52 protein-coding genes (2 of these 52 cut by a window edge) are annotated in these 57,671 nt (G+C 57.9%); 20 read left to right on the forward strand and 32 right to left on the reverse strand.

The features are described 5' to 3' along the window. From O3C79_RS16990 to O3C79_RS17040, 11 genes are all read right to left on the reverse strand, one after another. Positions 1 to 2,182, reverse strand: the 5' portion of a protein-coding gene (locus tag O3C79_RS16990; protein ID WP_494384063.1) for a DNA polymerase II. Its footprint begins 188 nt before the window's first position; the window shows 2,182 of its 2,370 coding nt (coding positions 1-2,182); it begins with the start codon at positions 2,180 to 2,182; its stop codon lies beyond the left edge, outside the window. Further along, a complete protein-coding gene (gene mvaD, locus O3C79_RS16995; protein ID WP_494384064.1) occupies positions 2,182 to 3,174 on the reverse strand; it encodes a diphosphomevalonate decarboxylase in 993 nt (330 codons plus the stop codon). The genes O3C79_RS16990 and mvaD overlap by 1 nt, the downstream gene beginning before the upstream one ends. Next, positions 3,161 to 4,102, reverse strand: a complete 942-nt coding sequence (gene mvk / locus O3C79_RS17000) for a mevalonate kinase (protein WP_494384065.1) — start codon at positions 4,100 to 4,102, stop codon at positions 3,161 to 3,163. Before mvk ends, mvaD begins: the two co-directional genes overlap by 14 nt. After that, positions 4,080 to 5,087: a mevalonate kinase family protein gene (locus O3C79_RS17005; RefSeq protein WP_494384066.1), complete on the reverse strand. Its 1,008-nt coding sequence runs from the start codon at positions 5,085 to 5,087 to the stop codon at positions 4,080 to 4,082. Before O3C79_RS17005 ends, mvk begins: the two co-directional genes overlap by 23 nt. Further along, positions 5,087 to 6,253 (reverse strand): hydroxymethylglutaryl-CoA synthase, encoded by a 1,167-nt coding sequence (locus tag O3C79_RS17010; RefSeq protein ID WP_076460997.1) that lies wholly within the window; start codon positions 6,251 to 6,253, stop codon positions 5,087 to 5,089. The genes O3C79_RS17005 and O3C79_RS17010 overlap by 1 nt, the downstream gene beginning before the upstream one ends. A 15-nt stretch (positions 6,254 to 6,268) precedes the next feature. Next, the gene (fni, locus tag O3C79_RS17015) at positions 6,269 to 7,297 is read right to left on the reverse strand and encodes a type 2 isopentenyl-diphosphate Delta-isomerase (protein WP_494384067.1); all 1,029 of its coding nucleotides are present in this window, start codon (positions 7,295 to 7,297) and stop codon (positions 6,269 to 6,271) included. Next, the gene (locus tag O3C79_RS17020; RefSeq protein ID WP_076461001.1) at positions 7,294 to 8,334 is read right to left on the reverse strand and encodes a hydroxymethylglutaryl-coenzyme A reductase family protein; all 1,041 of its coding nucleotides are present in this window, start codon (positions 8,332 to 8,334) and stop codon (positions 7,294 to 7,296) included. Before O3C79_RS17020 ends, fni begins: the two co-directional genes overlap by 4 nt. A 102-nt stretch (positions 8,335 to 8,436) precedes the next feature. Next, positions 8,437 to 9,783, reverse strand: a complete 1,347-nt coding sequence (locus O3C79_RS17025; protein ID WP_494384068.1) for a TolC family outer membrane protein — start codon at positions 9,781 to 9,783, stop codon at positions 8,437 to 8,439. Between the two features lie 20 nt (positions 9,784 to 9,803). Beyond that, on the reverse strand, positions 9,804 to 10,412 hold the full coding sequence (locus O3C79_RS17030; RefSeq protein ID WP_494384069.1) for a response regulator transcription factor: 609 nt from the start codon (positions 10,410 to 10,412) through the stop codon (positions 9,804 to 9,806). A gap of 1 nt (position 10,413) precedes the next feature. Then, positions 10,414 to 11,748, reverse strand: a complete 1,335-nt coding sequence (locus O3C79_RS17035) for an HlyD family type I secretion periplasmic adaptor subunit (RefSeq protein WP_494384070.1) — start codon at positions 11,746 to 11,748, stop codon at positions 10,414 to 10,416. A 7-nt stretch (positions 11,749 to 11,755) separates the two neighbouring features. Continuing rightward, positions 11,756 to 13,876 (reverse strand): type I secretion system permease/ATPase, encoded by a 2,121-nt coding sequence (locus O3C79_RS17040; protein WP_494384071.1) that lies wholly within the window; start codon positions 13,874 to 13,876, stop codon positions 11,756 to 11,758. Positions 13,877 to 14,002: 126 nt separating this feature from the next. Between O3C79_RS17040 and O3C79_RS17045 the strand changes: the two genes are divergently transcribed. Further along, positions 14,003 to 14,377, forward strand: coding sequence for a hypothetical protein (locus O3C79_RS17045; RefSeq protein WP_494384072.1), 375 nt, complete (start codon positions 14,003 to 14,005; stop codon positions 14,375 to 14,377). On the opposite strand, the gene O3C79_RS17050 is transcribed toward O3C79_RS17045, so the two are convergent. The 3 genes from O3C79_RS17050 to O3C79_RS17060 all read right to left on the reverse strand — a co-directional run bounded on the left by O3C79_RS17050 (position 14,365) and on the right by O3C79_RS17060 (position 18,312). Beyond that, a complete protein-coding gene (locus O3C79_RS17050) occupies positions 14,365 to 15,957 on the reverse strand; it encodes a tetratricopeptide repeat protein (RefSeq protein WP_494384073.1) in 1,593 nt (530 codons plus the stop codon). The genes O3C79_RS17045 and O3C79_RS17050 overlap by 13 nt on opposite strands. Positions 15,958 to 16,111: 154 nt before the next feature. Beyond that, positions 16,112 to 17,338 (reverse strand): argininosuccinate synthase, encoded by a 1,227-nt coding sequence (locus O3C79_RS17055; RefSeq protein ID WP_010325119.1) that lies wholly within the window; start codon positions 17,336 to 17,338, stop codon positions 16,112 to 16,114. 113 nt (positions 17,339 to 17,451) lie between these two features. Continuing rightward, the gene (locus O3C79_RS17060) at positions 17,452 to 18,312 is read right to left on the reverse strand and encodes a flagellar protein MotY (RefSeq protein WP_010325118.1); all 861 of its coding nucleotides are present in this window, start codon (positions 18,310 to 18,312) and stop codon (positions 17,452 to 17,454) included. 168 nt (positions 18,313 to 18,480) lie between these two features. On the opposite strand from O3C79_RS17060, the gene rnt reads away from it, so the two are divergent. Beyond that, complete coding sequence (gene rnt, locus O3C79_RS17065; protein WP_029511311.1) at positions 18,481 to 19,101, forward strand: ribonuclease T; 621 nt, start codon at positions 18,481 to 18,483, stop codon at positions 19,099 to 19,101. A gap of 69 nt (positions 19,102 to 19,170) precedes the next feature. On the opposite strand, the gene grxD is transcribed toward rnt, so the two are convergent. Next, positions 19,171 to 19,500, reverse strand: a complete 330-nt coding sequence (grxD, locus tag O3C79_RS17070) for a Grx4 family monothiol glutaredoxin (protein WP_010325116.1) — start codon at positions 19,498 to 19,500, stop codon at positions 19,171 to 19,173. Positions 19,501 to 19,757: 257 nt separating this feature from the next. On the opposite strand from grxD, the gene O3C79_RS17075 reads away from it, so the two are divergent. From O3C79_RS17075 to O3C79_RS17085, 3 genes are all read left to right on the forward strand, one after another. Further along, positions 19,758 to 20,963 carry an aspartate aminotransferase family protein gene (locus O3C79_RS17075; RefSeq protein ID WP_494384074.1) on the forward strand — a complete coding sequence of 402 codons (1,206 nt, stop codon included), beginning with the start codon at positions 19,758 to 19,760 and terminating at the stop codon, positions 20,961 to 20,963. Between the two features lie 55 nt (positions 20,964 to 21,018). Then, positions 21,019 to 21,927, forward strand: coding sequence for an ornithine carbamoyltransferase (argF, locus tag O3C79_RS17080; RefSeq protein WP_076461015.1), 909 nt, complete (start codon positions 21,019 to 21,021; stop codon positions 21,925 to 21,927). A gap of 97 nt (positions 21,928 to 22,024) precedes the next feature. Next, positions 22,025 to 22,939, forward strand: a complete 915-nt coding sequence (locus O3C79_RS17085; RefSeq protein ID WP_010325113.1) for a LysR family transcriptional regulator — start codon at positions 22,025 to 22,027, stop codon at positions 22,937 to 22,939. A 33-nt stretch (positions 22,940 to 22,972) separates the two neighbouring features. Here O3C79_RS17085 and O3C79_RS17090 read toward each other — a convergent pair whose 3' ends face one another. Further along, positions 22,973 to 23,464, reverse strand: coding sequence for a hypothetical protein (locus O3C79_RS17090; RefSeq protein WP_494384075.1), 492 nt, complete (start codon positions 23,462 to 23,464; stop codon positions 22,973 to 22,975). A 207-nt stretch (positions 23,465 to 23,671) separates the two neighbouring features. Here O3C79_RS17090 and O3C79_RS17095 point away from each other — a divergent pair, with 207 nt between their 5' ends. Genes O3C79_RS17095 through O3C79_RS17105 form a run of 3 tightly spaced genes read left to right on the forward strand, consistent with a single transcriptional unit; the run spans position 23,672 to position 26,260 of the window. Continuing rightward, positions 23,672 to 25,027, forward strand: a complete 1,356-nt coding sequence (locus tag O3C79_RS17095; protein ID WP_010325111.1) for a class II 3-deoxy-7-phosphoheptulonate synthase — start codon at positions 23,672 to 23,674, stop codon at positions 25,025 to 25,027. Beyond that, entirely contained in the window at positions 25,027 to 25,353 is a 327-nt protein-coding gene (locus tag O3C79_RS17100) for a YqcC family protein (protein ID WP_010325110.1), read from the forward strand. The genes O3C79_RS17095 and O3C79_RS17100 overlap by 1 nt, the downstream gene beginning before the upstream one ends. A gap of 16 nt (positions 25,354 to 25,369) precedes the next feature. Then, on the forward strand, positions 25,370 to 26,260 hold the full coding sequence (locus O3C79_RS17105; RefSeq protein ID WP_494384076.1) for a potassium channel family protein: 891 nt from the start codon (positions 25,370 to 25,372) through the stop codon (positions 26,258 to 26,260). A 10-nt stretch (positions 26,261 to 26,270) separates the two neighbouring features. Here the strand turns inward: O3C79_RS17105 and O3C79_RS17110 are convergent, their stop codons facing one another. Continuing rightward, on the reverse strand, positions 26,271 to 27,833 hold the full coding sequence (locus O3C79_RS17110) for a cation:proton antiporter domain-containing protein (protein ID WP_494384077.1): 1,563 nt from the start codon (positions 27,831 to 27,833) through the stop codon (positions 26,271 to 26,273). A gap of 75 nt (positions 27,834 to 27,908) precedes the next feature. Next, positions 27,909 to 29,612, reverse strand: coding sequence for a potassium/proton antiporter (locus O3C79_RS17115; protein WP_494384078.1), 1,704 nt, complete (start codon positions 29,610 to 29,612; stop codon positions 27,909 to 27,911). A gap of 131 nt (positions 29,613 to 29,743) precedes the next feature. Here O3C79_RS17115 and O3C79_RS17120 point away from each other — a divergent pair, with 131 nt between their 5' ends. Further along, on the forward strand, positions 29,744 to 30,811 hold the full coding sequence (locus O3C79_RS17120) for a DUF3549 family protein (protein ID WP_494384079.1): 1,068 nt from the start codon (positions 29,744 to 29,746) through the stop codon (positions 30,809 to 30,811). Here the strand turns inward: O3C79_RS17120 and O3C79_RS17125 are convergent, their stop codons facing one another. The 4 genes from O3C79_RS17125 to purU all read right to left on the reverse strand — a co-directional run bounded on the left by O3C79_RS17125 (position 30,812) and on the right by purU (position 33,812). Further along, positions 30,812 to 31,639, reverse strand: coding sequence for a replication protein P (locus tag O3C79_RS17125; RefSeq protein WP_494384080.1), 828 nt, complete (start codon positions 31,637 to 31,639; stop codon positions 30,812 to 30,814). Beyond that, positions 31,557 to 32,450 (reverse strand): DnaT-like ssDNA-binding domain-containing protein, encoded by an 894-nt coding sequence (locus O3C79_RS17130; protein WP_494384081.1) that lies wholly within the window; start codon positions 32,448 to 32,450, stop codon positions 31,557 to 31,559. Before O3C79_RS17130 ends, O3C79_RS17125 begins: the two co-directional genes overlap by 83 nt. Before the next feature lie 21 nt (positions 32,451 to 32,471). Beyond that, positions 32,472 to 32,885 (reverse strand): CBS domain-containing protein, encoded by a 414-nt coding sequence (locus tag O3C79_RS17135; RefSeq protein ID WP_494384082.1) that lies wholly within the window; start codon positions 32,883 to 32,885, stop codon positions 32,472 to 32,474. A 72-nt stretch (positions 32,886 to 32,957) separates the two neighbouring features. After that, positions 32,958 to 33,812, reverse strand: coding sequence for a formyltetrahydrofolate deformylase (gene purU, locus O3C79_RS17140; RefSeq protein WP_010325102.1), 855 nt, complete (start codon positions 33,810 to 33,812; stop codon positions 32,958 to 32,960). A gap of 199 nt (positions 33,813 to 34,011) precedes the next feature. Between purU and O3C79_RS17145 the strand changes: the two genes are divergently transcribed. From O3C79_RS17145 to O3C79_RS17175, 7 genes are all read left to right on the forward strand, one after another. Beyond that, positions 34,012 to 35,547, forward strand: a complete 1,536-nt coding sequence (locus tag O3C79_RS17145) for a thymidine phosphorylase family protein (RefSeq protein WP_494385805.1) — start codon at positions 34,012 to 34,014, stop codon at positions 35,545 to 35,547. Between the two features lie 4 nt (positions 35,548 to 35,551). Further along, positions 35,552 to 36,442 carry a ribose-phosphate pyrophosphokinase gene (locus tag O3C79_RS17150; RefSeq protein ID WP_494384083.1) on the forward strand — a complete coding sequence of 297 codons (891 nt, stop codon included), beginning with the start codon at positions 35,552 to 35,554 and terminating at the stop codon, positions 36,440 to 36,442. Continuing rightward, a complete protein-coding gene (locus O3C79_RS17155) occupies positions 36,429 to 37,013 on the forward strand; it encodes an alpha-ketoglutarate-dependent dioxygenase AlkB family protein (RefSeq protein ID WP_494384084.1) in 585 nt (194 codons plus the stop codon). The genes O3C79_RS17150 and O3C79_RS17155 overlap by 14 nt, the downstream gene beginning before the upstream one ends. A 31-nt stretch (positions 37,014 to 37,044) precedes the next feature. Continuing rightward, positions 37,045 to 37,782: an oxygen-insensitive NADPH nitroreductase gene (nfsA, locus tag O3C79_RS17160; RefSeq protein WP_494384085.1), complete on the forward strand. Its 738-nt coding sequence runs from the start codon at positions 37,045 to 37,047 to the stop codon at positions 37,780 to 37,782. A gap of 87 nt (positions 37,783 to 37,869) precedes the next feature. Next, a complete protein-coding gene (locus O3C79_RS17165) occupies positions 37,870 to 38,193 on the forward strand; it encodes a hypothetical protein (protein ID WP_010325097.1) in 324 nt (107 codons plus the stop codon). Positions 38,194 to 38,265: 72 nt separating this feature from the next. Continuing rightward, entirely contained in the window at positions 38,266 to 39,279 is a 1,014-nt protein-coding gene (locus O3C79_RS17170; RefSeq protein WP_494384086.1) for a CobW family GTP-binding protein, read from the forward strand. A 168-nt stretch (positions 39,280 to 39,447) separates the two neighbouring features. Continuing rightward, entirely contained in the window at positions 39,448 to 41,082 is a 1,635-nt protein-coding gene (locus O3C79_RS17175) for an EAL domain-containing protein (RefSeq protein ID WP_494384087.1), read from the forward strand. Positions 41,083 to 41,309: 227 nt separating this feature from the next. Here the strand turns inward: O3C79_RS17175 and O3C79_RS17180 are convergent, their stop codons facing one another. From O3C79_RS17180 to O3C79_RS17205, 6 genes are all read right to left on the reverse strand, one after another. Continuing rightward, positions 41,310 to 41,732, reverse strand: coding sequence for a VOC family protein (locus tag O3C79_RS17180; RefSeq protein WP_494384088.1), 423 nt, complete (start codon positions 41,730 to 41,732; stop codon positions 41,310 to 41,312). 113 nt (positions 41,733 to 41,845) lie between these two features. After that, entirely contained in the window at positions 41,846 to 42,061 is a 216-nt protein-coding gene (locus O3C79_RS17185) for a TIGR02450 family Trp-rich protein (protein ID WP_076461045.1), read from the reverse strand. A 229-nt stretch (positions 42,062 to 42,290) separates the two neighbouring features. Further along, positions 42,291 to 43,649: a TRAP transporter large permease gene (locus tag O3C79_RS17190; RefSeq protein WP_494384089.1), complete on the reverse strand. Its 1,359-nt coding sequence runs from the start codon at positions 43,647 to 43,649 to the stop codon at positions 42,291 to 42,293. Then, positions 43,639 to 44,280 (reverse strand): TRAP transporter small permease subunit, encoded by a 642-nt coding sequence (locus tag O3C79_RS17195; RefSeq protein WP_010325091.1) that lies wholly within the window; start codon positions 44,278 to 44,280, stop codon positions 43,639 to 43,641. Before O3C79_RS17195 ends, O3C79_RS17190 begins: the two co-directional genes overlap by 11 nt. Next, positions 44,255 to 45,304 carry a TRAP transporter substrate-binding protein gene (locus O3C79_RS17200; RefSeq protein ID WP_010325089.1) on the reverse strand — a complete coding sequence of 350 codons (1,050 nt, stop codon included), beginning with the start codon at positions 45,302 to 45,304 and terminating at the stop codon, positions 44,255 to 44,257. The genes O3C79_RS17195 and O3C79_RS17200 overlap by 26 nt, the downstream gene beginning before the upstream one ends. A gap of 77 nt (positions 45,305 to 45,381) precedes the next feature. Further along, positions 45,382 to 46,881: a CoA-acylating methylmalonate-semialdehyde dehydrogenase gene (locus O3C79_RS17205; protein ID WP_494384090.1), complete on the reverse strand. Its 1,500-nt coding sequence runs from the start codon at positions 46,879 to 46,881 to the stop codon at positions 45,382 to 45,384. Positions 46,882 to 47,028: 147 nt separating this feature from the next. Between O3C79_RS17205 and O3C79_RS17210 the strand changes: the two genes are divergently transcribed. Continuing rightward, on the forward strand, positions 47,029 to 48,003 hold the full coding sequence (locus O3C79_RS17210; protein ID WP_076461049.1) for a LysR family transcriptional regulator: 975 nt from the start codon (positions 47,029 to 47,031) through the stop codon (positions 48,001 to 48,003). Positions 48,004 to 48,032: 29 nt separating this feature from the next. On the opposite strand, the gene O3C79_RS17215 is transcribed toward O3C79_RS17210, so the two are convergent. After that, complete coding sequence (locus O3C79_RS17215; protein ID WP_010325086.1) at positions 48,033 to 48,245, reverse strand: cold-shock protein; 213 nt, start codon at positions 48,243 to 48,245, stop codon at positions 48,033 to 48,035. Between the two features lie 719 nt (positions 48,246 to 48,964). On the opposite strand from O3C79_RS17215, the gene O3C79_RS17220 reads away from it, so the two are divergent. Continuing rightward, positions 48,965 to 50,941 carry a methyl-accepting chemotaxis protein gene (locus tag O3C79_RS17220; RefSeq protein WP_494384091.1) on the forward strand — a complete coding sequence of 659 codons (1,977 nt, stop codon included), beginning with the start codon at positions 48,965 to 48,967 and terminating at the stop codon, positions 50,939 to 50,941. A gap of 27 nt (positions 50,942 to 50,968) precedes the next feature. On the opposite strand, the gene O3C79_RS17225 is transcribed toward O3C79_RS17220, so the two are convergent. The 3 genes from O3C79_RS17225 to mtgA form a co-directional block, all read right to left on the reverse strand. Then, the gene (locus O3C79_RS17225; RefSeq protein ID WP_076461053.1) at positions 50,969 to 53,260 is read right to left on the reverse strand and encodes a YgiQ family radical SAM protein; all 2,292 of its coding nucleotides are present in this window, start codon (positions 53,258 to 53,260) and stop codon (positions 50,969 to 50,971) included. A gap of 140 nt (positions 53,261 to 53,400) precedes the next feature. Beyond that, positions 53,401 to 54,720, reverse strand: coding sequence for a Na+/H+ antiporter NhaC family protein (locus O3C79_RS17230; protein WP_494384092.1), 1,320 nt, complete (start codon positions 54,718 to 54,720; stop codon positions 53,401 to 53,403). A gap of 207 nt (positions 54,721 to 54,927) precedes the next feature. Then, a complete protein-coding gene (mtgA, locus tag O3C79_RS17235) occupies positions 54,928 to 55,653 on the reverse strand; it encodes a monofunctional biosynthetic peptidoglycan transglycosylase (RefSeq protein ID WP_494384093.1) in 726 nt (241 codons plus the stop codon). A 138-nt stretch (positions 55,654 to 55,791) separates the two neighbouring features. Between mtgA and O3C79_RS17240 the strand changes: the two genes are divergently transcribed. Continuing rightward, positions 55,792 to 56,088, forward strand: a complete 297-nt coding sequence (locus O3C79_RS17240; protein ID WP_010325081.1) for a hypothetical protein — start codon at positions 55,792 to 55,794, stop codon at positions 56,086 to 56,088. Positions 56,089 to 56,155: 67 nt separating this feature from the next. After that, positions 56,156 to 57,671, forward strand: partial view of a copper resistance system multicopper oxidase gene (locus O3C79_RS17245; RefSeq protein WP_494384094.1) — the 5' portion only. 407 nt of this gene lie beyond the right edge of the window; the window shows 1,516 of its 1,923 coding nt (coding positions 1-1,516); its start codon is at positions 56,156 to 56,158; the stop codon falls past the right edge of the window.

The following is a 57,671-nucleotide window of genomic DNA, read 5'->3' on the forward strand; positions in this document are numbered from 1 at the left end:
AATATGACGGCAAGCCCTGTTCGCGGCGGTGGTTTTCCAATTGCTGGGCGGCACGCACGTGAGGCGGTCGATTGCGCGTGTAGGCATCCAGTGGCTGGCGGATGCGACGACGATAAACCAGCTCGGCATCATGCTCACCGGCAAAGACAGCTTCTACCCGCTCCTTGAGCATGGTGTGCCAGGGCTCATCATGGAAAATCAGCGCATAGAGTTCCTGCTGAAACTGGCGCGCCAGCGGCGTCCAGTCGGTACGCACCGATTCCAGTCCACGAAAGACCAGTTGTTCCCCGTCGCTGTCCCGCTTGAGTCCGGCATAGCGTTTCTTGCTGCCCTTATCGGAGTGGCGCATGCGCGGCATCAGAAAACGGCTGTAATGCGCTTCGTATTGCAGCTCCAGCGCCGAGTCCAGATCAAAGCGCTCTCGCAACTGAGTACGCCACCACCGATTCAGCTCCCGGGCCAGCTGCTCACCATAGGCATGGGTATCCCGGCAGGTATCGGGCCAGTCATCGCCCAGCCAGACAAACACGGAATCGGTATCACCATAGATCACGGTATGGCCCCAGGTCGCTTCGATATGCTCGGCGGTCTGCTGCAGTATCTGATGGCCACGCAGGGTAATGGAGCCTGACAAACGTTGATCAAAGAAGCGGCAGACTTTCGAGCCCAGTACGCCGTAGCAGGCGTTCATCTGGATCTTGATCGCCTGCGACAATGCCGAGTTGCCTTCCTGTTTGGCCTGATCACGCGCCTGCCACAGTCGTTCGATAATACGGGGCAAGAGCGCATGGCGACGATCGAAGATGGCGTGGTGAAAGCCTGGTACCAGCGCCTCGGGGGGCGCGTCGCCGCGCGTGCCCAGCGCCAGCCCCAGCGGGTCGATCTGAAAACTGCGGATGATGCTGGGGTACAGGCTTTTGAAATCAAGTACCAGCACATGACGGTATAACCCCGGTCGCGAGTCCATGACAAAACCACCCGGCACCTCCAGATCCCCCTGCCCCGATGCGTACTCCGGGGCCACATAGCCGGCACGGTGCAGGCGAGGCAGATAGAGGTTATCAAACGCCTGGGAGGAGCCACCTACCTTATCCAGCGCCAGCCCGGTCAGTCGTGCCCGCTGCAGCAGGTAGGGCACCAGCTCGGCCTTGTGGAAAATATCCGTTACCAGGCGGCAGTCTTCCAGGTTGTAGCGCACCAGTGCCAAGGGCTCTTCCCGATACAGGCGCTGGATCTCTTCGCCGCGGTCACTGGGGTTGTGAATAAGCTTGCCACGCCCGAGTAATTCGCGGGCAACAAACTCCAGTCCATAACGTTCGAAGTGCCAGGTTGCCCCCTTGAGGGTATCGATACCATCCAGCACCAGACGTCCGTTCAGGCGGGCAAACCAGCGCCCGGTCTGGGACTGCTCTACTCGCAAGGGTTGATCATCTCGGCCCAGACAGAGCCTGATCCCCAGTGCGCGCGCACGCTGTTCCAGAACTCTCAGGTCAAAACCGATCACATTCCAGCCGATCAGCAGATCCGGGTCCATGCGCCGCACCTGCTGCATCAGCGCCTGTAACAGGGCGCGCTCACCGGCACAGGGCAGGATCTGCTCGCCAGCCGCTATCTGGCCATTAAACAGCACTACTTCCTGATCACCACATTGGAGGGCAATGGAGAGAATGCGGTCGGCTCTGAGAGTGGTTTCGATATCCAGCGACAACATGCGCAGACCGGGGATAAAGTCGTCTCGCACCAGCCGGGTGTTGGCGCAGGAAGAGGAGGACGCTCCCCCGTCCACAGTCTGATTCTGGACAACCCGGGCCCCGGCGAAGATGCCCCGCTCGATCAGGTATCGATCCACCGCACGAATATCTTCTTCCATCAGGCCGATACCGGCCTGCTGCAGACGGCCCAATGCCTCATGCCAGTCGGCCAGGTTACTGGCGTAGAGGCCTGAAACCGGTTCATGAGCCAGTGATTGCAGGGAGAGTGGGCGCAGAGAGCACCCGTTGAGGTCGGTAAGCAAGGGTTCTGCGGCGGCGCAATCGTCGGACCTGAGGAAAGCCACCGACTGCTCGCCGTCAATCAATACTTCCTCGGCCCCTTCTGCCGTGCGCAGCCAGTAGCTCAGTTGCAGACGGCCATCGACGTCCCGCTGGCGCCGTGTCAGCGGCAGGCCGACCAGCGCCGCCATCAGTTACCGAAGGGCTCGACGGTTTCCAGGGTAGGGAAATGCTGCAGCAACTCGGCACGATCCTGTTGCTGGAACAACAATTTAAGGTTGGGGCCGGCATCCATGGTGAAGTAGACCTGCATGCCCTGGGCACGCAGCTGCCAAACTTTTTGCATCGCTGCCACGGATTCCGGCTGCCAGTACAACAGCGGCGGCCAGGAGGCGATCATGGTGGCATGCATGGACAGGGCATTCTGCTCGGCCGTCTGGCCCAGCAGCTCAAAATCACGTTCGGCAATGGCCTGCTGCAGCTTGCTCAAATCCGCTGCCGCCTGCAGTGGCCAGCTCTGGTACAGATGTGCGGTTTCCACCGTACGCTGCATGCCGGAGCGGGAGTCGGTTGCTTTTTCACCGGCGTCAATCTCCACCAGCCCGATACAGAAGCCGGGCCAGGTCTGCTCCAGTTGCACGCCATGACTGTCCAGGCCATCTTCGCGCACACCCATCTCCCACTCGACAAAGCCGGTAAACAGGGAGCGGCAGGCGCTGCCGCTGCCCATACGTGCCATAACGGAAAGGTGCTCCGGTGGCAGATCCAGCGCCAGAGCATCATTCATGGCCAGCGTCAGGGCGGCAAAGCCCGATGCCGAAGAGGCAAGCCCTGCCGCAGTCGGAATATTATTGCGGGTATCAACCTTGAAGTGCAGGTCCTGATCACGGCGAAACAAGTCAATAAAGGCGCTGACTTTCTGGCTGAAGCGACTGCTCGGCAGCAGCTGGTGGCCATTCAGCCAGACCTCGTCGACGCCATTTTCGACCGGTTCCACGCGGGTAAAACTGCCCAGATAGTCCAGCGAGATGGACAGGGACGCATTGACCGGCAGGTTGAGTGCCTGATCCCGCTTGCCCCAGTATTTGCACAGGGCGATATTGCTGGGCGCAAAGTGCTCCACAGAGGCCGAAGACGCCGTTACCTTCGGCAGTAGACGCTCAATCACCTCAGTCTTTTTCATAACGGATCTCCACCCCTGTTGCCGCTACCTGAACCGGAATCGACTGCCATGGCAGATCCGCATTGACCTGTCCCAGCGCCAGTACACAATCCCCCAGGCCTGACCCGGAAATTTTCACCCCTTGCACGCCGGCTTCAGCGCGCAGGCGATGGATCATCTCAGCCAGGGTCGCATCGCAAACCCCCAGCGCGTCCATCAGTCCCTGGTAGATATTCATCAGTTCACCCAGTGCCTGCCAGTCCCAGTTATCCACAGCCCGTTCGGCCGCCAGACAGGTTTGCCCCATCAGGCGATACAACTCGGCGTAGAGTGCAGGCTGGCGAGACGCTTTCTGCTCCACCAGTTGCAACACATCCGGGGTCTTCATCTTGTAACCACTATAGTAGAGCGAAATGGAAGGCAGGCCAGCCAGCGGACGTATTTCACGCGGCTGTACACGGTAGGCGATCACACCGCCATGGATGCTGGCCGCCAGATCAGTACCGGAGCCACGCCCTTTCTGCACCTGGTGCACTGCAGCCAGGGCGGTATCAAACAGATCGGAAGGCGCTGTGCTCTGACCGGCATAGGCTGCCAGCGCAGCGGTAGTTGCAGCGGTGACCGCCGCGGACGAGCCCAGGCCAACGGTATGGGAAAAACCGGAGCGAATAGACAGCTCAAAGCCTGTGGCCAAAAAGGGTTCATAGCGTTCAACAACGGCCAGCACAAACGCCAGTTCCGACATGGACTCAAGCGAGTCCAGTGAGCCCGTGTACTGCCCCAGCTCACTGTCAATCTTGACCAGACGATCAGGGCGCGGGGTGAGGCTGACGCTCAAACGTGCATCTACGGCACAGGCCAGTGCCAACTCACCAAACAACACGGCATGCTCGCCCATCAACATCAGGCTGCCGGGCGCACTTACCTCAATCCTCGAGTATGCGGACACCTTGTTTATCCTCTTTCAAAACACCCCAGTGCCAGTCCGGCTGCAGCGACAACTGGGCCGGTGTCATGCCGGACGGCAGCAGCAACAGCATCAATCCACCCTGGTCACCGGATACAGCGCCAGCACCACAGACCTTGGCTGCGCCACCCGCCTGTTCCACCTGCTCGGCCAGGCGCTGCAAAGGCGCCGGCACCACCCCGATACGAGTCAGCAAACGGTGGTTAGCACGGATTGGCTCCAGCAGGCTTTCACCCTGCATCAACGCAGACTCAAAGGCTTCAGTGACGTCACGGAACTCACCCCAGATTGGCGAGTCCGTAAAGTTGCGGCGTACCTGATCCACACAAGCACCTGTGCTGGACGCGGGGGTACCGGTAAACAGCCAGTAAAAGCCGTCCCCCAGTCCCTGTTCCGGCAAGGCCAGAGATTCGACCTGCTCGCCCTGCACCCGCACCGCACCACCGGAACAGACTGCAGCCGCATCAATAATACTGCCACGGCCATGTTGCAGGCGCTCACAATGGCGTACCTGACGAATCAGCTCGTCTCGGTCATCAAAGTGGCCAAACAGCTTCAGCAAAGCGGCAATCAGGGCTGCCGAGGAGCCCATGCCGGCACCGATGGGAATATCGGAATCGATACTCAGACTGCCCTGGGGGCGCACGTCCAGACCAGACAGCACGCGCGCCATATCCACCGCGTAAAATGCCAGTTCAGCGGGTTTCTGCAGGATACGGGTAATGGGCAATTCGCCACGCAGGTAGCGTTCAAAGTGATTGTCGAGACGGCGGCGCAGGCTGGCAAGTTTATCCAGGCCCAGCACATGGGTGCGTTCCTGGGTGTGCCAGCTCAGGCGCGGCAGACGGTCGGGGCGGTAGTGGATCCGCATGTGACGGTCCACCGCCAAGGCCAGCGCCGGTGAACCGTAGACCACCGCATGTTCACCGCTGAGGATGATTTTCCCCGGCGCGCAGGCGGTGGGCATCAGCGTGGCACGTATTCGCGTTTGTGATGGCTGATACCGGCCAGACGGAAGTGGCCTGTTGTGCCTTCGTCAAAGCGGTGTTCGCCGCCATCGTCCGGTATCTGATTACGGTACAGCTGCAGGTATTCGTCGTGACTGATCTCCTGACGCGCCGCCAGCATGTCACGGTGACGCTGCAGATGCAGTGCATCACGATAGCCCGGTACAACCGTGCCGGAGAAGAACTCGCCCACACAGCCGGAACCATAGCTGAAGAAACCAATACGCTTGCCGGACAGGTCGGCGTCGGTATTTTCCAGCAACGAAGTCAGGCCGATATACATGGACGCCGTGTAGCTGTTACCAATGGTACGGTTGTACATCAACGTCTTGTTGATCTGGCGTTCCTGCTCCTCTGCACTCAAACCTGCCTTGGTATGACGCACCAGCTGCTGATGAGCTTTCTGCGCCATACGGCTGAACGGCAGGTGGTAGCAGAAATGCGAGAAGTCGCTGAAATCCAGCGGGCTCACTTCACGGAAGTGATCCCAGGCTTTTTTCAGCGCCTTGAGATAGATCTTGGTGGAATACTTGCCATCGACCAGTGCCGTAGAACGGTAGTTGGGACGCCAGAAGTCCATCACGTCTTCGGTGTAATTGCCCACTTCCGGATCAATGCTGACCAGGCGCGGGTTGGCGCTGATCATCATCGCCACGGCACCACACCCCTGAGTTGCTTCCCCGGGGGTATCCAGATCGTAGCGGGCAATATCGGAGGCGATCACCAGAACTTTGCTGTCAGGCTTGCGGGCAACCAGCGCACAGGCCATCTGCAAGGCAGCGGTGGCGCTGTAACAGGCCTGCTTCATCTCGACCACACGGCAGTTGTCACGCAGTCCGAGCAGGCGATGCACATAGATGCCGGCCGCCTTGGACTGGTCGATACCGGTTTCGGTCGCGAACATCAGAGTGCTGACCTGGTCACGGCCGTTCCCTTCTACCAGCGGCAGGGCCGCGTTGGCAGCCATGGTCACCACATCTTCATCCGGTGCCGCCATGCCCATTTTCTCTTGCCCGATGCCGGTGTAGTACTTGTCGGGGTCCGTCCCCTGAACCTGTGCCAGCGTTTTCAGGTCGAGAAAATAGTTGGAGGTGTAAAAGCTGATTTCGTCAATACCAACGGACATAGGTGACCTGGGTCCTCAACGCTCTTCCACAATAAGCGCAGTGTTTCGGAACAATGCCGATACGTCAGGCGTACCGAGCAGAAACATCGCAGTAATAAATTCGCGTCGCAGTCGTTCAATAACCGCAACCACTGCCTCGGCCGACTCCATTGCCGGCTGTAGCAGCGGCGCTGCCATGCCGCAAAGCGAGGCGCCGAGTATAACAGACTTGGCCATATCAATCCCATCTCTGAGACCACCGCTGGCGATCAGCGTGGCACGGTCCAGAAACGGCTCAGCCTGCTTCAATGCCACCGGAGTAGGCAGCCCCCAATCCTGGAAACGTACGCCGATATCACTGTCGTCATGACGTCGATGGTGCTCAATGCGACTCCAGGAGGTGCCGCCCGTACCGGCCAGATCGAAGTGGGTCACGCCCTGCTCCAGCCCCAGCGCAATATCTGCCGCCGACAGACCGGCGCCCACCTCTTTCAACAGAACAGGCACATCCAGCTCACGGCGGATGGCACCGATCTTGTCGGCAACGCCGCGGAAGTCCGTATCACCCTCGGGCTGCACGGCTTCCTGCAACGGGTTGAGATGGAAGTAGAGCGCATCGGCCCCCAGCACCTCGACCGCACGGCGGCACTTGTCCAGATCAAAACCGTAATTGAGCTGCACGCCCCCCACGTTACCGATCAGTACCGTAGTGGGTGCATGCTCGCGCAAGGCAAAGCTCGCTTCCGCAGCCGGATGGGTGAACATGACACGCTGAGAACCCACCGCCATGGCAACGCCACATTGCTCGGCCGCTTTCGCCAGGTTGGTGTTGATCGTCCGCACCAGCTCATGATCACCGCCGGTCATGGAAGAGATCAGCAACGGGAAGCTGAGACGCTTGCCGAGAAACTCCACGCTGGGGTCCATATCATCCAGCGCCAGCTCCGGCAGCGCCCGGTTGGTGAGCAGAATACGATCAAACCAGCGGCCATCGCGGTCCGTTAGCGGGTCACGTTCGATGGCACGGATGTGCTCGATCTTGCGCTCGTTAGTCGGGTCGCTCATGAACGCTCCAGCTTGATATGCGCTTCCATCAACTCACCAGGGTTGGTCTGGGCCGCCAGCAGTGACAGTTCACCACAGAGAACGGTGGCCGCACAGATCGCCGCCAGGCGACGGGCGTTTTCACCCGGCTCCCGTTCTTCGCGGCAGCCCAGCTGCTTCAGGTTTTCTTCGACAAAGTCGATGCCCTTGCCGTTGCCCACCGACCCCATGATCAGGTTAGGCAGGGTGCAGGAAAAATACAGATCACCGTCACGGACTTCAGCATGAACCACACCCTGAGAACCTTCGATGATGTTGGCGGCATCCTGCCCTGTGGCCAGATAGAAGGCCAGCAGCATGTTGGCATAGTGCGCGTTGGCACTGCGCAGACCGCCCGCCATCAAGGTACCGATCAGGTTCTTCTTGATATTCAGGTCCACCACTTTTTCCGGGGTGGTTTTAAGACGGCGCTCACACACATCACGGGGAATCAGGATTTCACTGATTACGTACTTGCCGCGACCCAGAATACCGTTGACCGCAGTCGCCTTTTTGTCGGAGCAATAGTTGGCCGAAATCGAGCTGTAACTCAGCTGCGGGTATTCGGCCAGAATCCAGGGAATCAATTTGTCGGCGGCGTTGGTCACCATATTGTGGCCGGACGCATCACCGGTGGTGAACTCCAGGCGCAGGTAGATAAGGTTACCCACAATCTGGCTGTGCATATCCACCAGCTTGGCAAAGCGGCTGCTGGTGGCTACGACCTGATTGAGGTCATCCTGGCGTGCCTTGATCGATTGCAGCGCCTGATGGGCGGCCAGTGCATCCTCGGCTTCCAGCAGGATGGAGCGCGTCATGCGCTCATCCACCACGGTGGTTACGATGCCTTTTTCCGTCAGGTTGGACACCCGTGCGCCACGCCCCACCGACGGCCAGAGCGGCGTCTCATAGGTAGCCAGCGGCACACTCAGTTTTTCGTCCACCAGGTGACCACTGATCTTGATCGGACCAACCCAACGCATCGGGATGGGCGCTTGCAGTATTTTGTGTGATTTCATGCCTGGCGCGTCCTGTGAATAAAAAAGGGCTGCCCAGATGGCAACCCTTTAAAAGGCCTCAGATGGCGCAGGATTTTAAGCTACCCGCGCCGAAGGATGCAATTATTGACCGGAATCGGCCATTTCCATCTGGCTTTCTTCGGTGATCATCGGCTCGTCGATCTCCGGCAGCGGAATTTCCATCGCTTCCAGCAGCTCACCGGTACCGGTCAGGATACGCAGCTTGGCAATTTCCGTATCAACACGGGCATCCGCCAGCTGGTTTTTGGCCGAGAACACTTCGTTTTCGGTATCCAGCAAGTCAAGCAGAGAGCGCTGGCCGATATCGAACTGCTTCTGGTAGGAGTTACGCGTATCTTCACTGGAGATCACGTGGCGCTCCAGATACTCGGACTGACGCTTGAGCGTGTCGTACGCGTTCCAGGACAGCTCCACACTTTCACGGATCTGGCGCTGGGCATCACGCTGAATCGCCTGGGCTTCACCGATCTGGTACTCGGTCTGACGGATACGGGCCTGGTCACCACCACCGTTATAGATGTTGTAACGCAGACGCAGCATGGCCGTCAGGTCTTCGTCCTGACCTTCTACCCCGTCAATGTCCTCGTCCCAGCGACGTTCGACTTCCAGGTCCAGACGCGGTGACATACGGCTCTTGGCCGCATCCCGCTGTGCCATTGCCTCTTCCACATCAGCCTGTGCCAATACCGCCACCGGCTGCATGGCCAGACCTTTGCTGACCGCCTCTTCAACCGTTGCCGGCAACATCAGGCTACTGCTGTCAAAAGGCTCCAACGTCTCGGGCACCGGCTGACCGACTACACGCATATAGCTGGCCTTGGCATCTCTCAGGTTGTTCTCTGCCACCAGCATGTTCACTTCGGCCAGTGCCAAACGGCCCTCAGCCTGTTGAATGGAAGCCAGCGTGCCCATGCCCGACTCCGAGCGACGCTTGATCTGGTCGTAAATTTTAACGTGGTTATACAGGCTTTCCTTGGCCAACGTCAGCAACTGCTCACGACGCTGCACTTCCAGATAGGCACGACTGGCATTCAGCACATACTGCTGCGCCTGGTCTTTCAATGCACTGGCTCGGGAAGCCGATTGTGCCTGCTGGCGAGCCACTTCACTGCTGGTGGCAAAGCCATCAAAGATCATCTGATTCAGATTAAGACGGGCTTCACGTCGGTTCAGCTCAACGTCATCAACACCATTTTCCTTATCGGTCCACTCATAGCCATAGCCCAGAGTGGCATCTATGGTTGGGTAGTAACCGGCTTTAGCCTGACGGATACCCTGCACAGTTGCCGCATAGTTGTGCAAGGCTTCCTGTACCTGGGGGTTGTGTTCAATATTTTCGGCGACTACTTCCTGCAGCGAGGCAGCGCTTGCCCAGCCCGAAAACGCCATTCCTATGGCCAGTCCCAACACGGAATGCTTAACATTCATATCCCTGCTCCTGTTCGCTCTCATTGTGGCGGTTGCGCACCGCGTAGTTTCAAAATTAGTTCAACCCGGTCATGCACGCCCACTTTTTCCAGTATCGAACTAACATGAGCCTTGACCGTGCGTTCCGTAATATCGAGCTTGCGAGCAATCAATTTATTGCTCCTGCCCGCTCCCAGTTCAGCAAGCACCTCATGCTCTCGCTGACTCAACCCCCACTCAGTAATATCCGGCTGGGGCGTTGCTGGCCGTTGCAGCAATCGCTTGAGCAAGCGCTGCATCAACTCCGGCCAGATCCAAAGGTCGCCATGAGCCACCGTGCTCACAACGTCCGGCAACAAACTCACCTGTATAAAGGTATTGGCGTAACCATAGATGCCCTGCGCCAAAAGCGCCTCCCCCTCATCCAGTAGAGGATGGTCCACCAGCAGGATCAGGCGACTTGTTTTGGCACAGGCCAGCAGGGCCTTGCGCTGCTCACCCGACAGTGCACTCCAGTGCACCAGCACCAGATCGTCTTGCTGTGGCGGGGTCCCACAGGGCACAACCGCTATTTCGACATCCGCCTGTAACAGGGCATCTTGCCAACGCTGCTGCAGATCGCCCCGCTCAACTTGAATCAACAGTCTCATGTTATCGCTCCGTGAGAGCCCGCTCCTTGGCTCGGTTGATCGGCTTCAGCAGGTAGTGCATCACGGTCTTCTTGCCCGTGAGGATATCCGCGCTCACCGTCATCCCGGCCATCAGAGGCAGAGGTGCTTCCTGAGTCCCCAGGTAGGGACGCTCCGTTTCCAGGCGAACCAGGTAATAGGGCACCTTGGCTTCCTGATCCATAATTGTGCCCGGCGAAATAAACACCACTTTCGCATCCAGGCCGCCATAGATGGCAAAGTCGTACGCACTCACCTTCACCACTGCCGGCTGCTCCAGGCGGATATTGGCAATATCGGAAGGCTTGATACGTGCCTCCACCAGCAGCTTGTCACCCCGTGGCACGATGCTGAGCAGGGGGTCACCCGGCTTAACCACACCGCCGATGGTGTTGATCATCAACTGTTTTACTGTGCCCTTGATGGGTGCCCGCACCTCGGTACGGCTGATGCGGTCCTGCATACCTGTGAGTGCCTGCTCCATACGCACCTGCTCGGGTACAACTTCATTCAGCTCACTGCGGGCACGGTTACGGAACTGCAGCTCCATCTCTTCCATGCGCTGATTAATTTCGCTGATGGACGACTCGATACGCGGCACGCTCAGCTCAATCGAGGAGATCTCACCGCGCAGATCATTTACCTGGCGGCGCAGACGCAGGTGCTCTACTTCCGAGATCACACCCTCTTTTACCAGTGGTTCACTGATCCTCACTTCGCGTAGCAGCAGCCCCAGGCTGCGTCTCAACTGATCGCTCTTGCTCTTGGCCTCAACCAGCTCCTGTTCACGCTGTTCACGCTGCTGCTCCAACACCGACAGGTTAGTCTTTAACTCGCTTTGTCGGGCCTGAAACAGGCGCTTTTCCTGCTCGATCAGGCTGACATATTCTTTCGGGAAGCCCTCGGGTTCGGAAAACTCGGTATTACCGGCTTCCGCCATCAAGCGGGCCGAACGTGCCTTCAACTCCCAACGCCGCACCTGGTTTTCGATAAATGAGCTGGCAAACCGCTTGTCCTCAATGCGCATGAGGATATCCCCCTGCTCCACCAGCTCGCCTTCGCGTACCAGAATGTCAGCAATAATGCCCCCTTCCAGGTTCTGCACGACCTGCAGCTGATGGGAAGGAATAATCTCGCCTTCACCCCGTGCAATCTCATCCAGCTTGGCCCAGTTGGCCCAGGCAATGGCCAGCGCCAGGAACAGTGCACCGGCCCACAGCAACAGGCTGGCACCGCGCGGCGTTTGCTCCAGCATGGCCTCACTGATGCTGGAGGCGTAGCGAATATCTTCCGAGTGCTTCAGTTTCTGCTTTGCCATATAAACCTCAGCGCCTCACCTGCAAACGACCCTGTTTAAGCGCTTCCAGCACACTGTCCTTGGGACCGTCAGCCAGAATGCGCCCGGCATCAACCACAATCAGTCGATCCGCCAGATCCAGCAGTGACATCTTGTGCGTCACCATCAGCAGCGTCTTGTCGCCCATGAAGCTTTTCAGCTGACGCCGCAATGCATCTTCAGAGGCGTTATCCATGGAGTTGCTGGGCTCATCGAGCACCATGATCGAGGGGTCATGCAACAGCGCGCGCGCCAGGGCCACCGACTGTCGCTGGCCCCCGGATAGCGCACTGCCGCGCTCGCCGACCGGCATATCGAAGCCCAGGGGATGTTTATTCACAAAAGACTCGACACCGGCCAGGCGCGCCGCCTGGAGTATCTGTTCATCACTGGCCTGGGGCAGGCCGATAGTGATGTTGTCACGGACCGTACCGGCAAACAGCATCACGTCCTGAGGCACGTAGCCCACACTGCGACGCAAGTCAGAGGGCGCAATTTGCTGCATGTCGATGCCGTCAATTTCGATGGCGCCATCAGATGGCTGGTACAGCCCCAACAACAGTTTTTGAATACTGCTTTTACCGGAACCTATACGCCCTATCAGCGCGACCTTTTCACCTGCTTCCAATCGGAAGGAAAGCTTATGCAAAGCCCCGTATTCCGTACCCGGATAGGTGAAATCCACCTCCTTGAACTCGATGGCACCTTTCAATTCGGGACGGTGGATATAGCGGCGCTCGCCATCGAACTCGTCCGGCAACGCCATGATCTCATCCAGCGTTTTCAGCGCCTTCAAGGACTGCTCATAGTTGGCAATCAGGCTGGCCACCTGTGCCAACGGCGCAATGGCACGGCCACTGAGAATCACGCAGGCAATCAATCCACCCATGGAGAGGGTCTGATCCATGATCATGTAAACGCCGAAAATCACCAGTAACACCGAGGCCAGCTGCTGCACAAAGGTAGCCACATTGACCACGGACGAGGACAGCATGCGGGAGCGCAGCCCCCAGCGGGCGATATACCCCACCGATTCCTCCCAGCGCTCCTGCATGGGGCTGGCGGCACGCTGGGTTTTAAGGGTTTCCATCGCGGTCAGCGACTCGACCAGAGTACCGTTTTTCTGGGCGGTGGAACTGAAGGTGCGCTCGATGGAGCGGCGCAGTGAGGGCCGGACCATCAATGCATAGATCAGAATAATGGGGATAGCCGCTGCCGGGACCACCACCAAAGGCCCGCCGATCCAGCTGATCACCAGCAGGAACAGCACCATGAACGGGATATCGATCAGCACGGTGTTGGTGGTAGAGCTGAGGAAATTACGGATGCTGTCGAATTCACGCAAGTTGCTGGCGAAGGCACCGACCGAATTGGGCATTGAGTCATAGCGTGTGCCCATCACCTTTTCGAACAGCCGCGATGACAGCAGCACATCGGATTTCTTACCGGCCACTTCGATGAAATAGGCCCGCAATAACTTCAAACCGAAATCGAACAGGTAGACCACCAATACCCCGGCAGCCAGCACCCAGAGGGTTTCTTCAGCATGGTTAGGCACAACCCGGTCATATACGTTCATCACGAACAGGGGGTTGGCGAGCACGAACAGGTTGATCAGGAGGGAGGCAAGGATAACGTCACGGTAGATGCGGGCCGAGCGCCAGATGGTGCTCCAGAACCAGTGTCCGTCACGGTCATCATATTCGCGCCGTGAACGGTCACCCATTTTATATTCAGGCCGAACAAAAATGACATGCCCTGTATAGGCCTGTTTGAGCTTTTCCAGCGACATGCGCACCAGGCCGTCGCTCTCAGGCTCGATAATTTCGGCTTCCTTGGCCTCAAGATCCAGCGATTGCAGGATACAGGCACGTTCATCTTCCAGCAGCAGGACCACTGGCAGCAGCAGTTCGGAAATATGATCGAGACGTCGCTCAGCCAGCTTGGCAGCAAAACCACCACGCGCAGCCGCATTCAAGAAGAGCTTGGGCGTAAGTCGACCGTCCACCAATGGCAGACCGTCCGTTAAAACCTGTGCGGACACCGGGCGTTTATTATGTTTTGTCAGCCATACCAGACAGCTGAGCAGCGGGTCCTGTTCAACATCCATGCCGTAAATCCAAATAAAAAACACACTCTAACAAGTGTTTGAATTCAATCAAAGTTCTTTTACGGTTACTTTAGAGGCTTCTCTGACTACACTTCTCTACAACCAGCTTAGACCAGGTTTTTTCCCATGCTATATGCACTTAAAGATAATGACGGCAATATCACCGCATTAACCGACCGTAACATCCCCGGCGCCACCCCCGTTTCTGCTGCCGACCCGGACGTACTCGGCTTTCTCTCTCTGGATGCATCAACCGTCAGCAGTGCAACGGATTACCTGGAAGACTCGGATCTATCCACCATCCGTATTCTGGAAGACCTGATCGACACCCTGACCGAACGCCAGGTGATTCGCTTTACCGACCTGCCGCCAGAAGCCCAGCGCAAACTCTTGAGCCGGAAGGTTGCCCGTACCCTGGCCGGTGGTGACGAAGAGATGGAGAGTGAAAGGAACGAAGTCAGCGACGAGTTGTTTCTGCGTGAGGAAGATCAGTTGTTCTGATGCAGCGGCTGCTGGGACAACTGTTCGGACAGGCGGTCGGCCAAGCCCTGATGACGCTGTTGCTGGCGAGGAGACAAGGCGGCATATTGAATGCCATAGAGGGTGTCATCACAGCGGCGCAGGGACTCTGCCGGGTCGTCAGACTGCCCGCGGCGCATAAGCTCCAGGTCTGCCTGAACCAGATTCAGGCCTATACTGGCATTTTCCGGCTGCCCACGATGTGCTTCAACAAAAGCGTTGCGCGCCTTGAGCACTTCGCCCTTGCGAAAGTACATCATCCCGGACAGGTTATTTCGCGCCCAGTCGATACTCACCATTTTACGCGTCAGCTCCTGACGCAAGGCACTCACAGATCCGGCCATGGCCGAACGTTCCAGACCATCGGTAAGCTGATCCACCCAAAGCGCCTGTTCATCCAGCGGCAGTGATTCAAACAACGCCATTGTATCCCTGGCAGCCTGCTCGGCCCGCTGGTTTTGCCCAACACGCCTGAGAATGTCATGTTGCAGCAGACGTGAGCGGAATAGCGCCACTGGGTCTTGTCGGAAGTCATTCACCGCCTGCTCCAGCGTCAGCAGTGCGTCACGCTCACTATCCTGGGCAAAACTGCCCTGCTGCCCTTCCATGTATTCACAGAGGCTGCGTGCCAGTGCAAAGTAGTAATCGGGATGCTGATATGCGGAATAGCGGCCATAACGCACCGCTGCGCGGAAGGCATCAACCGCTATGCGCCAGTCCTGCAGACGTGCTGCCACATTGCCCAGCTCTGCCTGCAACACGGCTACCGAAGGCTGCAGCATGACCGATTTGCGCAACAGTGACATGGACTGCCCCCACTCGCCCTGAAGCCGATACAGGCGGGCCAGCCAGTTGAAGGCATCCAGGCTCAGCTGGTTGTGATTAATCACCGAATTAAGACTTTGCTGGGCAAGGTCGAACTGACCCTGGCGATAGGCTGCCACACCCAACCCCACCCGCATCCAGTGCTGGTCTCGCATTTCCAGCATCTGGTTAAACAGCTCGGCAGCAGCCTGATAGTGCTCCAGTCGCAGCAGCATGATGCCCTTGAGACGCAGCAGGAAAACCTTCAGGGCCGGATAGAACTCCAGATTGCGGTCACAGAGCGCCAGCGCTTCCACCCACTTCTGCTGATCCATCAGCTCATAAAGAGGTTGCAGGGTATGCTTCAGACGCAGCAGTTTTTCAAGACTCAGTCGAATACGCGCGGAGTCATAGGGTTTGCTGATACAGAGATCGGGGGAGTACTCAAGCGAACCAAACAGAAATTCTGAAGTTTCCGGCGACGATACCAGCACATAACTGGTGGTGAAGCGGTGAATACCCTCGGCCTGGGACTCATGCAGCACCTGCAGACCGTTCTTCTCCCCCTTGCCCAGATCATAGATCATGAAGCACAGGTCTACGGGCTGTTCACGCAAGATGGACAGCGCCATATTGACCGAGGACGCAACCATTACGTCCTTGACCCCTAAGCCGGACAGAATCTCACGCAGCCGCTGGAGGTCATCCAGATGACTGTCGAGAATCAGGGCCGACTTGCCTGAGAAAAGAGTATCCATAGGCCTACACTAACCGGTTGATACCGGAACATAGCACGAGCATTCCTGAAGAGGCAAAAGCCACGCCGCAACAGCAGCTTAGCTTATACAGGCACGAAAAAGGCCACGCCGGCATTGCCGACATGGCCTTTATCACGTACTGATCGACTAGGGATCAGTCTTCAAGCAGGTTACGACCCTTGCTGGCAGCGATACGCATGCGCAGGGCGTTCAGCTTGATAAAGCCTTCAGCATCTTTCTGATCGTAAGAGCCGGCATCGTCTTCAAAGGTTGCAATGCTTTCGTCAAACAGGCTGTCTTCGGAACGACGACCTACAGCAGTCACAGCACCCTTGTACAGCTTGACGCGTACTTCGCCGTTTACGTTACGCTGGCTGAAGTCGATCATCTGTTGGAGCATCTTGCGCTCTTCAGACCACCAGAAGCCGTTGTAGATAACCTTGGCGTAACGCGGCATCAGTTCGTCTTTCAGGTGAGCGGCTTCACGGTCCAGAGTCAGGGACTCAATGGCACGGTGCGCCTTGAGCATGATAGTGCCCCCCGGAGTCTCGTAGCAGCCACGGGACTTCATGCCGACGAAACGGTTTTCGACGATATCCAGACGACCAACGCCGTTGGCACCACCCACCTTGTTCAGGTATTCCAGCACAGTTGCCGGCGTCATTTCCTTGCCGTCGATGGCAACGATGTCGCCCTTGCGGTAGGTCAGATCCAGGTAGGTCGGCTCGTCCGGAGCCTGCTCCGGGCTGACGCTCCAGCGCCACATGTCTTCTTCGGCTTCCGCCCAGGGATCTTCCAGAATGCCGCCTTCGTAGGAGATGTGCAGCAGGTTGGCATCCATGGAGTACGGAGACTTCTTCTTGCTGGAGCTGAAATCAACCGGGATATCACGCTCTTCGCAGTACGCCATCAGGGTTTCACGGGACGTCAGATCCCATTCACGCCAGGGAGCGATCACTTTGACGCCCGGCTTCAGCGCGTAGGCACCCAGTTCGAAACGTACCTGGTCGTTACCCTTGCCGGTCGCACCGTGGGAGATGGCATCGGCACCGGTTTCGTTGGCGATTTCAATCAGACGCTTGGCAATGAGCGGACGCGCGATAGACGTGCCGAGCAGGTACTCACCTTCATAGATGGTGTTGGCACGGAACATCGGGAAAACGAAGTCACGCACAAACTCTTCGCGCAGGTCTTCAATGTAGATTTCCTTAACGCCCAGGGCTTCAGCCTTGGCACGCGCAGGTTCAACTTCTTCACCCTGACCCAGGTCGGCTGTGAAGGTCACCACTTCGCAGTTGTAGGTGTCCTGCAACCAGCGCACGATTACAGAAGTATCCAGACCGCCTGAATACGCCAGAACGACCTTTTTAATATCGGACATGTTGCTGCTCCAGAAACAAAGCGCCGGATGACAGAACGCACACCCGGCCAGGAAAATTCACTCGGCACAATTGCGGCATACTATAACAGAAAGCATTGCCGCACTGAACTTTGCTACTCACGCTCCAGGCGGATGGCCACGCGACGGTTGCGCGCCCTGTTTTCCGCGCTGGTATTGGGCACCACCGGATAACGCTCACCGTGATAACGGGTCGTAATCATATCTTCGGGAATCCCCTGACTGACCAGATAACGGGTAACCTCTTCGGCACGCTTCTTGGAAAGGTCACGGTTGAGCAGACGGCGGCCGTAGTTATCGGAGTGGCCATCCACATAAATCGACTTCACGCTGTCATCGGTTTTCACATAGAGCGCAATCAGACCCAGACGCTCACGGGTAGCATCTGACAGGCGCCAGGCCGCAGATGGAAAGAGTACAGCAGTGCGTGCCACCTGACGGTAATTCACCGGCAACAGGGTCGTCAGACAGCCCAGGTAATCATCGTAGGCGGACTGAAAATTGGCTGCCGAAATGCCGACTTCCACCGGCTCATTGGTATCAAACCATTCATCACTGGCAAAGGTCGGCGTCATCCCCTTGTGCAGCGCCACCAGCATGGCGTTGGCCAGCTCACTGCCGAGACTGAAGCCCCCGCTTTCCGCACTGATTTCAACACGCCCCAGATTGACCGGTGCGACACCGGGCTGCCAGGGCGAGGCGCGCGCGATCAGGCGGGCTTCACCATCAAGCTGATATTTTTGCGTGGGCCGCAACTCAAAACGCAGCCGCTCCCCCGCCTCGTGCTCAAATACGGCACGGCCAAACGCAGGCACCGCCTGACTGAGGCGGCAGAAAAAGCGGGAGGTTTCCATTTCCCACACCGACTCGTCGATGGAGGCACGAAAGACCACGGCCTGGGCCGACACCGGCAGCAGCATCAACAGCATCAGCAGTGCGGAACAGCGCAAAATCAAGGATCGTGTCTCCCGGTGGGCTTGGTGGTACAGAAACTATCGGCCAAAGGCAGCAGTCCTTTAAACTGCCGTTTTGACCCCCGTAGTCAGGCTGTTAGAATGCCTGCGGTCATTTACAACTTGCAAGTAAGGATTTTTGTGGCTCATCATCATGGCTCTCCCAACCCCATGGCTGACCGCTTTCGCGGCTTTCTGCCCGTAGTCGTCGACGTCGAAACAGCCGGTTTCAATCCGCGCACCGACGCCCTGCTCGAAATCGCTGCGGTTACGCTCACCATGGACGAGAATGGCTACCTGATGATCGATCAGAGCTACGATGCCAACGTAAAACCCTTCCCCGGCGCTAACCTTGAGCCCTCGGCACTGGCCTTCACCGGCATCGACCCCGATGACCCAGCGCGCAATGCGGTCAGCGAGAAAGAGGCGCTGGAGACGATTTTCAAGCCAATCCGGAAATCGATCAAGTCTCACGGCTGCAAACGTGCTGTTCTGGTTGGCCACAACGCCAACTTTGACCACAGTTTTGTTTCCAGCGCGGCGGAACGTTGCGACAGCAAGCGCAACCCTTTCCACCCGTTTTCGACCTTCGACACCGTTTCCTTGGCAGGCCTCGCCTATGGGCAGACCGTACTGGCCAAGGCCTGTGATATTGCCGGTATCGACTTTGACAATGAACAGGCGCACTCAGCCCTGTACGACACCATGAAAACGGCCGAACTTTTTTGCGCCATCGTCAACCGCTGGAAGGACATGGGCGGCTGGGACATGGTGCTGGATACCCGCGAATAAACAGCGCTGGCAAGCCACAAAAAAACGCGCTCATTGAGCGCGTTTTTTTATTCCGTAACGATGCTGGCCTCAGGCGCTTTCATCGTCCTTGGCCGCAGCCTCAATCATTTCCTTCAGCTCGCCACTGGCGGCCATGTCGCAAATGATATCGCAGCCACCGACCAGTTCGCCGTTGATCCACAGCTGTGGGAAGGTCGGCCAGTTGGCATACTTGGGCAGCTCGGCACGGATATCCGGGTTTTCCAGAATGTTGACGAAGGCAAAACGCTCGCCACAGGACATCACGGCTTCAACCGCACGGGAAGAGAAGCCACACTGCGGGAAACGGGGCGTGCCTTTCATATACAGCAGGATCGCGTTGTTCTCGATCTGCTCCTTGATGTTTTCAACTACACTCATGGATACACCTTTTAGTTCAAATCTTGGGTCCGAGCCAGCGGACATTCTAACATATACCCCAGCATTTCACTCAACTTAACTGAATTCTGCGGCTTCTCTCCTTATATTGTTGGGGCCAAGGCTTGATTTTTCAATCAAAGTGTCGCCTGCCTGATCCAGGTTAAGGTCTATTCAATTGCCAAACGCCCTTGCGCCCCATAGAATGTTTCTTTTATCGGCAGCCAAGGCTGCCTTTTTGCGTTGTAGGGAGATGCCCCATGGCAACCCAGCCATTGATGAACGTTTTCAACCGGCTCTCAGTCGCCTTTGAACGTGGTGAAGGTTCCTGGCTGTACGATACCGACGGCAACCGCTATCTGGATGCACTCTGTGGCATCGCCGTTACCGGACTGGGCCACGCCCATCCAGCGGTTACCCGCGCCATCAGCGAGCAGGCCGGCAAACTGGTACATTGTTCCAACCTGTACACCATTCCGCTGCAGGAAGAACTGGCCGAGCGCCTGACCCGTATTTCCGGCATGGAGAATGTGTTTTTTGCCAACTCCGGTGCCGAAGCCAATGAAGCTGCCATCAAGCTGGCCCGTCGCCATGGCCATGCCCGCGGCATCGATACCCCGACCATCATTGTCATGGAGCAGTCCTTCCACGGACGCACCCTGGCAACCCTGAGCGCAACCGGTAACCGCGCCGTTCAGCAGGGCTTTGAGCCCCTGGTCGGTGGTTTTGTCCGCGTCCCCTTCGACGACGCCGAAGCCGTGAAGCAGGTCGCCAGCAACAACCCCAACGTGGTCGCTGTTCTGGTAGAACCGATCCAGGGTGAAGGTGGCGTTCACATTCCGGCCGATGATTACCTGGCCCAGCTGCGCGCCATCTGTGATGAGCACCAGCTGCTGCTGATGCTGGACGAAGTACAGACCGGCAACGGCCGTACCGGCCAGTTCTTTGCCTACCAGCACACCGATATCCTGCCCGACGTGGTGACCACCGCCAAAGGCCTGGGCAACGGTTTCCCGATCGGTGCCTGCCTGGCACGTGGTGCGGCAGCCGAAGTGTTCATGCCCGGCGCTCACGGCACCACCTTTGGCGGCAACCCGCTGGCCTGTGCCGTGGGCATCGCGGTCGTCGATACCATTGTGCAGGACGGCCTCTGTGCCCGCGCCGAAGCACTGGGCAAGCGTATTTGCGATGGTTTCCGCGCCGAGATCGGCGATGCCCCCTTCGTTCGCGAGATCCGCAACAAGGGCCTGATGATCGGCATCGAACTGACCGAAGCAGGCACCGAGCTGGCCGTATTGGCCAAGGTCAAGGGTGTACTGCTCAATATTACCGGCGGCGGACACGTTATCCGCATGTTGCCGCCTCTGGTCATGACCGATCATGAAGCCGACCTTCTGGTCAGCACCGTATCCCAACTGGTTCGTGTCTACGCAGGTGAAGAACTCGACACCGCACCGAATCCTTAAACCTGAACCCTGAACGGGAGCCGGCGGTCCGAACGATCGCCGACCATACCAATTTATGAGTACAAGACATTTCTTAACCCTGATGGACATGACGCCCGACGAACTGCAACAGATCGTCCAGCGCGCCATCATTCTCAAGCAGATGCGTAATGCCGGCGAGACTTACGAGCCGCTGAAAAACAAGGTCATGTCCATGATCTTCGAAAAGGCATCTACCCGTACCCGTGTCTCTTTCGAAGCCGGCATGGCACAGTTCGGTGGCCACGCCATGTTCCTGTCACCGCGCGACACTCAGCTGGGCCGTGGCGAACCGGTCGAAGACAGCGCCCGCGTCATCTCCAGCATGGTCGACGTGGTCATGATCCGTACCTTCAGCCACGAGCTGGTCGAGAGCTTTGCACGCTATTCCAAGGTACCGGTCATCAACGCACTGACCGATGACTTCCACCCCTGCCAGCTGCTGGCTGACATGCAGACCTTTATCGAGCACCGCGGCTCCATCAAGGGCAAGACAGTTGCCTGGGTCGGTGACGGCAACAACATGTGCAACTCCTACATCAACGCGGCGCGCCAGTTCGACTTCCAGCTGAACGTTGCCTGCCCTGAAGGATTCGCACCCAACGAAGACCTGGTCAATCGCAACAGCGACCGGGTGAGTATCTTTGAAAGCCCCGAAGAGGCTGTCAAAGGCGCTCACCTGGTGGTGACCGATGTCTGGGCCTCCATGGGCCAGGAAGATGAGCAGAAGGAACGTATTCGCGAGTTCCGCGGCTACCAGGTCAGCCCCGAGCTGATGGATCATGCGGCAGAAGACGCCATCTTCATGCACTGCCTGCCCGCCCACCGCGGTGAAGAAGTCAGCGAAGACATGCTGGAAGACCCACGCTCCGTGGTATTCGACGAAGCCGAGAACCGCCTGCACGCACAAAAAGCGCTGCTGGAATTCCTGCTGGTCAAATCCTGAGTGTGCTCCGGGCAGGCTGCAGCCTGCCCGGCCAAGCTCGCACGACACCTCACATCGATACTATACTGGGCAACACGTTCGGGATCGGGACCCTGGCATGATAGAGATTCGTCACCTGAAAACGCTTGCCGCCCTGCGCGACGCCGGTAGCCTGGTGGAAGCCGCCGAGCGCATCCACCTTACGCAGTCTGCGCTGTCTCACCAGATCAAGGATCTGGAAGAACGCCTGAACTGCTCACTGTTCATCCGCAAAACGCGTCCCATCTGCTTCACCAGTGCCGGGCAAAGACTGCTTGCACTGGCCGACGACCTGCTGCCCATGGTACGCAGTGCAGAACGGGATATTTCCCGTCTGGCCGGTGGTGAAGCCGGTCGCCTGAATATCTGTATCGAATGCCACAGCTGCTTCGACTGGCTGATGCCGACCATCGATCACTTCCGCCAGCACTGGCCCGAGGTAGAACTGGACCTGTCCACAGGCTTCAGTTTCCAGCCCTTGCCTGCACTAAGCCGTGGTGACCTGGATCTGGTGATTACCTCGGACCCGGAACCGCGCACCGGCATCCATTACGTGCCGCTGTTCAGCTACGAATCTGTATTGGTGATGGGACGTCAGCACCGCCTGCACAGTCAACGTTTCGTCAGTCCAGAAGACCTGGCCGAGGAAACCCTGATCATGTATCCGGTGGAGCAGGATCGGCTGGATGTATTTACCCGCTTCCTCGACCCGGCCGGTGTCGAGCCTCAGGAGGTTCGCACCTCCGAGCTGACCGTGATGATCATGCAGCTGGTTGCCAGTGGCCGTGGTGTAGCGGCACTGCCCAACTGGGCCGCCTATGAGTACCTGCAGCGTAACTACATCGCTTCGCGCCCGCTGGGCGAAAAGGGGCTCTGGTGTACCCTCTATGCCGCCATGCGTGAAGACCAGAAGGAGGCCGACTTCATGGTCGACTTCCTCAACACCGCACGCGAAGTCACCTTCAAGAACCTCAACGGTATCCGTAGCGCCTGAGTCTGGGCGCTGCGCTCGCCGCGTGATACCTCATCAGTAGCGCAGACGTGTGCGTACGACCTGCCCCTCGGGCATGCGGCTTTCCAGCAGCTCCACCAGTTCATCCAGGGCTTCATAGCCTTCCAGACGCAGCTGCTCGCCGTTATCTGTTGTCAGCGTCAGCGCCAGCACTCGCCCCAGACCCACCTGAACACGGGCACTGAGAATTTCGGCCACCGCCATGCGCACCGGCCCTTCCGGCTGCTGCAGCGAAAGCACTTCCTGTTCCGGATCCCAGCTCACATCAGGGTAGGCCCGCTTGCCAACGCGCAGTTGCATAACAAGCTTGGCGGCATAGGCCGAACAGGCCAGAACACCCAACACCGGCACCAGCAGATCGGCAATCTCCAGCGGCCCGCCCAGTGACTGCGCCAGGTAGTACAGGCTGAATGCGACAAGCCCCAGCATGGCCAGCAGCCAGGTGAATTGACGTGCCTGTTGGCGGCGCATATAGGAAGGCGACACATGGAAAACCTGTGCTGTCATTCTGTCTCCGTGCAAATATGGAAGGTCGAGCCGGCATTATAACGGCTCGCTTTTCAGCCTGCCGAGCTCAATCAACCCTCAAGGCTGCGATAATTGACAGGAATGGCGTATTTCCTGACCTCAGGCCGGCTTGCAGGCTGCCGAAACCCGCTGTTTTGCGTTACCATCGGGGGTTCCTAACCGAAAACCAAGCAGTGAGTAGCAAAGATGGAAAACTGGACTCCCGACAGCTGGCGCAGCAAGCCGATCAAACAGCACCCCACCTACCCGGATCAGGATGCCCTGTATCAGGTAGAGCAGGTGCTCGGTGAGTATCCGCCGCTGGTCTTTGCCGGTGAAATCCGCTCACTCACTGACGAACTGGCCCAAGTGGCTGAAGGCAAGGCCTTCCTGCTGCAGGGTGGTGACTGCGCCGAGAGCTTTGCCGAGTTCAACGCCAACAAGATTCGCGACACCTTCAAGGTGATGCTGCAGATGGCGGTGGTGATGACCTTTGCCGGCAGCTGCCCGGTGGTGAAGATCGGCCGCATGGCTGGCCAGTTCGCCAAGCCACGCTCCTCCGATACCGAAACCATCGACGGCATCGAGCTGCCCAGCTACCGCGGCGACATCATCAACGACATCGACTTTACCGCCGGTGCACGTACACCCGACCCACAGCGTCTGCTGTCGGCCTACCACCAGTCGTCCGCTACGCTGAACCTGCTGCGCGCCTTCGCAACCGGCGGCTTTGCCGACCTGCACAAGGTGCACCAGTGGACCCAGGGATTCGTGCAGCAGAGCCCCCAGGGTGAGAAATACCAGCACCTGGCCGCTCAGATCGACCAGACCCTGGCGTTCATTGAAGCCTGCGGCATCAGCTCGGAAAACACCCCGCAGCTGAAGGAAACCAGCCTCTACACCTCACACGAAGCACTGCTGCTGGGTTACGAACAGGCGCTAACCCGTCAGGACAGCCTGACCGGCGACTGGTACGACTGCTCTGCCCACATGCTGTGGATTGGCGACCGTACCCGCCAGCCGGATCACGCCCACGTGGAGTTCCTGCGCGGTGTGCGTAACCCGGTCGGCATCAAGGTTGGCCCCAGCACTCAGGTGGATGACCTGCTGCGCCTGCTCGATATCCTGAACCCGGCCCAGATCCCGGGCCGTATCACGCTGATCGCCCGTATGGGTGCCGACAAGATCACCGAACTACTGCCGCCGCTGGTCCGCGCGGTTAAAGCCAGTGGCCACCATGTGGTCTGGAGCTCCGACCCCATGCACGGTAATACCATCAAGGCATCCAGCGGCTACAAGACCCGCAGCGTCGATGCCATTCTGGCGGAAATGAAGGGCTTCTTCGAAGTGCATAACGCCGAAGGTACCCACGCTGGCGGCGTGCACTTCGAAATGACCGGTAACGATGTCACCGAGTGTATCGGCGGCGCTTACCGCATCACAGAAGAAGGCCTGGCCGATCGCTACCACACCCAGTGCGACCCGCGTCTCAATGCAGACCAGTCACTGGAACTGGCCTTCCTGATCGCCGATACCCTGAAAGCTGCACGCAAGGAGTCCTGATGTCACGCGCTCACGAAGTCAGCCAGATCCTGGTCGAGATTCGTACCGAAATGCAGGCCATTGATCGCTGGGCGGCACAACCGCCCAGTGACGAGGCTCTGGCCAGCACCCAGCCCTTCTGTGTCGATACCCTCGATTTCAGTGAATGGGTTCAGTGGCTGCTAATTCCTCGCCTGGAACAGATGATTGCGCGTGAACTGCCACTGCCGCAGAACAGCCAGATTCATCCCATGGCAGAAGAAGTGTTCAAGCAGTATGAAGAAGACACTGACCGCCTGTTGGGGCTGTTGGAACAGCTGGATGGTCTGCTAAGCACCCGTCACTGAACCTGGAGCCGCCGCGATGAGCTACGAACGACACCATTCGCTGCTGTTCCGGCTTGGGTTCGGCGGCGTCAGCCCACAGGAAAATGCCCGCGCCAAGCGCTGGAGTAAACGCCTGGAATGGCCAATGTTGTTGCTGGCCATGTGGATTCTGGTGGACTGGTATCTCCGTGCTGATGGTTTGGGCACCGCCATCTCTCACCAAGTAACTGATTGGCTGATCTGGCTCGGCTTTGTCACCGAGCTGAGCCTGATGCTCTATGCAGTCGATGACCGCAGGCGCTATCTCAAACACAACTGGATGAGCCTAGTCATTATTATTGCCGGCCTGCCGGCACTCTGGGGTGTACAGAGTTTCTATGCCGGCGCCATCCGCTCCCTGCGTCTGCTGGTGATGCTGGGCATCCTGTTCAAGGTCTCCCGTGACCTGCGCTCCATTCTGGCACGCCACAACCTGGGCACGACCCTGCTGGTTTGCCTGCTGTTCCTGTTCATTTCCGGCTTTCTGATTGCAGCGCTGGACCCCGCCTTCAACGGACCGCTGGACGGTATCTGGTGGGCCTGGGTCACCATGACCACGGTGGGTTACGGTGACATTGTTCCCAGCACCAACGAAGGCCGCTTGTTCGGCTCCCTGCTGATCCTGATCGGGATCTGCATGTTCTCGCTGCTGACGGCCAGCTTCTCGGTCTTCTTTATCGAAAAGGACGAAGGCCAGATTGCCGAGCGGGAACGCCAGAACCTGAACCGTATTACCCGCCTTGAAAACCGCCTGGATAACATCGAACACCAGCTGGAATACATGCTGGTCCTGCTGGAAAAAGCCCAGGACAAAGCTTCAAGCGAGGCCACAAAAAAGGGCCACCCTGAACAGGCAGCCCTTGATAAAAAGGACGATCCGTCCGCGTAAGCGGGGCGACTTAAGCCGTCCCCTCTTCCCGCTTCTTGACCGCCGTAAAGATATGCTCGGCCAGACCCACACCGGTTTCGGCCATGGTCTGGTAGGTATGATCCGCACCGGCTTTGGTGATCGCATCGGCGTGATCAGCAAACATGCTGTGAGCCACAATCACGCCCTCAAAACCGGCCTGACGCAGCTGACGCGCTGCCGTCACCTTGGCTTCCACATCACTGGCCGCCAGAATCACATGCTTGAGCTTGGGCGCCTTGAGGTTTTTCCACAGCTGCACATCCTCGGCATCAGCGAACACCACATTGCGGCCCGCCTTGGCATGCGCATCCACCTTGGCCGGGTCAGAATCCACCGCCACCATGGGAATGTTACGCGGCACCAGATGATCATAGGCTGCGGTACCGGTTCGACCCATGCCAATCACCAGAATCTCCGCCTCACCCAGCGACAGCGGCTGCTCATCCGGGTGGAAGCCTTCACGCTCAAAACGCGCCAGGTAGGTACCCAGACGGTCATACAGCGGGTGTGCTGCACGGTATAGCGGTGCTGATACCAGGAAGGATACGGAGACGGCAATCGCCAGCGGCACCAGCCACTCCGGTAGTACGATACTGGCCACAATCAGGCCGAACTCACTGTAATTGGTCAGGCTCAGTCCGGACAGGAAAGCACTGCGCGCACGCAGCTTGAACAGCAACAGCAGGAAGAAGAACAGGATGCCCTTGAGCGGCAACACCAGCCCCATCACAATGGCAAACACCAGCGCGTCCGCATCCGGCAAACCGCCCATGCCGATCTGCAGGAAGAAGCCCACCAGGAAGACTTCCTTGATACTCCAGAGCGAGGATGAAAGCTCACCGGCACGGCGATGGTTGGCCAGCAAAGCACCGAATGCCAGCGCTCCCAACTCGGAGCTCAGGCCGACCAGCTCAAAGCCCTTGCCGCCAATCACCAGCGCCAGCAACAGGCCGAGCAGGACCAGCAGTTCCTCGTGGCCACTGATATCCAGCAGCTTGTAAAACAGCGGTCGCAGCAGCGGAATGCCGAACACCAGCAGCGCCCAGACAGAAGGAGTCTTGCCACTGGCCAGCGCCATTACCAGCAGCGCCAAAAGGTCCTGAACGATCAGAATACCGATGGCTACACGGCCGTGAAAGGCACGCAGCTCACGCTTGGATTCCAGCACCTTGGCCGCCAGCACCGTACTGGAGAATGACAGGGCGATACCCAGCATCAGCGCCGTCATCCACTCCAGACCCATAATCCAGTGGATCGCCGGTGTGAACAGGAGAATGGAGATACCAAAGTGCATCACCCCGCCGCCGATCACCTCCGGCTTGACCAGGTTGCGCACTTTCAACTTGAGACCCACGGTGAACAAAAGCAGCAATACACCCAGGTGAGCAATATGGCTCAGTGCTTCAGTGCCTTCTACCTCAATACCCGCCATATCGCCGGCCGCCACTATGGCGAACCCTGCCGCAAGGTAGCCGATCAGCGGTGGTAACCCCACCAGCTTGACGCCCATCCCCAGGCCGAAGGCAAACGTGATCCAGACCGCTTCTATCAACGCATTACTCCCTTATCCACAGGCTTTTTTCGGGCGCATTAAACCATTTAACACCCGAACTGTCAGTGCGCGGCATCAGAACTTTAGACCTACTCGCGTCACCTGACCATTCTCAACCGATTTCACCACCAGGTTGATCGCCCCAAGGCTCACCCTGTCGCCTTCAACCGGCGGCGCCTTTAAACAGGACTGAATATAGTAATCCAGGCTCTGCTGCTTGATCGCATCATCAATCTGCACACCAAAGTTCTGTGCCAGAGCATCCAGCTCGACGCTGCCGTTAAGTTCGAACGCACCGAAGAAGGTGCTTTCTTTCAGTGCCGGTATCGATGTCACCGAGCTGAACAGTTTGGCCAGCTTAACCTCGGTGTCTTCGGCACCAATTACTGCCAGCTTGTCCCCGGTTTGCAGTGCCAGGTCAGCCTCATATGGCATCAACATATCCTTGCGCAGCACCGCCGTCACTACCACATCCGCCGGCAACCGCACTCCTTTCAGCGTGCGTGGTGGTGTCCAGTGCTCACCGTCCAATTCAAATATCATCAGACGGTGGTTATGCTCGGTGGACCAGTCCAGGCTGGTTCGCTGAAGGGCACCCGGTTCCGCCGGCAGCTCCAGTTTCAGCCAGCGCGCCGCACGGGCAAGCGTCGTGCCCTGCAACATTAACGACAGCACCACCACGATAAAGGCGATGGTGGGGAAGATGGCGGCGTTTTCCACATCCGCCATCAACGGGAACAGCGCCAGCACGATCGGCACCGCACCACGCAGCCCCACCCAGGCGATGAACAGCAGCTCAGGCCAGCGAAACTTGAAGGGCCAAAGACAGAGAAACACCGCCAGCGGGCGCGCCACCAGAATCAGAATAGCCCCCAGTGCCAGCCCTTCAGGCAACAGCGTCAGCTGCTCGTGGGGCGAAAGCAACAGGCCCAGCATCAGGAACAGACTGAGCTGCGCCAGCCAGGCCAGGCCGTCATGTATCTGCAGAATATCGTCCATCTTGCGCAGACCATGGTTACCGACCCAGATGCCCATGAGATAGATCGCCAGGAAGCCACTGCCATCCAGCAGCGTAACAGCCGCAAATACACTCAGGCCGGTTGCCGTTACCAGCAGCGGATAGAAGGCCGGCTGAAGCTGCAGGCTGTTGAGCAGCCGCGACAGCAACCAGCCACCACCCAAGCCGCCAAACCCACCCAGTGCCAGCTGCGTGATCAACAGACCCACGGCTTCCGGCAGGCCGGGCGGTGTTTCGCGAGTGATCAATTCCAGCAGGATAATGGTCAGAAAGATCGCCATCGGGTCGTTACTGCCCGACTCGATCTCCAGGGTAGCGCTGACACGCTGGTTAAGGCGCAGGCCGTGGTTCTGCAACAGGGCAAAGACTGCCGCCGCATCGGTCGAGGAGATGATGGTACCGATCAACAGTGCGTGCAGCAGGGGCAGGCCCAGAATCCAGTAGGCTGCCAGCCCCGCCAGCGAGGCGGTTACCAGTACGCCCACCGTGGCCAGCGTCAAGGCTGGCTTGAGGCCAACCCTGAAGGTTTCAATGCGGGTGCGCATACCGCCATCGAGCAGAATCACCGCCAGCGCCAGATTCCCCACCAGAAAGGTACTGGAGACATCCGCCGACATCAGCATGCCCCATTCGGATTGTCCCGCAACCAGCCCCACCACCAGAAACAGCAACAGCACCGGCATGCCCAGGCGGTTCGACAATGGGCTTAAAACAATGCTGATCAACAACATGGCGCTGGCAAAGAGCAACGTCAGTATCATTCGGTTTCAATCCTTTTCGCTGGGGCTGCCCCTCTAATTTACCACAGCCTCCCCCCCGGAAGTCCCATGCCGTCCGGGTACAAAACTGGTAAAATTGCGCTTCCCGTTAACCCGCTGTGATTCGGAACCCTATGTCTGCTGAAACTGCTATGCCTCAATCCCTGACTGAACTGCTGCGCTCGACCGGCGCCGCACTGCGCGTCTTCGATATGGGACGCCGTATCAGCAAGCTTTCCCTGGAGCAGTTCCAGCGCATTGAAGACTCCAAACTCCCCTACCCCACGCCTTTCCAGCATCTGGCCTGGGTGGCGGTATTGATCTGGAACCCCAAGCAAAAGCAGGAAAACGCGGTCTGGTTCCTGCGCCTGCCGCTGGACGAGCAGGGTCTGGTGGCACCTGCTGCCCGGGATGATCTGCTCAAGCGCCTGATCCAGAATGTGGTCAACAGCAAAAACGGTCAGCTGGATGAAGATGCACTCAAGGACAACCCCTACTCGTTCACACCCGAGCAGGGCCGCATGGCAGCCTTCCATGCCCTGGCCTCCAAGGAGATGAAAACCGCCGCCTCATCACATTACGAGCGCGCCCATGCCTGGTTCCATGATCAGTTGCCAGAGGATGAATGGCCAACTCTGGCGTATCAGGGCCTTGCGGATATCAGCATGCGTCTTGACCAGGATGGCAACGCCGCAGCACTGGCCCGCAAGTTGCCCAGCATGCCGGCCCCGGTACTGGAGAACCTGTGCCCACTGCTGGAAAATGTTCAGCTCGCCCCCGCCGTACAAAAAGAGCTGCTGGCTTTGCTGCAGGCCGCACTGAAGGGTGATGACAGCAACCGCGTCGCCGCACTGGCCCGTGCGCTGTCGAATATTGCCGATGAACTGGCCAAACAGGCCTGGGTCACAGAGGTACTGCAAAGCCCTCATGCAGCCAAGGCTGAAGTGATTACGGTAATTGCCACTCGCTGTGAGTCAGCGCTGCTGGAACCTAAGGTACTCCATCTGTTCCTGGAACAGTTGGCGCAGGGTGAGGCAGGACAGGCCGGTTTCAGCCGCATTCTGGCCGAGCTGATGTTTATGCCGGTTCACCGTGCCTTGTTGCTGCAGGCATTCCGTCAGCCTGAGCGCAGCCCGGCGCTGGAACAGGCTATTGGCGAGATGTTTGGCCAGAGCTTCAGTACCCCGGCCCCACAACACTGATCAGTCCCTGGCGCGATCCCGCGTGGTTGCCGGCAACTGGATGCCCAGGCCACGCTGATCCGCTTTTTCCTGAGCCTGACGATACAGCCGAGCACGCGTGCGGGTGCCTTCCGGCAGGGTCAGGTAGTACAGCAGACTGGCGCCCTCCTCAGGTGCCAGCGCATGTTCCTCGGTAAACGCCTGAATGAAGTCCGCTACCGTATTGGCCTGTTTGTTTTCCAGTGCTGGCGGCACCGGTTGATCCAGGTCCTCACCTTCACGCACACGGCGACAGATCACATCATAGTGATAGCGGAATGACGGCAATGCCCGGCTTTCCTCTTCGGTACGCAGCAGAAACCAGCCGGTTTCGCGGCCGGCATGGTAGACCGCCGGATGGCTCCAGTGATGACGCACCGGATGGTCGGCATGCATGCAGGCTTCCATGTAGGCATCACGCAGGCCGGGCAGGCCGAAGTCGCCATTTATATCGCGCAGAATACTGAGAAACTCGGCGATGCTGGGCATCCAGGCCGTGCTTTCCTTGCAGCGATTCACCGCCGCTACAAGCTCGGACTCGGTATAACCGGCCAGACTCAGCGCCCATTCGCGCTTGGCGATGCGAAGCTCATCTTCGGTTTCAAAGCAGCTTTTGAATTTGTGCCCGTAGATCGCCATAAAGCGGGCGAAAATCATGTTGACCAGGGTTTTGGTCTGCGGGCTGATGCTTTGCGCCGGGCGTGATTGCTCACGCCCGGCACCAGAATCACCAGTCGGTGTCCTTGATGTCCATGATGGCTGCGGTAATCCGTTTGCGTTTTTCCCGAGAATCTCGGCGGGTGTTTTCATTACTGCCCCCTGTCATGGGTGCGCGATCCTGCTCGTAGCGTTGTTCGCGCGCATCCCGCGTCTGTTTCTTGACCCATTCCCGTTTGACCCAGGCGAGGAACTTTTGATCCCAGTTACTCTCCTTGCGGTCCTTGTCCAGCCAATAGAGGACAAACTCATCCAGGCAGGCTTCGGCAAAACCCACCGGGATGGAATGGCGCGGCAACATGGCGTGGAACATATCCGAAGGACGCCAGCCAAGCTGCATCGGGTGCAGCTGCTGATTGCGCTCTTCCGCCTGTTCAAAGATCGCCTGCAACTCATCCTTGTGACGGCGCCAGCCAATGCTGCCACCAAAGGTGGGAGCCGGTCCCTTGCGGTCGATCATATTGCCACGCGGCGGCGGTGGCGGAGGTGGTGGCGTGTCATACACAGGCAAACGGTTGACCGGCGCGGTTTGCGCTTCGGCTGCCTGGGGAGCGCCGGGTGCGTGAGCATCATCGGCCGGGGTCGGTTCCGGTTTGGCCTCCGGTGCCGGCTCAGGCAGCAGGCGCAGGCTTATACTGCCGCCCTGATTCATGCTCATCTGCAGGCAGCCCTGACGCGCCAGACTATCGCTGGCGGTACGCAGGCGCTCTTCACTCCAGAAACCGGCCAGTTGCAGCCAGCGGGCTTTCGGCAGAATACACTCCACGCTGCCATCCTCTGCCTGCATGCCGGCATGCCGGGCATAGTCACGGTAGATAAACAGCAACAGCGCTTCGTCACTGCCCAGTTTATGCGCCAGCGAGGGATAGAACAGCAGGGGTGTTTCCGGTAGCCAGTCGCTCATGCAACGGCTCCTGTTGATTGCTCAACCATCCTTCGCAAACTCCTCGACGGCTCTGAGCACGTCACGGCGGCTGATCTGGCCCACCAGCTTACCGCCCCTGACCACCGGCATGCGGCGCAGCTTTTTGTCGATGAACAGACGCGCCGCTTCAGTCAGGTCCGCACCATAGTCAATGGTCTCTACCGGGCTGGACATGTAACGCCCCACGTGGCCGCCACTGCCCATCTCTTCCTCATGGTAGGTCTGGGTCAGTATGGCGCGCAGGCAATCGAGCTCCGACAGCATACCCGCCAGTGCCCCTTCGGCATCCACTACCGGAGCACCGGAAATACCGTACTCCTGCAGCGCCCGAATAGCATCAAACAGCCCGGTCTCGGGGCTGAACGAGATCAGGTTGGTCGCCATGTAATCCTGAACTTTGACGGATCTCAGCATTGTGGACACTCCTTGCAAGAACGAAATCGGGCACGCGCCCTACCTAGATACTAGCCCAGCCTGAGGGTGCAATCAGGCGAAAACAACCGTTTTGTTGCCCTGGACCAGCACCCGGTCTTCCAAATGCCAGCGCAGACCGCGGGCCAGCACGGTTTTTTCCACATCGCGACCCAGGCGCACCATATCTTCCGGCAGGTCGCGGTGGCTGATGCGGGTCACATCCTGATCGATGATCGGACCGGCATCCAGTTCCTGGGTCACATAGTGACAGGTGGCACCGATCAGTTTCACGCCACGCTCGTGCGCCTGATGATAGGGCTTGGCACCGGCAAATGACGGCAGGAAGCTGTGATGAATATTGATGATACGGTGCGGGTAACGTTCGCACAGGTCCGGCGGCAGAATCTGCATGTAGCGCGCCAGCACCACCACATCGGCGTCGTGGCTTTCAATCAGACGGTTCACTTCATTGAAGTGCGGGGTCTTGTCGGCCGGGTCTACCGGGACATGGTGGTAAGGGATACCATGCCATTCCACCATGGAACGCAGATCGTCGTGGTTGGAGATCACACATACGATCTCGCAAAACAGTTCCTTGCTGTGGAAACGGTACAGCAGGTCTGCCAGACAGTGGGACTCACGGCTGGCCATCAGCACCACACGCTTGGGCCGGGAGGAGTCTTCAATCTGCCAGTCCATGTTGAAGGAAGCTGCGATCGGGGTAAAGGCTTCGCGCAGCTGCTCCAGCGAAAACTGCAGGCTGTTTGCACTGATCTCCACCCGCATGAAGAAACAGCCGGTGGTCGGGTCGGAGTGCTGGTTGGCATCCGCAATGGAGCCCCCGTGACTGGAAATGAAATTACTGACCATCGCCACGATGCCCACACGGTCGGGGCAGGAAAGAACCAAACGATAACGGCGTTCCATAAACTCTGCTCGTGTCCTGAATAAAAAAGTATGTCCTGAAATGCCCTAAAGCAAGACTGCCCGGAACCGGACGAAAATCGAATCGCACATTCTACCAGAAGGGGGCTGGAGGCTGACAGCACTGCGCCCGATGATATTGCCCGTCAGGGGCCTGCGTGCTTAAACTGAATCATTGCCTGATCTCAAGGAGAGTCCCATGATGATGCTGACCCCGGAGCGGATGGCGCCACTGAAGGCGCGTCGACTCGGCATCGATACCCATCACGAGCCGACATTATATTTGCCGGCACAAAGTCACGTCTGCCGTTCGGAAGGTTTTGAAAGCCTGTCACGGGTGCAGGTGACGACCCATCAGAGCTGCCACCTGATCGCCTCACTCAATATTGTCACCGACAGTCTGCTGGCCGATGACGAGGTGGGCTTCTCCGAATCCGCCTGGAAACGCCTGGGGCTCAAGGCCGAAGATCCGATCTGGCTGTCGCACCCCAAGCCGGTGCAATCACTGTCCCATGTCCGCGCCAAGGTGTATGGCCATGAGCTGACCGACCTGCAGTTCCAGAGCATCATCAACGACATTGTCGAAGGGCGCTACGCCGACGTACATCTGGCCGCCTTTATCACCGCCTGCGGTGACGACAACCTGAGCGATGACGAGATCACCTCGCTGACTGAGGCCATGGTCAAATCCGGCAGCACGCTGGACTGGCACTTGCCGCTGGTCGTGGATAAACACTGTGTCGGCGGCCTGCCCGGCAACCGCACCACCCCTATCGTGGTCTCCATTCTTACTGCCTGTGGCCTGACGGTTCCCAAAACCTCATCCCGTGCCATCACCTCCCCGGCCGGCACCGCCGATACCATGGAGACCCTCACCGAGGTGAGCCTGAGTCTGGAGCAGATGCGCGAGGTAGTTAGCCGTGAAGGTGGCTGCCTGGCCTGGGGCGGCGCCATGCGCCTGAGCCCGGCGGATGACATGCTGATTCAGGTAGAACGCGCGCTGGATATCGACAGTGAAGGCCAGCTGATCGCCTCGGTGCTGTCGAAAAAGATCGCCGCCGGTGCTACCCACGTATTGATCGATATTCCCGTCGGCCCCACTGCCAAGGTGCGCAGCGAAGAAGCCGCCAACCGCCTGGCCGCCAGTTTTCAGACCGTAGCCGCCAACCTGGGGCTGGAGTTGCAGGTAATGATGACCGACGGCAGTCAACCGGTGGGCCGAGGCATTGGTCCGGCTCTGGAAGCACGGGATATTCTGGCGGTGCTGCAGAATGACCCCGAAGCCCCGCAGGACCTGCGCCAACGCTCTGCCGAGGTGGCCGGTGCCATGTTGGCGATGGTGAAACATCTGTCCCCTGAAGAAGGAACCCGACTGGCGCTGGATACCCTCAGTCAGGGCACGGCCTGGGAAAAATTCCGTCGCATCTGCGATGCCCAGGGCGGCTTCCGCCACCCGGCCGTGGCTCCCTATCGCTATGCTCTGGTGGCTGAGCATACCGGACGGGTTACCCGTATCGACAACCGTATTCTGGCCAAGATCGCCAAACTGGCCGGGGCACCGGCTGACCCGGCGGCTGGCGTTGAGATCAATGTCAAACTGGGTGATCAGGTGGACTGTCAGGATGTACTGATCATGATCCACGCGGAAAATGCCGGGGAACTCAACTATGCCGTTGAGTATCTCAATGAACACCCGCAAGTGATTGAACTGGAAAATCTGCTGCAGCAGGAGGCGTAAACGCATGCTGATCTTCAACCCTGATTCCGACCCGGCGCTGGCCGCCCAGCTCAACCGGCTGCTCGATGCCCAGGCCGGCGCACTGGAACAACGCCGCTTTCCGGATGGTGAAAGCTATCTGCGCGTACACTCCGATTGCCAGGACCAGGACTGCCTGATTCTGTGCAACCTGTTCCACCCGGATGAACGCCTGCTGCGCCTGCTGTTCCTGGCCGACACCCTGAGGGACTGTGGCGCTCGCAGTGTCGGACTGGTCACGCCCTATCTGGCGTACATGCGCCAGGACAAACGCTTCAAACCCGGCGAATGTGTTACCTCGCGTCCCTTTGCCAAGCTGCTGTCGGGCGCCTTCGATTACCTGGTCACCGTGGACCCACACCTGCACCGCTACCACTCGCTGGATGAGATTTACAGCATTCCTTCCCGCGTGGTGCAAGCCGCGCCGCTGATTGCAGAGTGGATTCAGGCCCGCATTTCCCAGCCACTGCTGATCGGTCCAGACAGCGAAAGCGAACAGTGGGTCTCCCATGTGGCCGAGCTGGCTGGTGCTCCCTTCCAGGTGCTGCAGAAAGAGCGACGCGGCGATTACGATGTCAGCGTATCTCTGCCCGACCTGGACGATGCCGCCCAGCGCACCCCCGTACTTGTGGACGACATCATCTCCAGTGGACGCACCATGCTGGAAACGCTCAACCACCTGCGTACGGCAGGCCTGCCCCGCGCCGTTGCCATCGGCGTACATGGCATCTTCGCCGGTGACGCCTACAACCAGCTCACCGAAGTCGCCGATGTGGCAACCACCGCCTGCATCCCGCACCTGAGCAACCAGATCGACATCGCCGCGCCACTGGCCGATGCGGTACGCGAGCTGCTGGCCGAACGTGAGCAACACTGACCTCGCACTGCCGGATACCGAGATTCGTTATCAGGATGACTTTCTCGGCCCGGCGGAGGCAGACCAACTGATGCAGACCCTGCTGGATGAAATTCCCTGGCGTCAGGATCGCATCCGCCTGTTCGGCCGTGAGCACCTGATTCCGCGCCTGCAGGCATTCCAGTCCGATCCCGGCATTCTTTATACCTATTCGGGCCTGCGGCTGGCGGGGGATGACTGGCATCCGGCACTGGCCGACCTCAAACAGCGTCTGGAACAGACCTGCGATACCCGCTTCAACGCCCTGCTGCTGAACCTGTATCGAGACGGTCAGGACGCCATGGGCTGGCATGCCGATAACGAACGCGAGCTGGGGCACAATCCCGTTATCGCCTCCATCAGCCTGGGCGCCGTGCGCCGCTTTCGCCTGCGCCATAACCAGAACCGGGATACTCACACCCTGTCACTGGCACACGGCTCACTGCTGCTCATGGCAGGCAAAACCCAGCATCATTGGCAGCACTGCCTGCCTCGCAGCAAGCCCTGCCAGCAACCGCGTATCAACCTGACCTTCCGCTTCATCCATGTATAATCGCGTCAAGCACACGACCGGAGACAACCCGATGAACCCAACGATTGAACTGCTGAACAGCCACCGCTCCATCCGCAAATTCACCGACGAGCCGGTCGCCCAAAGCACGGTCGACACCCTGATCAAGGCCGGCCAGGCCGCCGCGACATCCAGCTTCATCCAGGCCTGCACCGTGATTCAGGTGAGTCAGGGCGAGCGCCGTGACGCCCTGGCCGAGATGGCCAACAACCAGGCCTACGTATCCGAAGCGCCCGTATTTCTGGTGTTCTGCGCAGACATGAAGCGTCACAAGTTGGCCTGCGACATGCACGATGCCGACATGCTGTCCGGCTATACCGAACAGTTCCTTACCGCCTCCATGGACTGCGCCCTGTTTGCACAGAATGTGATCGTGGCCGCCGAGTCCCTGGGCCTGGGTGGCGTCTATATTGGTGGCCTGCGCAACAAGATCCAGGGCGTTTCCGATCTGCTGGAACTGCCCGAGCTGGTCTACCCGGTATTCGGCATGTGCCTGGGCCACCCGGACCAGAACCCGGAAGTGAAGCCGCGCCTGCCGCTGGATGTAGTGCTGAAACAGGATCGTTACGACGACAGCCAGGATGCCGAGCGCATCGCCACCTACGACAGCGACGTACGCGAGTATTACAAGACCCGCACCGGCGGCAACAAGGACATGACCTGGAGCGAGCAGATCTCCGGCATGCTGGTTAAGGAAGCCCGCCCGCACATGCTGCCCTTCCTCAACGGCAAAGGCTTCCTGAAACGCTGATTGCGTGCAGGCTGCAGGACTCTCAACTATGCTGAACGGGAGTGCCCCCACCGGGGGCGGTCCTGTTCCCGCGAGAGGATGCCCAACATGCCTGAACGAAACATCGCCGCTCTGCTTGAGCAACTGGAACAGCACTCCCGCAAACGCGCTCACCAGCAAACGGTGACCCTTCCCATCGACCGGGAAGATATGGTGCGTCTGCAAGCGCTGGCCGAAGTCTACGGAATGGATATTGTCGAACTGACGCCCATTCTGCTGCACAGTATCTTGAGCGAAATCGAAGCGCACATGCCCTATCAGCCGGGCACCCGGATCATCCGGGTAGAAGATGACGAGCCGATCTACGAAGACATCGGCCCCACCCCGCGCTACCTGGAAGCCAAACGTAAACACGAAAAGGTGTGCGCCTGACACCCAAGGCTTGATCACCCTTAATGGCTGGCTCACAATCCATCCCCTGTCGCATTCAGGGAGTTAAGCATTGTGAGCCAGACAAGGTTGAGCGCCGTTCCGACCAATATCATCACCGGCTTTCTGGGCAGTGGCAAAACCACTGCCATCAACCACCTGCTGCAACAACGCCCCAAGGGCGAGCGCTGGGCTGTACTGGTCAACGAGTTCGGCCAGGTCGGTATCGATGCCAGCCTCATAGCTGAGGAAGACGGCGTGGCCGTCAAGGAACTGGCGGGCGGTTGCCTTTGCTGTGCGCTTGGCCCCAGCCTGCCGATTACACTTGCGACCCTGTTAAGACGCGAGCGCCCTGATCGCCTGCTCATCGAGCCCACCGGACTAGGCCACCCTGCCCGCATCATCGATACCCTGCAAAGTGACCAGTTCAAGGATGTCCTCGCCCTGCACAGCATTATCTGCCTGCTCGACCCCGGCGTACTGCACCAGCCCGACACTCTAAGCCAGCCCAGCTTTATCGACCAACTCAACCTTGCCGACAGAGTTGTACTCAACCGCATTGATCTGGCCAGCGCCGAGGATATCGCCGAAGCCCATACTCTGAGCGCCAACCTGTTTCCCCCCAAAGCCGGTGTGCATCAGGTCAGCCAGGGGCAACTGAAACTGTCATGGCTTGATCTGCCCCACTCCCTCGAACGCCAGGCTGAATATCCACAGGCCCACGCCCAAGCGGCTACACTCAGCCCTTTAACACCGCCCAAACTGCCTACCCAGCCCAAGCCGAAGCAGCCGGTGTATGAATTTGGCCAGGGTGAAGACCACTACAGCTACGGCTGGGTTTTCCACAGCGACGACTGCTTTGACTGGGACCGAGCCCGGAACGTACTGGATAAGCTGGATACCGCCGTACGGGTCAAAGCCGTGCTGCGCATCGGCCCTGCCCGCGTCGGCTATAATCGTAACGCCGGACAGGCCGCCACCACCGCCGAGTCGGCCTGGCGACGGGATTCACGGCTGGAGATTCTGACCCGCGAAAGGCTGGATAAAGCGGAACTTGAGCAGGCATTGCTGAACTGTCTGAACCGATAACCGCCTCTCTCGTCACCGCTTTTAAACTGGCAACCGGGCTAAATCTGTAACAGAATCAAGGCATTGTAACCAAAACGATTTGGCCCTGAAGCCATGACATCAAGCTGGCATAACCTGAACAACATGCACTGAGCCGATAACAATACGCCTGATACCAAGAGGTTAAACATGCCCGGTTCCCATCAGTCTGATCAGAGCTCGCACGCGACAAAGGCGCCCACCGCACCAACAACGCAGGGTTTTACACTCGATGAGATTCTTCAGGCGATCGATGACGATCAGTTTTATCTGGCAGGCCAGGCCCAGGTTAACCTTGAAACCCTCGAAATCGTCGGTTTCGAATGTCTTGCCCGCTGGGAACATCCGGAACGTGGAGAGGTAGCCCCTTTCCATTTTCTTCCTGTGCTCGAAGACGCCCAGCAGTGCCACCATCTGACCATTCACCTGTTTGAGCGAATGCTGAGCCTGGTCGAACGCTTACAACAGACTTCGCCAGGCCTGCACTTCTCACTGAACATCTCCGCATACGACCTGTGCCGGGAAGGCTTCGCCGACGAAATAATCAACATTGTCGGTCGGCACACCATTGATCAAGCCACAATCGTACTGGAAGTCACGGAGACTGCAGGCATTTTCGGTGACTCCAGTGTTGCAAACCTCAGGCAACTACATGAAGCGGGGATTCAGCTCGCCGTTGATGATTTCTGGACAGGCTTCTCAACCCTTGAAACCATTCGCCTGAATATTTTTTCCGAAATTAAAATCGATTTTTCGCTTACATCACGCGTGATCAACGACAAAACCAGCATGGCCGGTATCAACGCGATTTTGCAGTTAAGCAGCAACCTGGGACTTCGTTGCATTGTCGAAGGTATTGAAACCTGCATGATCAAATCGATTTTGCTGGAGGCTGGGGCGATTTACGGTCAGGGCTTTTTATTCAGCAAAGGCGTTAAAGACACCCTTCTGGAGCAGTGGATCCAGGACTACAACGACAACAAATCTCAGAAATCCTGCCTTAACCCCTCAACCCTTTTTCAGAGCGCAGAGCTGAAAGAGCTTGAAGAGCGCCCTCACCCATCCTGGCTATGGGACTTCAGCGCGCAAAAAATCATCTGGGCCAATACGGCCGGATGCCGGTTTTGGCAGGCTGAGTCACTGGACGAACTCCAGTCCCGGGACTTTTCGGCCATGAGCTACCTGGCCAAAACCCGGCTCAAAAGCTACCAGCTGCGCATGCAAGCCGGTGAAGACATAATCACTTCCGAATGGGACTTTTTCCCCGGTGCCGCTGCACAAAAAGTGTTCTGCATACAGCTACCGCGCTTGAACCCGGCAAATGGCGACATGTTCATGCTGGTCAATGCGTATGAGAACTTCAACTCCCGACTGCCTGCCAGAAAATACATCGATTCTTCCGATGAGTTCCCAGCACCTTTTTTCATTGCGGACGAAGATGGCAACCTGCTGCGCATAAACAAGCATGCCCATATTGAAATCAAAATTGATCACGACCGCATCACCGATCTGATATCCGAGGAAGATTTCACAGCGATTAAATCAAGCTGTGCCAGCGGCCATATGATCCACACCTTCGCCGCGTTCGATAGGCTTCAGGACTGTCAGTACCTCTATATTCGTGCAGTCATGCTGCCCGATATGAGCCAGAACGGTGGTAATGTATTTCATATGATGGCGACTCCCGTTTCAGAAACGCTCACGCGTAACCTGCCGGAACCACTGAACGAAGTCCGATTCCTGACAGGCAACAGTCGAGATGTAACAACGGACACTGACACCTGAAAGCAGAACACTCTAACAGGTACTCATCCACCGCATAGGGGCAATCTTGATTTCCCACTATCGGTTTCCATCACCTCCGCGACCAACGTAAACACCCATGCCGGTATACCATTGGGCGTGAACTCACTGACCAGGCCTGCACGTTGCTCACACTTGGCCCCTTGGGCGGTTTCATATCATCAAAGAAGCGTTTGCCGCGGTCCTTGCCCAGCGCCCGGGTCTTTCCATTACATCGAGTAATCGTTTTTCTCTTCAGGCTTATCCGAGTAATACTCTATAAATTCATACTGAATATTATTACTGTCGAAAATATAGACATTGCGTCGATATGGATGCTGAGCACCCGCATGATCAACCGGATAACCTGCTTCAGACAGGCGACTTACCAGTGATTCCAAATCAGAAACCACTATCCCGATATGCTTAACGCCCGTCCATTTTTCCTTCCAGTTTTGAACCTGCCCCTCCCCTCCTTCCTGAACGGCGATATAGGAGTCGTTATTCCCCACATGAAACCAGCGCACCTCTTCCCCAAACCAATCCATCTTACCCTGCCCGCGAATAGACCATGACGGGATTGCAGTTGTTAAGAAATTGATGGTTTCTTCGGCGTCCAGGACAGAGATATTGGCATGTTCTACATAGGCCATATTAATTTCCTTTATCTTTATGCGGTCAAAATTTTATTATTTTTAAATAAACAAATTATTATCCGGAAGACGATTAATCTGCGATCACCCGTTTGGTTTTTCCTGAGCCAATTCTACTTCCAGCCTTGAAGCCATTTATCCTGATTCTTAAGCTCAATCCAATCGATTGAATACTCGGTATTTGAAAGTACGGCTTCCACTTTGCAAACCAACACCGAACCATCTTCGTCAAACTCAACTTCTGTCACCAAAAAATGCTTTTCGCGATTCAATGGATTAACTGCTGTCCACTTACTATTGTGCAATTTTGCCGGGTTGATTTTATTCATACACGCTCCATAAGACACTGAATTAACTACTAAATCTGTGCAATTCTACGAGCGTGTCACGGCCAGGGTTCACTAATTTTGTGCGTTATTGTAAAAGCTAACTGATACTGCCCTGCTTCAGGTACTGATTCCAGGCTTCGCTCTTCAATGAGAACGCTCCTGGCTCCAACAACAAAAAAGCAGCCAACCGGCTGCTTTTGATCAATCGACTTCTTCAATTCCTACCCACCTACTCCGTCATGCCCGGTAACCAGAGCACGATGGACGGGAACAGGATGCAGAGGATCAAACCGGTCAGCTGCAGCAGCACGAAAGGAATGATCGATTTGTAGATGGTGCCGATACCCACATTGCCCTGGGTAATGCCTTTCAGATAGAAAAGTGCATACCCGAAGGGTGGTGTCAGGAAGCTGGTTTGCAGGTTGATTGCCACCAGTATGGCGAACCAGACCAGTACGGCCTCACCGTAAAGCTGGCCACCAAAGTCGAGCCCGTTCACCACCGGCAGCAGCAGCGGCAGTATCACGAAGCTGATTTCGATCCACTCCAGGAAGAAGCCCAGCAGGAAGATCAGCCCCATCAACAGCAACAGCAAGCCGTAAGGGCCAAGCCCCGTGCCAGTGATCAGTTCTTCGATCATATCGGCACCACCCAAACGCTTGAACACCACGCTGAAGCAGGTCGCGCCCACAACCACAAAGAGAATCATGGCCGAGGTTTTGGAGGTAGAACGGCACACCTCTCGAATGGCTTTCAGGTTCAGCTGTTTCAGAAACAGCGCCAGTAACATGGCACCAGCTGCACCGATGGCTGCCGCTTCGGTCGGCGTTGCGATACCGGCCATGATCGAGCCCAGTACGGCGGTAATCAGCACCACAGGCCCCAGTAGATCACGCAGCAGTGCCAGCGCCAGAGGCGCCTGTTCTTCGGCTTCATCTGCTGCCCCGCCTTCACTGGCCAGGGGGGCCCACTCGGGGCGCAAACGTGCCGCCAGCAGCAGATAGAGGGTATAGAGTGCACCCAACATCAAGCCCGGAATCAGGGCAGCCTTGAACAGATCACCTACGGAGATCTGCATGATGGAGCCCATGAGAACCAGCATGATCGACGGCGGAATCAGGATACCGAGAGTACCGGATGCAGCAACAACGCCGTAGGCCATCTCGGGTTTGTAGCCCTGCTTGAGCATCACCGGCAAAGCCAACAGCCCCAGCATCACCACGGACGCACCGATGATGCCGGTACTGGCGGCCATCACGACACCCAACAGGGCGACGGACACAGCCAAACCACCGCGCACATTGCCGAACAGGCGCTGCAGGGTGAGCAGCAGGTTCTTGGCCACGCCGGAACGCTCCAGCATCAGGCCCATAAATACGAACAGGGGAATGGCAATTAACAGCCAGTTTTCAATAACCCCGCCGAAAATACGCGAGGCCACCGTGCCCAGAAACGGCAGCGGTATATCACCAATAAAGGCAAAGACGATGCCCAGCCCGCCCAGCAGGAAGGCCACCGGATAGCCGCTGAAAATCCCGAACAGCAGCGCAAAGACCATCGCAATGGCCAATCCATATTCATCCAGCATCCGAGCTCTCCTCTACATCACGTGCCGGATCCAGTATGCGGGCCAGGCGGTCAAACACCTGCCCCAGTGCCCCCAGCGCCAGCAATATCAGGCCCGCCGGCAGGGCACCCTTAATCAGGTAACGGTCGGTCAAACCGCCATAGTTGGACTGCTCGCCTGAAACGTATGACATCTGCACCATATGCTTGGACAACCAGGCAATGAGGATACAGAAGGGAATCAGCAGGAGCAGATGACCAATGATTTCGACCCAATGACGCGTGGCTTTGGACATGCGGTGGTGCAGCATGTCGACGCGCACATGCATGTTGGCGTGCATGGCATAGCTGCCCCCGATCAGGGTGAGCAGGCCAAACAGATGCCACTGCAGTTCGGTCATGGTGTTGATGGTGATCGCCTTGCCCAGCAGCAGGACCTTTTCATCCCAGCGCACCAGTTCATTGGCGCTGAAGGCATTCATCACCACGGTTGCCAGTACTGCCAGCATTACGCCCAGTACCAGCCAGCTGCTTACCTGGCCCAGCCAGCGGCCCAGCCCGATCAACGGGCAGGCCAGGCGGGCGCACCAGCGGGCGCCGGAAAGGCGCCAGCCGGGCAGCTGTGGATTAACGCGGAGTTGCTTGTAGCTCATACCACTCGTCCACCAGTTTGCTGTGTTCCATCAGCGACTCGTACGCTTTCTTGAACAGAGGATTGTTCTTCATTTCCTCTTCGCGTACTTCATCCCAGCCCTTGCGCAGTTCCGCCAGTACCGGTTCCGGGAAGCGCTTCACTTCGATGCCCTTCTCTTCCAGTTTGCGGATAGTACGGATCTGCTCGGCCGGCGCTTCAGACATGGCCCACTGCAGGGTGGCGCGACACGCAGTTTCGAACTTGGCTTTGGTGTTGTCGTCGTACTCGTTCCAGACATCCTTGTTGATGATGAACGAGAACCAGCTGGCAGACTGGTGCCAACCCGGGAAGTAGTAGTACTTGGTGACGTCCTCGAAGCCCATGATCTGGTCAACCTGAGGCACGGAGAACTCGGAGGCGTCGATACGGCCACGTTCCAGCGCCAGGTAGATTTCACCACCCGGAATCAGCTGAGTGGACGCGCCGTACTTGTTCAGCACCTTGGCACCCAGGCCGGAAATACGCATACGCAGACCTTCGAAGTCCTTGATATCGTTGATTTCCTTGTTGTACCAGCCACCGGTTTCCTGCGGCGAGATAAAGCACGGGAGTACTTTTACGTTGTACTGATCGTATGCACTCTGCAGGATTTCGGTACCCTCGCCAGACCACATCCAGGACATGAAGGCTTCAGGGGTAGGACCAAACGGCAGCGCGCCATAGAGGTTGGTAACAGGTACCGTACCGGCCCAGTAGCCGATCCAGTCCCAACCTGCCGGCACAGCACCGGAGGATACGGAGTTGAACACCTCAAACGCCGGGACCAGATCACCCGGGTTATGCACTTTCAGTTTCACTTCACCATCGGTAACCGTCTCCAGCTCCTTGGCGAAACGCACAGCACCCTCACCAATGAAGATATTGGTATTGAAGGTGTTGGCCACATCCAGTTTGGACGGCCCGGCCGCCTGAATGCTGGTAGACAGGGCCAGTGCAGCAGCACCTGCGCCCAGTGCGGTAGTGATACGGGAAAACTGACTCATGATTCACTTCCTTTTGTTGTTATTTACGGTGAACACATAGATCGCCACTCCGGTATACACCAGAGTGGGTGACATTGTCATTTCATTGAGATGGTTGTATTTACGCCTGCGGATTCGTTATCCGGCTCAAACCAGCGTGAGGTCACGGTCTTGGTTTGGGTCCAGAATTGAATGGCCTGTTTGCCGTTCGGCCCCAGGTCACCCAGCTTGGACGCACGAGAACCGGTGAAGCTGAAGAAAGCAACGGGTACAGGGATCGGCACGTTGATCCCCACCTGACCCACATCGATATCCGCCTCGTAGTGGCGCGCGGCCCAACCGGAGTTGGTGAAGATGGAGGTGCCGTTGCCGTTGGGGTTGGCATTGATGAACTCGATAGCGTCATCCAGAGTATCGACGCATACCACGCCCATCACCGGACCAAAGATCTCTTCGTCGTAGACACGCATGCCGGGCTTCACATCGGTGAAGATGGTCGGGCCGACAAAGTTACCCTCAGGGTAACCATCCACACTCACATCACGCCCATCCAGCGCCAGCGTTGCACCTTCGGCCACGCCAGACTCGATCAAATTGATAACGCGGTTACGTGCCTGCGGCGATACCAGCGGCCCCAGGTCAGCATCGCGCTGAGTGCCAGGCCCCACCTTCATGGTTTTGGAATGCTCGATAATCTCCGGCAGCCACTCTTTCGCCTGACCGACCAGCACCACGACAGAGTTGGCCATGCAGCGCTGTCCCGCTGCACCGAAACAGGAGCCGATCACGTTGTGAATCGCCTGACTGCGGTTGGCATCCGGCATGATGACACAGTGGTTTTTGGCCCCCATCATCGACTGGACGCGCTTGCCGGCAGCTCCGGCGCGGTCGTAGATGTGCGTACCGACATGGGTGGAACCGATGAAAGACAGCGCCTTGATATCCGGGTGGTCACAGATCTGGTTGGCCACATCAGGACCACCATGGACCACGTTCAGAACACCCGGCGGAATGCCGGCTTCATGGGCCAGTTCCACCAAGCGCATGGTGGACGTGGGATCCTGCTCGGAGGGCTTCAGGACGAAGGTGTTACCGGTGGCAATGGCCAGCGGGAACATGAAACAGGGCAGCATGATCGGGAAGTTGAACGCCGTGATACCGGCACCCACGCCCAGCGGTTGCTGCAGGGAATACACATTGACGTTACCGGCGGCGTTTTCGGCGATTTCGCCCAGTTGCAGAGAGGTAATGGAACAGGCGTGCTCAATCACTTCCAGACCACGACCCACCTCGCCTTCGGCGTCCGGCAGGGTTTTACCGTGCTCTTCCGTAATCAGTGCCGCCAACTCTTCAGTGTGCTCACGCACAAGTGCCTGGAAGCGCAACATGATACGCATGCGCTGCGCCAGGGATACCTTGCGCCAGGACTTGAAGGCTTCCTTGGCCACCGCGACTGCGGTGTTGACCTCGGCCTCAGTGGCAAAGGGGACACGGGCGACCACTTCCTGAGTGGCCGGGTTTACTACATCGCGCCAGTCATCACTGCTGGAGCGTACTTTTTCACCATTGATAAACAGGGGGATTTCACGAACCGACATATCACCTGATCTCCTTATATTTTTTGTGTACTCAGGCAAAACCAAAGCAGCTAGGAATGCTTCATTTGAGTCTAACGAGGGATCGTGTTGACAGACAACAAACACTTAAGCACATTTGATGTGCAAAAATGCACAAGGAAAGCCTCCATGCTGAACTGGCAAGACATGCAGATATTTCTCGAAGTTGCGCGCGCCAACCGGCTCACCGATGCCGCTCGCCGCTTGAATATAGACCACTCAACAGTGTCGCGCCGCATCAGACGCTTTGAGGCCAGCCTGAACGCCCAATTGTTCGAGCGCAGCACCCACGGCTATGAGCTGGCCCCTGCCGGCAAACAGCTGCTGCTGTTCGCTGAAGAGATGGCACGCCAGGCTTCCCAGGCATCGGATAACATCAGCGACCGTAACCTGCAGGTCAGCGGCCAGATCCGCCTGGGCGTCACCGAAGGCTTTGGCACCCATGTCATCACGCCGCTGCTGGGAGCCTTCCGCCGCCGTTACCCGGATATCACCATTGACCTGCTGTCACTGCCCCGCGCCGTCAATCTGAGCCGCCATGAAGCAGACCTTGCGATCACCATCGACCGGCCCAGCAATGCCGAAATGGTGGTTTCACGCCTGTGCAGCTACCGCCTGAACCTCTATGGGGAAAAGGGCTATCTGGACCACCATGGCCGACCGAGCAACGTCAGTGCACTCAGTCGTTTTGATCTGGTGGGCTATGTGGATGACCTGATTTTCAGTGACCAGCTGGGCTATCTGGACCCCTTCCTGGCCAACCTGCCCAGCCAGCCGCGCTTCAGCCTGCGCAGCACCAGCATCATTGCACAGCTGCACGCCGTGCGTTGTGGTGCCGGTCTCGGCATTCTGCCCTGTTTCATGGCCAGTCAGGACACAGCACTGGAAGCCCTGTTAACGGATCAAATGGATATTCAGCGCGCCTTCTGGATCGCCGCACGCGGAGATCAGCGCCAACTGCTGAGAGTACGCCTGTTATGGGAGTTCCTGAAAACAGCCATAGAGGCCAACCAGGGGTTCTTGATGGGAGAAGCAGAGGGAGGTTTGCAGATGCCTGTGGCGCAAGGCCTGTTGGCAGGGGTAGAAACTGAACAGCGGGCATGAAGCCCGCTGTTGCGAATCCGAACTGTTAGTTATGCAACAACAGTAACGTTTTCGGCCTGAGGACCTTTCTGGCCCTGAGTAACTTCGAAAGTTACCTGCTGGTTTTCGTGCAGTGTGCGACGACCAGTACCGTTGATAGCGCGGAAGTGAACGAATACGTCCGGGCCATTTTCCTGCTGGATAAAGCCGAAGCCTTTCTCATCGTTGAACCACTTTACGGTACCGGTAACGAGCTGTGACATTTTTTGCCTCTTTCTTTTGCATGTACACCAGCAAAATGCTGGCTTTTCTTATGTTTGGACCCACCCAGGTGTGGCCCGGTTGCTAAGGCCTGCTTTCACAGACCCTGACCCTCGGTTGCCTAGGCAACTTCAGTCGTTTTCAGTCCTCGGACCCTCCGGGACAGAAACTTTTCATGTACGCAGAGCTGGTTTACCGCTACCGACGCAATCTGTTTCCCCAGCATAGATTTCTTGTATTGCGAAACCGTGACGCCCTTCAAACGGCAACAGACATGCCATTAGACGAACCACTGAGGTTGCCAGAGACAGGTAAGTTGTACTGATAACAGAAGGAGTAATACCGAGAGTAACGCGGGGGAACGATCGATCGGGGTGGGCTTCAGCAGGTTGCAGGTCAAAACAGGACCTGACCCTTGGCATGAGGGCCCTTGTATCATGGAACGCGGTATCCGAACCGCTTGCGTACTGATGTATCAAGTAAATCTGACTCCGTGCCGGCCCTGACCGGCTGCCCGGGCACCCGTTTTTGGTGGGCTCCGGCTAAATCGCTTTCTTGCATCATACCCCAGTATCAAGCAAATACAATGCTGTGTTGTACTTTTTATGCGCGTCGTTTAAGGAACCCGACACAGGTCAAATTTGCTACTTACAGGCATTCAGGCCTACTCTATTTATGCCCCTCTCCAAGAATGATTCACTCCAGACGCAAGGACGTGACCATGGCCTTCAGATTCATTCACAAGATACTCCTGCTTATTCTGTTACCCGTCATCGGCATCACCCTGCTCCTTGGCGGTATCATCCTGACCCAATACCAGCAGGCCGATGTACTGGAAACACTGGAAACCCAGGTTGAACTGACTACCTACAACAGCTCACTGGTGCATGAACTGCAGAAAGAACGCGGCGCAACCAGCGGCTGGCTGGGCGCCGGCACCCAGGCCTTTGCCGACAAGCTCAGCAAACAGCGCCTGCTCACCGACCAGGCACTGCAGCGCTGGCAGGGATATTTGAGACAAAACAGCTTCAGTGACCCGCGTATCCAAAGCATTCTGGAAAGAGCTCAACAGCAGCTGCGCCAGCTGAGCGATATTCGCAGCCAAGCAGATGATCGCAACATCGCCCTTGGCAAGGCGCTTGGCTACTACACCCAGCTCAATGCCGACCTGTTAAGCGGGGCCGCAACCATCGCCAATATCAGTACCGATGCCCAGATTGCGCGCAGCTCGGCTGCCTTCTATGCCTTCCTGCAAGCCAAGGAGCGAGCCGGTATCGAACGTGCGGTCCTGAGTAACGTGTTCGGCAGCGACCAGTTTGGTCCGGGGCTCTACCAGCGCTTCATCAACCTGGTATCGGAACAGAACACCTACCTTAAGCAATTCAATGCCCTCGCCCCTGCCGCCAGCATTCAGGCCTTTGAAAGCATGGCACGCTCTCCAGAGTTCAAGGCTGTAGAGCAGTTGCGCACGGTTGCGATGGAAAAAGCCGGTCAGGGGCAGTTTGGCGTCAAGGGGACTGACTGGTTTGACCGGGCGACTGACCGCATCAACCTGCTGAAAGACTTTGAAGACAACATGGTCGCCCAGCTGATCGCAACTGCCAGCGGAGCACATGAGCAGTCCCTGATCCGCACCGGCATAGGGCTTGCCGCACTGGTGATCACCCTGCTGCTGGTTGGCGTGATATCGCTGTGGATTATTCGTGGCCTGCACCGCCAGGTGGATGCCCTGGCCGCTACCATGGCCAGCGTGCGCAATGACAACGACCTCACCGTCCGGGCTGCAGTGCTGTCCGGGGATGAACTGGGCACCACGGCCGAACACCTGAACGAAATGCTGGGGCAGTTTGCCACCGCCATGTCTGATGTTGCCCGTGCCAGCCGGCAGCTGCACGAGGAGTCGCAGAACACTTCTCGCGTGGTGCACGAAGCCGAGAAGAACATCAAATTGCAAAGCGATGAAACCATGCAGGTAGCCGCTGCCGTGGAAGAAGTCTCAACAGCGGTACAGGACGTGGCCAACAGTACGGTCAATGCATCGGATGCCGCGCTACAGGCTGACCAACTGGCGCAAGATGGTCATGCCAAGGTGGACGCTGCCGCCAATGCAGTGGCGAACCTGGCCCATGACAGTGAGCAACTGGCCGAAATGACCGCGCGCCTGAATGAAAGCAGCCAGAAGATTTCTGATGTGACGGATGTAATCAACAGCGTATCCGAGCAGACCAACCTGCTGGCACTGAACGCCGCGATTGAAGCCGCCCGTGCCGGCGAACAGGGACGCGGCTTTGCCGTGGTGGCTGATGAAGTAAGGACTTTGGCCCAGCGCACCCAGGCGTCCACATCGGAAATCGACGCTATCATCCGTAAGCTGCAGCAGGAAACCCAGCAGGCCAGTGATCTGGTGGCCAGTAATCAACAGGATATGCTGCAGGCCACCGAACGTGCGCAGGAGGTGGAAACCGCTCTGGATGCCATCGTGGCGGCCATTGCCAGTATCACCAACATGTCGACTCAGATCGCCGCGGCTGCGGAAGAGGAGTCCACCGCCATCAACGATATCGGCAAGAATATTTCACGGATCGATACCAGTGCCGAAGCGATCAAGGACAGTGCACACAGCCTGTCCTCTCACGCGGAGCAGCAACTGCAACTGGCCGAGGGCCTGAGTAATCTGATTTCGCGCTTCAAGATCTGACCGGCTTACGCCGGTCAAACATCAAGGTTAGCGTACGCGGGCGCGGGGCTTCTGGCCCTTGCCTGCGGCAGCTGAACGCCCCGCCGAACGACCACCGCTCTTCTTGCGACCGCTGTCACCGGATTTTTTGCCCCCGGTGTTACGTGGCGGCAAGCCGGTATGCTGAGTCAGCAGCTTGCCCTTGCCCGCACGGTTGCCGCCGGCGCGGCTGGACTTGGGCGAGTTCTTGCGACGCGGGTTGATATGCTGGGCGTCGTCCGGCTGGGTCGCCGGAATCAGCTGCTTGTCACCATCACCAATCAGGTCGGCACGTCCCATGGCGGTCAGTGCTTCACGCAGCAGTGGCCAGTTTTCAGGATCGTGGTAACGCAGAAACGCCTTGTGCAAACGGCGCTGACGCTCCCCTTTCACGGTCTCCACTTTCTCGCCGCTCTTCTTGTAGGTAAGCTTGCGCAGCGGGTTGCGACCGGAGTGGTACATCGCCGTGGCAGTGGCCATGGGTGAGGGGTAGAACGCCTGTACCTGGTCTGCCTTGAAGTCATTGCGCTTGAGCCAGAGCGCAAGGTTCATCATGTCTTCGTCACTGGTGCCCGGGTGCGCCGCGATGAAGTACGGAATCAGGTACTGATCCTTGCCCGCCTCCTTGGAGAACTTCTCGAACATTTTCTTGAAGGCGTCATAGGTGCCGATGCCCGGTTTCATCATCTTGTCGAGTACGCCGCGCTCGGTGTGCTCAGGGGCAATCTTGAGATAGCCACCGACATGATGTGTCACCAGCTCACGCACGTATTCCGGGTCTTCCACTGCCAGGTCGTAACGCAGACCAGAGGCGATCAGGATCTTGTTAACACCCTTGAGATCACGCGCCTTGCGGTACAGTCCGGTCAGCGAGCTGTGATCGGTATTCAGGTTCTGACAGATACCCGGGAATACGCAGGACGGCTTGCGGCAAGCCGCTTCGATCTCGGGGCTTTTGCACGCCAGACGGTACATGTTGGCGGTGGGGCCACCCAGATCGGAGATCACGCCGGTAAAGCCCGGTACCTTGTCACGAATTTCTTCGATTTCGTTCAAAATCGACTCATGCGAGCGGTTCTGAATGATGCGCCCTTCGTGCTCGGTGATGGAGCAGAAGGTACAGCCACCAAAGCAGCCACGCATGATATTGACCGAGAAACGGATCATCTTGTACGCCGGGATCTCGGCATCGCCATAGACCGGATGCGGAATGCGCTGATACGGCAGACCGAACACATGGTCCATCTCTTCGGTGGTCAGCGGAATGGGCGGCGGGTTAAGCCAGACTTCCTGATCACCATGCAGCTGCACCAGCGCGCGGGCGTTGCCTGGGTTGGTTTCCAGGTGCAGCACGCGGTTGGCATGGGCATAAAGCACCGGGTCCTTGCTGACCTTCTCGAATGACGGCAGGCGGATGACCGTCTGGCTGCGGTCCAGCTTCACACGTGGCTCGATGTGCAGAATCTGCACTTCGTCTTCAGCTTCCATTTCAGCGGTTTCGCCGTCATCACGGCCGTTTTCCAGCTGGCAGGCTTCCAGGTCACGCGTGTTCACATAGGGGTTGATGATCTTGTCGATCTTGCCGGGACGGTCGATACGGGTGGAGTCGATCTCCATCCAGTCAGCCGGTGTATCCTTGCGGACGAAAGCGGTGCCACGTACATCGGTAATTTCGTTCACCGCTTCGCCACGGGCAATACGGTGCGCCACCTCGACAATGGCACGCTCGGCGTTGCCGTACAGCAGCAGGTCCGCGCGGGCATCCAGCAGGATGGAGCGACGTACCTTGTCCTGCCAGTAATCGTAATGGGCGATACGGCGCAGAGAGCCCTCGATACCACCCAGAATAATCGGCACTTCTTTATAGGCTTCACGACAACGCTGGCTGTACACCAGGCTGGCACGGTCCGGGCGCTTGCCCGCCTTGCCGCCAGCGGTATAGGCATCGTCGGAGCGAATCTTGCGGTCGGCCGTATAGCGGTTAATCATGGAATCCATGTTGCCGGCGGCAACACCGAAAAACAGGTTGGGCTTGCCCAGCGCCTTGAAGGCATCGGCTGAATGCCAGTCCGGCTGAGCAATGATACCGACGCGGAAGCCCTGCGCTTCCAGCAAGCGGCCGATGATCGCCATGCCAAATGACGGGTGGTCCACATAGGCATCGCCGGTAACGATAATAATGTCGCAGCTGTCCCAGCCGAGCTGGTCCATCTCCTCCCGGGACATGGGCATGAAGGGAGCAGGACCAAAACATTCGGCCCAGTATTTGGTGTAATCAAAAATCGGTGTAACTGCTTGCATGAAGATCCCGGAATAAAGGCGCGTGCTTGGCGCGCGAGTATAGCGCATTTTTTGAACAGTGCCGACCAAAGTCCAATACCCGCGCCCGAACGCAAACGGCCCCGCAAGCGGGGCCGTTCAGGTCAGCGTCTGTCTTTCATTCAGGCAGCGGCTTTGGGTGCCGGCTTACCGATGATAATCGACAGAATCGCAACAGCGGCAAGTGCCCAGCAGTAGTGGATATTGCCAACGATGACCAGCGGCGACAGACCGGCGATTGAGCCGGCCAGCAGCACCTGGGCACCGTAGGGCAACATGCCCTGCACGACGCAGGAGAAGATATCCATCAGACTGGCACTGCGGCGCGGATCGACGTCGTAACGCTGGGCAATATCCTTGGCCAGGCTGCCGGAAATCAGGATCGCCACGGTGTTGTTGGCCGTGCAGACGTTGGTCAGCGCCACTGCTGTGCTGATACCGAACTCACCGGAACGACGGTGTTTTTTCGGGTCGTCACTCTGGCGTGACAGCTTGTCGATCACACCGGACAGCCAAACCAGACCACCCTGGGATTTCATCAACGCGCCCAGGCCACCGATCAGCAGCGACAGAATCAGGATTTCCTGCATACCGGTGTAGCCGGCATAGATATCCTTGGACCACTGCGCCACGGTGTACGCATCCTGCATGAAGAAGCCGACACCGCCGGCCAGCAGGATGCCGACAAATAGCACCAGCATTACGTTCAAACCTGACAACGCCAGCACCAGCACCGCCAGGTAAGGCAGCACGCGGACCAGCTCGTAATCCCCCGGCGCTTCCACCTGGGCACTGCTGCCCTGGATGAACAGCCACACCAGTGTCAGCAGCGCGGCCGGCAAGGCGATCTTGAAGTTGAGGCGGAACTTGTCACGCATCTCACAACCCTGGGTACGGGTCGCGGCGATGGTGGTATCGGAGATAATCGACAGGTTGTCACCGAACATGGCACCACCAATAACCGTACCGATGGTCAGCAGCAGCGACAGATCGGTCGCCTCGGCCACACCCACCGCGATAGGCGCAATGGCGGCAATGGTACCCATGGAAGTGCCCATTGAAGTGGCAACAAACGCCGTAATAACGAACAGACCCGGCAGCACCATGGAGGGCGGGATAATACTGAGACCGAAGTTAACGGTGGCATCGACACCGCCCACCGCCTTGGCCACACTGGCAAAGGCACCGGCCAACAGGTAGATCAGCACCATGGTGATGATGGTGTTGTCACCCACACCGCTGATGAAGGTTTCAATGCGCTCGTTCAGGCGGCCTTTTTGCAGCATCAACGCCAGAACGATGGCAGGCAAAATCGCGACCGGAGCCGAGATCTGATAAAAGGCGAACTCGACTTCAGCCGCCTGGTAGTAGAGACCACTGCCGATAAACAGGGCCAAAAAAAGTCCGAGTGGCAGCAGTGCCAATGGAGAATTCTTTGTCATGCTGGTGTCCGAATTATCTCTGACCGATCAGGCCAAATACTTACCACCGCTTCGCCGGATCGGCCAAGACAGTGAACGGAATCAAGGAGTTGCGCGCTATATCGAGCAGCTCGACAAGCGTCCATGCGGGATATTGGCGACGTCATGCGCCATAAAAGAGCCTTTTATACATTAACCGACATAAAAACTGAAGGTTTTATAACTCAACTACTCTATCGAAGTGACCCAGCCATTGCCGAGCTGACGCATCTGCTGCTGGATCCAGTCGGCGCGTTGGCGCACATAATCCGTCGGCGGCTGTGCCACATACAACCAGGGGTTGGGCAAAATGGCCGCCAGGCGCGCCGACTGGTCCACCGTCAGGCGTTCAGCCGGGCGCTGATACCAATATTCACTGGCCGCTCCCACGCCATAGACACCTGGCGCAAACTCGACGATGTTCAGGTACAACTCCAGAATACGCCGCTTGCCCAGTATGCCCTCCAGCATCAGCGCCAGCGGCGCTTCCATGCCCTTGCGCACCCAGTCGCGGCCGGGCCAGAGGAAGAGATTCTTGGCTGTTTGCTGTGTCAGCGTGCTGGCACCTCTCAGCCCCTTGCCATCCATCGCCTCGGATACCGCCTGCTGCACGGCCTGAAGATCGATGCCGTTATGCAGCGGAAAGCGCTGATCCTCACTGGCGACCACCGCCAGCTGCATGCTGACCGGGATTTGCTCCAGATCGACCCACTGGTGGCTATACTCCTCTGGATAACCGGCCGGGCTGGTTAACTCGCGCCAGACCAGCCAGGACCAGACCGGCGGGTTGATCACCTTAAGGCCAAGCACAATCAGCGTCAGCAGCAGTACAGCGGCCAGCAGGCTGCGCCACAGCAGGCGCCAAAGCGGGCGTAGCAGATAACGGGACAGTTTGGATGGGGGACGACTGGCCAAAAGACCTCTGTAAATGATTCCAAAAGATTAAGGAAAGGTGCGGAACTCTCGCGCTAAGCTCCGGTCAGCTTGTAACTACTATGCCAAACTCTGATTACCACTGTCATGCTTGATACGCCCCGATACAGATTCACAGGATTGCTCAGTGCCCTCGCACTGGTCCTGCTGTTGCTGGCACCGGTACTGGTGTCGGCCGTGCCTGTATCAAATGATGTAGCAGTCGGCATGATGGCCCACGGGCATGACAATCAACATGGCGAAGACGGCAGCCTGTCTTGTTGGCAACAATGCCTGAACAGCTGCAGCAACCACTGCACACCGGTTTTAACCAGCTTGCCGCTGGCCCACCAGGCCAGCCATCGCCTTGGTCAGTCTCGGCCAAACCTCTACCAGCCCCTCTTCCCCTCGGGGCTGCACCGCCCTCCAAGAACCTGAACAGCTTTTAATTCCGCTGCCCATGACGGGCAGCCAAGGACTTTATTTGCTATTCAGGAGTACCTTCATGAGCAAGGACAACGTTTTGCGTGCGCCCTCACGGCGTCGCTTTGTCCAGGGACTGGCCCTGGGCGGTCTGGCCGCCGGACTGGGTTTGACTGCACGCCCGCTGCTGGCTGCCAAGGCACCATCAACGGGTAACGCGCCGGTACTGACCGGCACCACATTCGATCTCGACATTGGCCACCAACTGGTCAACTTCACCGGCAAGGAAAAACTGGCGACCACCGTTAACGGCTCCCTGCCGGCACCGATTTTGCGCTGGCGTGAAGGCGAGCGCGTACGCCTTAATGTCAGCAACCATCTGGACTCGGACTCATCCATTCACTGGCACGGCCTGATTCTGCCGTCCGAAATGGATGGTGTGCCGGGGCTGAGCTTTGACGGCATCGCCCCCGGTGAAACCTTCACTTACGAGTTTGATGTACAACAGAATGGCACCTACTGGTACCACAGCCATTCCGGTTTTCAGGAACAGACTGGTCTCTACGGTGCCATCATCATCGACCCCAAGGAGCCGGAGCCCTTCAGCTACGACCGCGAGCATGTTGTGCTGCTGTCGGACTGGAGCGATACGCCCCCGGAGCAGGTCTACGCCAACCTGAAAAAGATGAGCCACTACTACAACCGGCGTGAGCGCAATCTGACCGATGATCTCATTCCCGAGATCCGGAAAGATGGCCTGGGCACTACTCTCTCGCGTCGGCAGATGTGGGAAAAGATGCGCATGAGCGACCGCGACATCTCCGATGTCACCGGCTATACCTACACCTTTCTGATGAACGGCCAGACCCCGGCCAGTGGCTGGACCGGCCTGTTCACACCGGGCGAAAAGGTACGCCTGCGGGTGATCAACGCGGCTGCCATGACCTTCTTTGACCTGCGCATTCCCGGCCTGAAAATGACAGTGGTAGCCTGCGATGGCCAGTATGTGGAACCGGTCGACGTGGATGAATTCCGCATCGGCGTTGCCGAAACCCTAGATGTCATCGTGGAACCCCAGGCCCATCAGGCCTATGCCCTCTTCGCCCAGGCCATCGATCGCTCCGGCTATGCCTTCGGCCAGCTGACGCCAGACCCGTCACTGACCGCAACGCCGCCACCACTGGACCCGGCCCCCGAGCTGAGTCACATGGATATGGGGATGGATATGAGCGGCGCCGGCCATGCCGCTCAGAATCCGGGCCATGACGGGCATGCCATGCCGATGTCGAATGCGCATGATGGGCACACGATGCCCATGCCTGCAGCAGCCCCCATGAATCACGGCAGCATGAACCACGACAAAATGGAACACGGCAGCCCTGACGCAGACATGCACAAGGCTATGCATAAAAGCATGCATCAGGGCATGTCTCACACAGCAGGCAAGACCATGGAACCCGCCTACAAGGGTCATCCGCTCTCGGCCGGCATGCCGGTTCATGCCGACAGCGAGTACGGCCCTCATGTGGATATGCGTGCCGAAGCACCGCAATACCGTCTCGACGATCCGGGGGTTGGCCTGCGCAACAACGGTCGCA

The organism is Marinobacterium sp. NO-S09, from assembly GCF_059179545.1.

Coding starts and splice junctions, on each gene's coding strand:
- mvaD (WP_494384064.1), bottom strand. CDS start 3,174: ATGAAAAAGACTGAGGTGATTGAGCGTCTACTGCCGAAGGTAACGGCG.
- O3C79_RS17005 (WP_494384066.1), bottom strand. CDS start 5,087: ATGCCCACCGCCTGCGCGCCGGGGAAAATCATCCTCAGCGGTGAACAT.
- O3C79_RS17010 (WP_076460997.1), bottom strand. CDS start 6,253: ATGTCCGTTGGTATTGACGAAATCAGCTTTTACACCTCCAACTATTTT.
- fni (WP_494384067.1), bottom strand. CDS start 7,297: ATGAGCGACCCGACTAACGAGCGCAAGATCGAGCACATCCGTGCCATC.
- O3C79_RS17020 (WP_076461001.1), bottom strand. CDS start 8,334: ATGAAATCACACAAAATACTGCAAGCGCCCATCCCGATGCGTTGGGTT.
- O3C79_RS17025 (WP_494384068.1), bottom strand. CDS start 9,783: ATGAATGTTAAGCATTCCGTGTTGGGACTGGCCATAGGAATGGCGTTT.
- O3C79_RS17030 (WP_494384069.1), bottom strand. CDS start 10,412: ATGAGACTGTTGATTCAAGTTGAGCGGGGCGATCTGCAGCAGCGTTGG.
- O3C79_RS17035 (WP_494384070.1), bottom strand. CDS start 11,748: ATGGCAAAGCAGAAACTGAAGCACTCGGAAGATATTCGCTACGCCTCC.
- O3C79_RS17040 (WP_494384071.1), bottom strand. CDS start 13,876: ATGGATGTTGAACAGGACCCGCTGCTCAGCTGTCTGGTATGGCTGACA.
- O3C79_RS17045 (WP_494384072.1), top strand. CDS start 14,003: ATGCTATATGCACTTAAAGATAATGACGGCAATATCACCGCATTAACC.
- O3C79_RS17050 (WP_494384073.1), bottom strand. CDS start 15,957: ATGGATACTCTTTTCTCAGGCAAGTCGGCCCTGATTCTCGACAGTCAT.
- O3C79_RS17055 (WP_010325119.1), bottom strand. CDS start 17,338: ATGTCCGATATTAAAAAGGTCGTTCTGGCGTATTCAGGCGGTCTGGAT.
- rnt (WP_029511311.1), top strand. CDS start 18,481: ATGGCTGACCGCTTTCGCGGCTTTCTGCCCGTAGTCGTCGACGTCGAA.
- grxD (WP_010325116.1), bottom strand. CDS start 19,500: ATGAGTGTAGTTGAAAACATCAAGGAGCAGATCGAGAACAACGCGATC.
- O3C79_RS17075 (WP_494384074.1), top strand. CDS start 19,758: ATGGCAACCCAGCCATTGATGAACGTTTTCAACCGGCTCTCAGTCGCC.
- argF (WP_076461015.1), top strand. CDS start 21,019: ATGAGTACAAGACATTTCTTAACCCTGATGGACATGACGCCCGACGAA.
- O3C79_RS17085 (WP_010325113.1), top strand. CDS start 22,025: ATGATAGAGATTCGTCACCTGAAAACGCTTGCCGCCCTGCGCGACGCC.
- O3C79_RS17090 (WP_494384075.1), bottom strand. CDS start 23,464: ATGACAGCACAGGTTTTCCATGTGTCGCCTTCCTATATGCGCCGCCAA.
- O3C79_RS17095 (WP_010325111.1), top strand. CDS start 23,672: ATGGAAAACTGGACTCCCGACAGCTGGCGCAGCAAGCCGATCAAACAG.
- O3C79_RS17100 (WP_010325110.1), top strand. CDS start 25,027: ATGTCACGCGCTCACGAAGTCAGCCAGATCCTGGTCGAGATTCGTACC.
- O3C79_RS17105 (WP_494384076.1), top strand. CDS start 25,370: ATGAGCTACGAACGACACCATTCGCTGCTGTTCCGGCTTGGGTTCGGC.
- O3C79_RS17115 (WP_494384078.1), bottom strand. CDS start 29,612: ATGATACTGACGTTGCTCTTTGCCAGCGCCATGTTGTTGATCAGCATT.
- O3C79_RS17120 (WP_494384079.1), top strand. CDS start 29,744: ATGTCTGCTGAAACTGCTATGCCTCAATCCCTGACTGAACTGCTGCGC.
- O3C79_RS17125 (WP_494384080.1), bottom strand. CDS start 31,639: ATGAAAACACCCGCCGAGATTCTCGGGAAAAACGCAAACGGATTACCG.
- O3C79_RS17130 (WP_494384081.1), bottom strand. CDS start 32,450: ATGAGCGACTGGCTACCGGAAACACCCCTGCTGTTCTATCCCTCGCTG.
- O3C79_RS17135 (WP_494384082.1), bottom strand. CDS start 32,885: ATGCTGAGATCCGTCAAAGTTCAGGATTACATGGCGACCAACCTGATC.
- purU (WP_010325102.1), bottom strand. CDS start 33,812: ATGGAACGCCGTTATCGTTTGGTTCTTTCCTGCCCCGACCGTGTGGGC.
- O3C79_RS17145 (WP_494385805.1), top strand. CDS start 34,012: ATGATGCTGACCCCGGAGCGGATGGCGCCACTGAAGGCGCGTCGACTC.
- O3C79_RS17150 (WP_494384083.1), top strand. CDS start 35,552: ATGCTGATCTTCAACCCTGATTCCGACCCGGCGCTGGCCGCCCAGCTC.
- nfsA (WP_494384085.1), top strand. CDS start 37,045: ATGAACCCAACGATTGAACTGCTGAACAGCCACCGCTCCATCCGCAAA.
- O3C79_RS17165 (WP_010325097.1), top strand. CDS start 37,870: ATGCCTGAACGAAACATCGCCGCTCTGCTTGAGCAACTGGAACAGCAC.
- O3C79_RS17175 (WP_494384087.1), top strand. CDS start 39,448: ATGCCCGGTTCCCATCAGTCTGATCAGAGCTCGCACGCGACAAAGGCG.
- O3C79_RS17180 (WP_494384088.1), bottom strand. CDS start 41,732: ATGGCCTATGTAGAACATGCCAATATCTCTGTCCTGGACGCCGAAGAA.
- O3C79_RS17185 (WP_076461045.1), bottom strand. CDS start 42,061: ATGAATAAAATCAACCCGGCAAAATTGCACAATAGTAAGTGGACAGCA.
- O3C79_RS17190 (WP_494384089.1), bottom strand. CDS start 43,649: ATGCTGGATGAATATGGATTGGCCATTGCGATGGTCTTTGCGCTGCTG.
- O3C79_RS17195 (WP_010325091.1), bottom strand. CDS start 44,280: ATGAGCTACAAGCAACTCCGCGTTAATCCACAGCTGCCCGGCTGGCGC.
- O3C79_RS17200 (WP_010325089.1), bottom strand. CDS start 45,304: ATGAGTCAGTTTTCCCGTATCACTACCGCACTGGGCGCAGGTGCTGCT.
- O3C79_RS17205 (WP_494384090.1), bottom strand. CDS start 46,881: ATGTCGGTTCGTGAAATCCCCCTGTTTATCAATGGTGAAAAAGTACGC.
- O3C79_RS17210 (WP_076461049.1), top strand. CDS start 47,029: ATGCTGAACTGGCAAGACATGCAGATATTTCTCGAAGTTGCGCGCGCC.
- O3C79_RS17215 (WP_010325086.1), bottom strand. CDS start 48,245: ATGTCACAGCTCGTTACCGGTACCGTAAAGTGGTTCAACGATGAGAAA.
- O3C79_RS17220 (WP_494384091.1), top strand. CDS start 48,965: ATGGCCTTCAGATTCATTCACAAGATACTCCTGCTTATTCTGTTACCC.
- O3C79_RS17225 (WP_076461053.1), bottom strand. CDS start 53,260: ATGCAAGCAGTTACACCGATTTTTGATTACACCAAATACTGGGCCGAA.
- O3C79_RS17230 (WP_494384092.1), bottom strand. CDS start 54,720: ATGACAAAGAATTCTCCATTGGCACTGCTGCCACTCGGACTTTTTTTG.